The sequence below is a fragment of the Mesorhizobium temperatum genome, from assembly GCF_002284575.1.
Classification (GTDB): domain Bacteria; phylum Pseudomonadota; class Alphaproteobacteria; order Rhizobiales; family Rhizobiaceae; genus Mesorhizobium; species Mesorhizobium temperatum.
In genome coordinates, this window is record NZ_NPKJ01000025.1 from 1 (window position 1) to 54,630 (window position 54,630).

At 62.1% G+C, this 54,630-nt stretch carries 57 protein-coding genes, 1 tRNA gene and 1 pseudogene (1 of these 59 only partly in view); 27 read left to right on the forward strand and 32 right to left on the reverse strand.

The features are described 5' to 3' along the window. Positions 1-202 precede the first annotated feature (202 nt). Together CIT26_RS07420 and CIT26_RS07425 are read left to right on the forward strand one after the other, a co-directional pair. The gene (locus CIT26_RS07420) at positions 203-526 is read left to right on the forward strand and encodes an endonuclease domain-containing protein (protein WP_245319237.1); all 324 of its coding nucleotides are present in this window, start codon (positions 203-205) and stop codon (positions 524-526) included. Between the two features lie 299 nt (positions 527-825). Beyond that, positions 826-1,767 (forward strand): IS110 family RNA-guided transposase, encoded by a 942-nt coding sequence (locus tag CIT26_RS07425; RefSeq protein WP_095491983.1) that lies wholly within the window; start codon positions 826-828, stop codon positions 1,765-1,767. Between the two features lie 143 nt (positions 1,768-1,910). Here CIT26_RS07425 and CIT26_RS07430 read toward each other — a convergent pair whose 3' ends face one another. From CIT26_RS07430 to CIT26_RS07490, 12 genes and pseudogenes are all read right to left on the reverse strand, one after another. Beyond that, positions 1,911-5,678 (reverse strand): vitamin B12-dependent ribonucleotide reductase, encoded by a 3,768-nt coding sequence (locus tag CIT26_RS07430; protein WP_095491984.1) that lies wholly within the window; start codon positions 5,676-5,678, stop codon positions 1,911-1,913. 710 nt (positions 5,679-6,388) lie between these two features. Continuing rightward, positions 6,389-6,877 carry an NUDIX hydrolase gene (locus CIT26_RS07435; RefSeq protein WP_095491985.1) on the reverse strand — a complete coding sequence of 163 codons (489 nt, stop codon included), beginning with the start codon at positions 6,875-6,877 and terminating at the stop codon, positions 6,389-6,391. Positions 6,878-7,094: 217 nt separating this feature from the next. Then, entirely contained in the window at positions 7,095-7,595 is a 501-nt protein-coding gene (gpt, locus tag CIT26_RS07440; RefSeq protein WP_095491986.1) for a xanthine phosphoribosyltransferase, read from the reverse strand. Positions 7,596-7,742: 147 nt separating this feature from the next. Next, positions 7,743-8,576 (reverse strand): universal stress protein, encoded by an 834-nt coding sequence (locus CIT26_RS07445; RefSeq protein ID WP_095491987.1) that lies wholly within the window; start codon positions 8,574-8,576, stop codon positions 7,743-7,745. A 76-nt stretch (positions 8,577-8,652) separates the two neighbouring features. Next, positions 8,653-9,396, reverse strand: coding sequence for a competence/damage-inducible protein A (locus CIT26_RS07450; protein ID WP_095491988.1), 744 nt, complete (start codon positions 9,394-9,396; stop codon positions 8,653-8,655). A 361-nt stretch (positions 9,397-9,757) separates the two neighbouring features. Further along, positions 9,758-10,651: a carbohydrate ABC transporter permease gene (locus CIT26_RS07460; protein ID WP_095491989.1), complete on the reverse strand. Its 894-nt coding sequence runs from the start codon at positions 10,649-10,651 to the stop codon at positions 9,758-9,760. A 1-nt stretch (position 10,652) separates the two neighbouring features. After that, on the reverse strand, positions 10,653-11,504 hold the full coding sequence (locus CIT26_RS07465) for a carbohydrate ABC transporter permease (RefSeq protein WP_374120408.1): 852 nt from the start codon (positions 11,502-11,504) through the stop codon (positions 10,653-10,655). Positions 11,505-11,709: 205 nt separating this feature from the next. Continuing rightward, positions 11,710-13,035, reverse strand: coding sequence for an ABC transporter substrate-binding protein (locus CIT26_RS07470; RefSeq protein WP_095491991.1), 1,326 nt, complete (start codon positions 13,033-13,035; stop codon positions 11,710-11,712). Between the two features lie 36 nt (positions 13,036-13,071). Then, on the reverse strand, positions 13,072-14,160 hold the full coding sequence (locus tag CIT26_RS07475) for an ABC transporter ATP-binding protein (RefSeq protein WP_095491992.1): 1,089 nt from the start codon (positions 14,158-14,160) through the stop codon (positions 13,072-13,074). 287 nt (positions 14,161-14,447) lie between these two features. Beyond that, positions 14,448-14,687 (reverse strand): DUF2188 domain-containing protein, encoded by a 240-nt coding sequence (locus tag CIT26_RS07480; protein WP_095491993.1) that lies wholly within the window; start codon positions 14,685-14,687, stop codon positions 14,448-14,450. Positions 14,688-14,718: 31 nt separating this feature from the next. Beyond that, positions 14,719-15,027, reverse strand: a complete 309-nt coding sequence (locus CIT26_RS07485; protein ID WP_095491994.1) for a DUF982 domain-containing protein — start codon at positions 15,025-15,027, stop codon at positions 14,719-14,721. 97 nt (positions 15,028-15,124) lie between these two features. Beyond that, positions 15,125-16,227 (reverse strand): annotated as a pseudogene (locus tag CIT26_RS07490) (NADH:flavin oxidoreductase/NADH oxidase). Between the two features lie 377 nt (positions 16,228-16,604). Between CIT26_RS07490 and CIT26_RS07495 the strand changes: the two are divergent. Beyond that, entirely contained in the window at positions 16,605-17,183 is a 579-nt protein-coding gene (locus CIT26_RS07495; RefSeq protein ID WP_095491995.1) for an NUDIX domain-containing protein, read from the forward strand. A gap of 48 nt (positions 17,184-17,231) precedes the next feature. Further along, entirely contained in the window at positions 17,232-17,648 is a 417-nt protein-coding gene (locus tag CIT26_RS07500; RefSeq protein WP_245319232.1) for a hypothetical protein, read from the forward strand. A 34-nt stretch (positions 17,649-17,682) separates the two neighbouring features. Here the strand turns inward: CIT26_RS07500 and CIT26_RS07505 are convergent. Further along, a tRNA-Leu gene (locus CIT26_RS07505) sits at positions 17,683-17,768 on the reverse strand. A 553-nt stretch (positions 17,769-18,321) separates the two neighbouring features. On the opposite strand from CIT26_RS07505, the gene CIT26_RS07510 reads away from it, so the two are divergent. The 3 genes from CIT26_RS07510 to ade all read left to right on the forward strand — a co-directional run bounded on the left by CIT26_RS07510 (position 18,322) and on the right by ade (position 21,282). After that, on the forward strand, positions 18,322-18,501 hold the full coding sequence (locus tag CIT26_RS07510) for a hypothetical protein (RefSeq protein WP_095491996.1): 180 nt from the start codon (positions 18,322-18,324) through the stop codon (positions 18,499-18,501). Between the two features lie 140 nt (positions 18,502-18,641). Next, on the forward strand, positions 18,642-19,094 hold the full coding sequence (locus CIT26_RS07515; RefSeq protein ID WP_095491997.1) for a cupin domain-containing protein: 453 nt from the start codon (positions 18,642-18,644) through the stop codon (positions 19,092-19,094). A 376-nt stretch (positions 19,095-19,470) separates the two neighbouring features. Further along, complete coding sequence (gene ade / locus CIT26_RS07520; RefSeq protein WP_095492054.1) at positions 19,471-21,282, forward strand: adenine deaminase; 1,812 nt, start codon at positions 19,471-19,473, stop codon at positions 21,280-21,282. A gap of 28 nt (positions 21,283-21,310) precedes the next feature. Here the strand turns inward: ade and CIT26_RS07525 are convergent, their stop codons facing one another. Continuing rightward, complete coding sequence (locus tag CIT26_RS07525) at positions 21,311-22,477, reverse strand: alpha/beta hydrolase (RefSeq protein WP_095491998.1); 1,167 nt, start codon at positions 22,475-22,477, stop codon at positions 21,311-21,313. A 153-nt stretch (positions 22,478-22,630) separates the two neighbouring features. Continuing rightward, positions 22,631-23,698 carry an alpha/beta hydrolase gene (locus CIT26_RS07530; RefSeq protein ID WP_245319234.1) on the reverse strand — a complete coding sequence of 356 codons (1,068 nt, stop codon included), beginning with the start codon at positions 23,696-23,698 and terminating at the stop codon, positions 22,631-22,633. Positions 23,699-24,195: 497 nt separating this feature from the next. Here CIT26_RS07530 and ilvA point away from each other — a divergent pair, with 497 nt between their 5' ends. Both ilvA and CIT26_RS07545 read left to right on the forward strand, forming a co-directional pair. Further along, positions 24,196-25,452, forward strand: coding sequence for a threonine ammonia-lyase IlvA (gene ilvA, locus CIT26_RS07540; RefSeq protein WP_095492000.1), 1,257 nt, complete (start codon positions 24,196-24,198; stop codon positions 25,450-25,452). Further along, positions 25,449-26,009 carry a DUF1697 domain-containing protein gene (locus CIT26_RS07545; RefSeq protein ID WP_095492001.1) on the forward strand — a complete coding sequence of 187 codons (561 nt, stop codon included), beginning with the start codon at positions 25,449-25,451 and terminating at the stop codon, positions 26,007-26,009. Before ilvA ends, CIT26_RS07545 begins: the two co-directional genes overlap by 4 nt. A 4-nt stretch (positions 26,010-26,013) precedes the next feature. Here CIT26_RS07545 and CIT26_RS07550 read toward each other — a convergent pair whose 3' ends face one another. Then, positions 26,014-26,307 (reverse strand): DUF2218 domain-containing protein, encoded by a 294-nt coding sequence (locus tag CIT26_RS07550; RefSeq protein WP_095492002.1) that lies wholly within the window; start codon positions 26,305-26,307, stop codon positions 26,014-26,016. A 130-nt stretch (positions 26,308-26,437) separates the two neighbouring features. Beyond that, positions 26,438-26,878 carry a lactoylglutathione lyase gene (gloA, locus tag CIT26_RS07555; protein ID WP_095492003.1) on the reverse strand — a complete coding sequence of 147 codons (441 nt, stop codon included), beginning with the start codon at positions 26,876-26,878 and terminating at the stop codon, positions 26,438-26,440. Positions 26,879-27,117: 239 nt separating this feature from the next. On the opposite strand from gloA, the gene CIT26_RS07560 reads away from it, so the two are divergent. From CIT26_RS07560 to CIT26_RS07570, 3 genes are all read left to right on the forward strand, one after another. After that, positions 27,118-27,690, forward strand: a complete 573-nt coding sequence (locus CIT26_RS07560) for a cold shock domain-containing protein (protein WP_206072734.1) — start codon at positions 27,118-27,120, stop codon at positions 27,688-27,690. 111 nt (positions 27,691-27,801) lie between these two features. After that, positions 27,802-28,314, forward strand: a complete 513-nt coding sequence (locus tag CIT26_RS07565) for a DUF192 domain-containing protein (protein ID WP_095492005.1) — start codon at positions 27,802-27,804, stop codon at positions 28,312-28,314. Between the two features lie 20 nt (positions 28,315-28,334). Then, positions 28,335-29,102 carry an alpha/beta fold hydrolase gene (locus CIT26_RS07570; protein WP_167391316.1) on the forward strand — a complete coding sequence of 256 codons (768 nt, stop codon included), beginning with the start codon at positions 28,335-28,337 and terminating at the stop codon, positions 29,100-29,102. 165 nt (positions 29,103-29,267) lie between these two features. On the opposite strand, the gene CIT26_RS07575 is transcribed toward CIT26_RS07570, so the two are convergent. Then, positions 29,268-29,867 carry an HD domain-containing protein gene (locus CIT26_RS07575; protein WP_095492007.1) on the reverse strand — a complete coding sequence of 200 codons (600 nt, stop codon included), beginning with the start codon at positions 29,865-29,867 and terminating at the stop codon, positions 29,268-29,270. Between the two features lie 246 nt (positions 29,868-30,113). Here CIT26_RS07575 and cysE point away from each other — a divergent pair, with 246 nt between their 5' ends. Then, positions 30,114-30,962, forward strand: a complete 849-nt coding sequence (gene cysE / locus CIT26_RS07580; RefSeq protein ID WP_095492008.1) for a serine O-acetyltransferase — start codon at positions 30,114-30,116, stop codon at positions 30,960-30,962. A gap of 151 nt (positions 30,963-31,113) precedes the next feature. Then, positions 31,114-31,317 (forward strand): DUF3126 family protein, encoded by a 204-nt coding sequence (locus CIT26_RS07585; protein WP_013531334.1) that lies wholly within the window; start codon positions 31,114-31,116, stop codon positions 31,315-31,317. 107 nt (positions 31,318-31,424) lie between these two features. Here CIT26_RS07585 and CIT26_RS07590 read toward each other — a convergent pair whose 3' ends face one another. Further along, positions 31,425-32,156: a hypothetical protein gene (locus CIT26_RS07590; protein WP_095492009.1), complete on the reverse strand. Its 732-nt coding sequence runs from the start codon at positions 32,154-32,156 to the stop codon at positions 31,425-31,427. A 164-nt stretch (positions 32,157-32,320) separates the two neighbouring features. Here CIT26_RS07590 and CIT26_RS07595 point away from each other — a divergent pair, with 164 nt between their 5' ends. Beyond that, the gene (locus CIT26_RS07595; RefSeq protein ID WP_095492010.1) at positions 32,321-32,665 is read left to right on the forward strand and encodes a DUF6949 family protein; all 345 of its coding nucleotides are present in this window, start codon (positions 32,321-32,323) and stop codon (positions 32,663-32,665) included. 19 nt (positions 32,666-32,684) lie between these two features. After that, entirely contained in the window at positions 32,685-33,212 is a 528-nt protein-coding gene (locus CIT26_RS07600; protein ID WP_095492011.1) for a gamma carbonic anhydrase family protein, read from the forward strand. A gap of 54 nt (positions 33,213-33,266) precedes the next feature. Here CIT26_RS07600 and CIT26_RS07605 read toward each other — a convergent pair whose 3' ends face one another. Together CIT26_RS07605 and CIT26_RS07610 are read right to left on the reverse strand one after the other, a co-directional pair. After that, the gene (locus tag CIT26_RS07605; RefSeq protein WP_167391317.1) at positions 33,267-33,827 is read right to left on the reverse strand and encodes an ankyrin repeat domain-containing protein; all 561 of its coding nucleotides are present in this window, start codon (positions 33,825-33,827) and stop codon (positions 33,267-33,269) included. Between the two features lie 120 nt (positions 33,828-33,947). Continuing rightward, positions 33,948-34,190, reverse strand: a complete 243-nt coding sequence (locus CIT26_RS07610; protein WP_095492013.1) for a DUF1127 domain-containing protein — start codon at positions 34,188-34,190, stop codon at positions 33,948-33,950. A 174-nt stretch (positions 34,191-34,364) separates the two neighbouring features. On the opposite strand from CIT26_RS07610, the gene CIT26_RS07615 reads away from it, so the two are divergent. Beyond that, positions 34,365-36,377, forward strand: coding sequence for a BTAD domain-containing putative transcriptional regulator (locus tag CIT26_RS07615; protein WP_095492014.1), 2,013 nt, complete (start codon positions 34,365-34,367; stop codon positions 36,375-36,377). Positions 36,378-36,487: 110 nt separating this feature from the next. Here the strand turns inward: CIT26_RS07615 and CIT26_RS07620 are convergent, their stop codons facing one another. The 3 genes from CIT26_RS07620 to CIT26_RS07630 form a co-directional block, all read right to left on the reverse strand. Further along, positions 36,488-37,096, reverse strand: a complete 609-nt coding sequence (locus CIT26_RS07620; RefSeq protein WP_095492015.1) for a transglutaminase-like cysteine peptidase — start codon at positions 37,094-37,096, stop codon at positions 36,488-36,490. A gap of 269 nt (positions 37,097-37,365) precedes the next feature. Next, a complete protein-coding gene (locus CIT26_RS07625) occupies positions 37,366-37,983 on the reverse strand; it encodes a PilZ domain-containing protein (RefSeq protein WP_095492016.1) in 618 nt (205 codons plus the stop codon). 117 nt (positions 37,984-38,100) lie between these two features. Beyond that, positions 38,101-38,739, reverse strand: coding sequence for a PAS domain-containing protein (locus tag CIT26_RS07630; protein ID WP_095492017.1), 639 nt, complete (start codon positions 38,737-38,739; stop codon positions 38,101-38,103). Between the two features lie 422 nt (positions 38,740-39,161). On the opposite strand from CIT26_RS07630, the gene CIT26_RS07635 reads away from it, so the two are divergent. The 5 genes from CIT26_RS07635 to CIT26_RS07655 all read left to right on the forward strand — a co-directional run bounded on the left by CIT26_RS07635 (position 39,162) and on the right by CIT26_RS07655 (position 43,453). After that, the gene (locus tag CIT26_RS07635; protein WP_095492018.1) at positions 39,162-39,920 is read left to right on the forward strand and encodes a rhomboid family intramembrane serine protease; all 759 of its coding nucleotides are present in this window, start codon (positions 39,162-39,164) and stop codon (positions 39,918-39,920) included. Between the two features lie 202 nt (positions 39,921-40,122). Next, a complete protein-coding gene (locus tag CIT26_RS07640) occupies positions 40,123-40,554 on the forward strand; it encodes a CBS domain-containing protein (protein WP_023798170.1) in 432 nt (143 codons plus the stop codon). Between the two features lie 164 nt (positions 40,555-40,718). After that, positions 40,719-42,218, forward strand: a complete 1,500-nt coding sequence (gatB, locus tag CIT26_RS07645) for an Asp-tRNA(Asn)/Glu-tRNA(Gln) amidotransferase subunit GatB (RefSeq protein WP_095492055.1) — start codon at positions 40,719-40,721, stop codon at positions 42,216-42,218. Between the two features lie 4 nt (positions 42,219-42,222). Next, on the forward strand, positions 42,223-42,711 hold the full coding sequence (locus CIT26_RS07650) for a GNAT family N-acetyltransferase (RefSeq protein WP_095492056.1): 489 nt from the start codon (positions 42,223-42,225) through the stop codon (positions 42,709-42,711). A gap of 289 nt (positions 42,712-43,000) precedes the next feature. Further along, positions 43,001-43,453, forward strand: coding sequence for a phasin (locus tag CIT26_RS07655; RefSeq protein ID WP_095492019.1), 453 nt, complete (start codon positions 43,001-43,003; stop codon positions 43,451-43,453). A gap of 109 nt (positions 43,454-43,562) precedes the next feature. Here CIT26_RS07655 and panC read toward each other — a convergent pair whose 3' ends face one another. Together panC and panB are read right to left on the reverse strand one after the other, a co-directional pair. After that, complete coding sequence (gene panC, locus CIT26_RS07660; RefSeq protein WP_095492020.1) at positions 43,563-44,414, reverse strand: pantoate--beta-alanine ligase; 852 nt, start codon at positions 44,412-44,414, stop codon at positions 43,563-43,565. A 30-nt stretch (positions 44,415-44,444) separates the two neighbouring features. Continuing rightward, the gene (gene panB / locus CIT26_RS07665; protein ID WP_095492021.1) at positions 44,445-45,287 is read right to left on the reverse strand and encodes a 3-methyl-2-oxobutanoate hydroxymethyltransferase; all 843 of its coding nucleotides are present in this window, start codon (positions 45,285-45,287) and stop codon (positions 44,445-44,447) included. Positions 45,288-45,535: 248 nt separating this feature from the next. Between panB and CIT26_RS07670 the strand changes: the two genes are divergently transcribed. The 3 genes from CIT26_RS07670 (at position 45,536) to CIT26_RS07680 (ending at position 47,080) form a co-directional block, all read left to right on the forward strand. After that, positions 45,536-45,934: an NADH:ubiquinone oxidoreductase subunit NDUFA12 gene (locus CIT26_RS07670; RefSeq protein WP_095492022.1), complete on the forward strand. Its 399-nt coding sequence runs from the start codon at positions 45,536-45,538 to the stop codon at positions 45,932-45,934. Between the two features lie 125 nt (positions 45,935-46,059). After that, positions 46,060-46,608 (forward strand): DUF2155 domain-containing protein, encoded by a 549-nt coding sequence (locus CIT26_RS07675; protein WP_095492023.1) that lies wholly within the window; start codon positions 46,060-46,062, stop codon positions 46,606-46,608. A 103-nt stretch (positions 46,609-46,711) separates the two neighbouring features. Beyond that, positions 46,712-47,080 carry a hypothetical protein gene (locus tag CIT26_RS07680; protein WP_095492024.1) on the forward strand — a complete coding sequence of 123 codons (369 nt, stop codon included), beginning with the start codon at positions 46,712-46,714 and terminating at the stop codon, positions 47,078-47,080. A gap of 12 nt (positions 47,081-47,092) precedes the next feature. On the opposite strand, the gene aat is transcribed toward CIT26_RS07680, so the two are convergent. The 6 genes from aat to CIT26_RS07710 all read right to left on the reverse strand — a co-directional run bounded on the left by aat (position 47,093) and on the right by CIT26_RS07710 (position 52,606). After that, complete coding sequence (aat, locus tag CIT26_RS07685) at positions 47,093-47,710, reverse strand: leucyl/phenylalanyl-tRNA--protein transferase (RefSeq protein WP_095492025.1); 618 nt, start codon at positions 47,708-47,710, stop codon at positions 47,093-47,095. 29 nt (positions 47,711-47,739) lie between these two features. Continuing rightward, positions 47,740-49,083 (reverse strand): acetyl-CoA carboxylase biotin carboxylase subunit, encoded by a 1,344-nt coding sequence (gene accC, locus CIT26_RS07690; RefSeq protein WP_095492026.1) that lies wholly within the window; start codon positions 49,081-49,083, stop codon positions 47,740-47,742. A gap of 19 nt (positions 49,084-49,102) precedes the next feature. Then, complete coding sequence (accB, locus tag CIT26_RS07695; protein WP_095492057.1) at positions 49,103-49,561, reverse strand: acetyl-CoA carboxylase biotin carboxyl carrier protein; 459 nt, start codon at positions 49,559-49,561, stop codon at positions 49,103-49,105. Between the two features lie 26 nt (positions 49,562-49,587). Then, the gene (gene aroQ / locus CIT26_RS07700; protein ID WP_031254564.1) at positions 49,588-50,022 is read right to left on the reverse strand and encodes a type II 3-dehydroquinate dehydratase; all 435 of its coding nucleotides are present in this window, start codon (positions 50,020-50,022) and stop codon (positions 49,588-49,590) included. Between the two features lie 298 nt (positions 50,023-50,320). Next, positions 50,321-51,124 (reverse strand): DsbA family protein, encoded by an 804-nt coding sequence (locus tag CIT26_RS07705; RefSeq protein ID WP_095492027.1) that lies wholly within the window; start codon positions 51,122-51,124, stop codon positions 50,321-50,323. Positions 51,125-51,211: 87 nt separating this feature from the next. Continuing rightward, entirely contained in the window at positions 51,212-52,606 is a 1,395-nt protein-coding gene (locus CIT26_RS07710) for a M48 family metalloprotease (RefSeq protein WP_095492028.1), read from the reverse strand. A 159-nt stretch (positions 52,607-52,765) separates the two neighbouring features. Here CIT26_RS07710 and CIT26_RS07715 point away from each other — a divergent pair, with 159 nt between their 5' ends. Then, on the forward strand, positions 52,766-53,914 hold the full coding sequence (locus CIT26_RS07715; protein ID WP_095492029.1) for a pyridoxal phosphate-dependent aminotransferase: 1,149 nt from the start codon (positions 52,766-52,768) through the stop codon (positions 53,912-53,914). 5 nt (positions 53,915-53,919) lie between these two features. Continuing rightward, a protein-coding gene (locus CIT26_RS07720) for a glutaminase (RefSeq protein ID WP_167391318.1) crosses the window boundary here: on the forward strand, positions 53,920-54,630 show its 5' portion. The gene runs 219 nt beyond the window's last position; the window shows 711 of its 930 coding nt (coding positions 1-711); its start codon is at positions 53,920-53,922; the stop codon falls past the right edge of the window.

Sequence of the window (54,630 nt, forward strand, 5' to 3'; positions counted from 1 at the left end):
CTTTTCGCAGCCGCCGACCTTCCCGCTTGACATCCCCAAGACGCAAATGTGTGCGCACGCTAGCCCACAAGGGGAGAAGGGGGAGCCAATCTCGAATGTCGGCGATTTGCGTGACGATGGTGTGGACGGAGCGCTGAGGCTGGGTAATCTCGCCCCGCCGCATCAGCCCGTCGCCCCGACCAAACGTCGTTTCGCCCGCTCGATGCGCCGCGAGCCAACAGAGGCGGAGGACCGCCTGTGGCACGAACTGCGCGGACGCAGGCTCGACCGCATCAAATTCCGGCGTCAGGTTCCTGTCGGCAAATTCATCGCCGATTTCGTTTGCGCCGAGGCCAGGCTGATCGTCGAGATCGACGGCAGCCAGCATGCCGACTCGAACTACGATCGGGTACGAGACGCCGAATTGAAGGCGAGGGGCTTTCGTGTGCTGCGCTTTTGGAACGACGACGTGCTGCGGGATTTGAACGCCGTCTGCGACACCATCATCGCTTATGTCCGCGATGAGAGTTTGCGACCGTGGCGGTGATGGCGCGGTCTTGCCTTCTCCCCTTGTGGGAGAAGGTGGATTGGCGCGCAGCGCCAAGACGGTTGAGGGGTGTTGGAAGGATCGCCATCCGTGCCAGCTGGAGCACCCCTTGTGTCTCTCGAATCATGCAAGATCGGGCTTGCGGGTGATCCGGATCATAACCGGATCACCCGCTGCGACGGAAGCCCGTACACCCCTTGGTATGAGCCCGTGGATGAGCAAGGCGCTCCGCCGCATCTTCCATAGCCCGAACGGTTGCAAGGGGTTCGACCCCGCACCAGCAAGGAAGGGATCAGAAGATGACACAAATTGCATTGCATGTCGGCATCGATGTGGCCAAGGATCGGCTGGACGTGGCCATTTTGGAAACGGGTGAGTTGTTCAGTGTCGACAACAACGAAGTCGGCCATGCGGCGTTGGTGGAGCGGCTGTCGGGTTGCTTGATCGACGTCATCGGTCTTGAGGCGAGCGGCGGCTATGAGCGCGCTGTGCTCAAGGCGCTGTGGCAGGCTGGCCTTCCGGTGCGTCGCATCAATCCACACAGGTTGCGCCAGTTCGCGCGTGCGGCTGGCATCAACGCCAAGAACGATCGCATTGATGCGCGTCTGATCGCCCGCTTCCTGGCGACGCTGCCGGTCCACTCGATCGATCTCGACCCCCGCCTTGAGTTGGTGACCGAACTGGTCACGGCACGGCGGCAGCTCCACGCCGAACTCAGCCGCGTCAACAATCAGGCCGAGCACGTGCGTGATCCTGCTCTCAAGCGCCTGGCCAAGCGGCGTGCGACCCGGCTCCATGCCGATATCCTGCTGCTCGACAAACGCCTTGCCCAAGCAATTGCGGCCGATCCCGCTCTGGCTCAGCGCGATCGCCTGCTGCGTTCCACGCCAAGCGTCGGTCCGGTCTTGAGTGCCACATTGATCGCGCTGCTGCCAGAACTGGGCCGCCTGTCCAACCGGCAGATCGCTGCCTTGGTCGGGCTCGCTCCCTATGACCACGACAGCGGCAAGCTCAAAGGCAAGCGATGTATTTGGGGTGGTCGTGAGCCTGTACGCAATGTCCTCTACATGGCCGCGCTCAGTGCCGGAGTTCACAACCCCGTCTTCGCCACCTTCCGCCAGCGCCTGCGCGAAAACGGCAAGTTGGCAAAGGTCGCCATCGTTGCCATCATGCGCAAGCTCATCACAACCCTCAACGCTATGATCCGAGACAACCAACCCTGGAGCCCCGCTTCCGTCTGAAGCACGGTTGCTCATCCGACCGAGCTTCGCTCGGCCACCTTCTCCCACAGGGGGAGAAGGGAGAGCGCGCTGGCTAAGCCTCTACATATTCCGCTAGGCTGACACCTTTGGGCACATCCAATAAGCCGAGGCGGCATCGATCCTCAACTGCACCCGCTCGTAGCCCCGCAGGTATCGCACTTTTCGCAAGTACCGTTCCGCACCATCGTAAAATTGTGGCATTCCGAGCATTCGTTGCCGGTGTAGCCCTGCATCAGGGATTGCTGACGCCGGGTAGCGGCAAGCGCCTTGGCCTCGGCAGCTTCTTTCGCGGCATCGTCGGTGAACAGCCCAGTCGGGTCGGTTGCTTCTCCGTAGACGATGTCCTCGACCAGTTCCCTGGCCCGCTCCTCGTAGTCTCGTTTATAGGCGATCGCTTCGTCGCTGGCCGGCTTCAGCGCCAGCACGTTGGAGCCTGAGAACGCCGTCGGCGCCGAGCGAGTGGGGACGGTAGCGGGATTTGAACCCCCAAACCCCTTAGGGTCGGCGCTCATTCCCGACACCAGTTTGACCGGCGAGACGCCGCGCGTCAGCCCCTTCGAGAACGGCGTCGCTTTGCCTTCGTTGATGCCGCGGCCAAGTGCGGTCTTGTCGAAATCCGACTGGTCGACATGGGCGAGGTCGTGGCGTTCCAGATAGGAAACCGCAAGTTCGCGGAACACATAGTCGAGGATCGACGTGGCGTTCTTGATGGCATCGTTGCCCTGCACCATGCCGGCAGGTTCGAACTTGGTGAAGGTGAAGGCTTCGACATATTCCTCCAGCGGCACGCCATATTGCAGGCCGAGCGAGATGGCGATGGCGAAGTTGTTCATCATCGCCCGGAAAGCTGCGCCTTCCTTGTGCATGTCGATGAAGATCTCGCCGAGACGACCGTCATCGAATTCGCCGGTGCGCAGATAGACCTTGTGGCCGCCGACGACCGCTTTCTGGGTATAACCCTTGCGGCGGTTCGGCAGCTTTTCGCGGTCGCGATAGAGGCGTTCGACGACGCGTTCGACGATCTTTTCAGTCACCTGCACGGCGCGCTGTGAAGCCGGCGCCGCGATCAGCTGTTCGACGGCATCGTCCTCGTCGTCCTCGACGTCGGCAAGCAGCGAGGCGTTGAGCGGCTGCGAGAGTTTCGAGCCGTCGCGATAGAGCGCGTTGGCCTTCAGCGCCAGCTTCCACGACAGCATGTAGGCGCCCTTGGCGTCTTCCACAGTCGCGTCGTTCGGCATGTTGATGGTCTTGGAAATGGCGCCGGAGATGAAGGGCTGGGCCGCCGCCATCATCTGGATGTGGCTGTTGATCGAAAGCGAACGCTTACCGATCTTGCCGCACGGGCTGGCGCAGTCGAACACGGGAAGGTGCTCTGCCTTCAGGAAGGGCGCGCCTTCCAGCGTCATCGCACCGCAGACATGGATGTTAGCGGCCTCGATGTCCTTTTTCGAGAAGCCGAGCGCCGGTAGCATCTCGAACGAGAAATCGTTGAGCTGCTCGTCGGTGAAGCCAAACGTCTCCTTCACCCAGTCGGCACCCAGCGTCCACTGGTTGAAGACGAACTTGATGTCGAAGGCCGATTTCAACGCTGCGTTAAGTGCCGCGATCTTGTCGTCCGTAAAACCTTTTGCCTTGAGCGAGCCGGGGTTCACGGCTGGCGCCTGGTTCAGATTGCCGTGGCCGACCGCGTAGGCCTCAATCTCGGCGATCTGGCTTTCCGAATAGCCAAGCGTGCGCAGCGCTTCCGGAACGGCGCGGTTGATGATCTTGAAGTAGCCGCCGCCGGCCAGCTTCTTGAACTTGACCAGCGCGAAGTCGGGCTCGATGCCGGTGGTGTCGCAATCCATGACAAGGCCGATCGTGCCGGTCGGCGCGATTACGGTCGCCTGCGCATTGCGGTAGCCATGCTCCTCGCCGAGCTCGATGGCGCGATCCCAGGCAGCCTTGGCATGGGCGGCAAGCTCCGGCTGCTTCAGGTCCGAGGCGACCAGCGGCACCGGGTTGACGGCGAGTTTTTCGTAGCCGTCCCTGTCGCCATAGGCGGCACGGCGATGGTTGCGCATGACACGCAGCATGTTCTGCGCATTGCGGTCGTAGTCGGGGAAGGCGCCGAGCTCGGCGGCCATTTCGGCCGAGGTGGCATAGGCCGTGCCGGTCATGATCGCGGTGAGTGCTGCGCAGATGGCGCGGCCCTCGTCGGAATCATAGGGAATGCCTGATGTCATCAGCAGGCCGCCAATATTGGCGTAGCCGAGGCCGAGCGTGCGGTACTCGTAGGAGAGCTTGGCGATCTCCTTCGACGGGAACTGCGCCATCATTACGGAAATTTCCAGCACCATGGTCCACAGCCGAACCGTGTGCTCGTAGGCTGATACATCGATGGTGCCGTCGGCGTTGCGATAGGGCAGCAGATTGATCGAGGCCAGGTTGCAGGCGGTGTCGTCGAGGAACATGTATTCCGAGCACGGGTTGGACGCCCGGATCGCACCGGCCGAGGCGCAGGTGTGCCAGTCGTTCACCGTCGTGTTGAAGTGGAGGCCCGGATCGGCCGACGCCCAGGCGGCATAGCCGATCTTTTCCCACAGATCCCTGGCCTTCAGCGTCTTCAGCACCTTGCCGTCCTTGCGGGCGGTGAGGTGCCAGTCGGCATCCTCTTCGACGGCGCGCAGGAAATCGTCCTTCAGCGAGACCGAATTGTTGGAGTTCTGGCCCGAAACGGTGAGGTAGGCGTCCGAATCCCAGTCGGTGTCGTAGGTCTTGAACGACATCGAGGTGTAGCCCTGCTTGGCGAACTGGATGACGCGGTAGATGTAATTCTCCGGCACCCCGTCCTTCTTGGCTGCCTTGATCTCGCGCTTCAGCGCGGTGTTGATCGCCGGGTCGAAGCAATCGTCGTCCTGGCCTTCGCAGTTGATGCAGGCCTTCATGATCGCTTCGAGGTGCTTCTTCACGATCTTGGAGCCGGTGACCAGCGAGGCGACCTTCTGCTCCTCATTGACCTTCCAGTCGATGAATTCCTCGATATCGGGATGGTCGGCGTCGACGATGACCATCTTTGCGGCGCGGCGCGTCGTGCCGCCCGACTTGATGGCGCCCGCCGCGCGGTCGCCGATCTTGAGGAAGCTCATCAGGCCGGACGAGCGGCCGCCGCCGGACAGTTTTTCGCCTTCGCCGCGCAGGAACGAGAAGTTGGAGCCGGTGCCGGAGCCGTATTTGAACAGGCGCGCTTCACGCACCCACAGGTCCATGATGCCGCCTTCGTTGACGAGATCGTCCTGCACGCCCTGGATGAAGCAGGCATGCGGCTGCGGATGTTCGTAGGAAGATTTCGACTTGGTCAGCTTGCCGGTGAACGGGTCGACATAGAAATGGCCCTGGCTCGGGCCGTCGATGCCATAGGCCCAGTGCAGGCCGGTGTTGAACCATTGCGGCGAGTTCGGCGCAACGCGCTGGGTGGCCAGCATATAGGCAAGCTCGTCGCGGAAGGCGCGCGCGTCTTCCTCCGATTTGAAGTAGCCGCCCTTCCAGCCCCAATAGGTCCAGGTGCCGGCGAGGCGGTCGAAGACCTGGCGGGCGTCGATTTCGGAGCCGTAGCGCTCGGCCTCGGGCAGTTTTGCCAGTTCGGCCTCGTCGGCGACGGAGCGCCACAGGAAGGAGGGGACGTCATTCTCCTCGACCTTCTTCAGCCGAGCCGGCACGCCGGCCTTGCGGAAATATTTCTGCGCCAGGATGTCGGCGGCAACCTGGCTGAACTGCGCCGGGACATCGATATTGTCCAAGCGGAACACCACCGAGCCATCCGGATTCTTGATCTCCGAAAGCGCCTTGCGGAATTCGATCTCCGCATAAGCCGACTGCCCCTGCTTGGTGAAACGACGCTCGATGCGCATTGGTCCTATCCCTTGCTTGTCTATATATAGCGCCTTTCCCAGGGGATTTCTGCCCCCTTTGCGAAACGCGCATGTCCGCCGTCTGCCGGCGTTCGAAAACGGCCGGCTCCTTTTCCACAGGCTCCGCCCGCCCTGCTGGTCGAACTCCTTGCGAAGTAGTCGTCCAACGCGCCGACGAACCCTGCGGGTCCCTCAAAACTGAAACTTTTTTGCGACTCCCTCAATCGAGGGACTTTCACACTATCTAGCGTCGAACCTACCTGCAAACACTAAATATAGTATTAACAGACAATTTATTCCAGTCCGACATTTTTCCCTTTCGTCCCCCAAAGACCCCACAATCCCAACGCTTCCGCCGGCCTCGTAACCAGGCGGAGATGCGGCCAAAACGCACATAATCCGGGAAAAAGACCGGGCTCAGAACTTTCCGGTCGCACTCTCAACAGGAGCGCATGGCCTATAAAAGGCGACTCGTTTTGCGCCGTCAAGGATTCGTTTGTGCCGCTTTTGTGACCCCAACATCTTGTGTGTCACACATGTGGATAACGGGGATAGAAGTGGCCCCAGGGGATCTCGATTTGTCCACGCGCGGGCAATCGGCTGCGACACGCATGCCAAAGCTGGAGTGGCCTAATCGATTCTCTTCGCCAAAGAACATCGCCGGTGATGCGCGGCAGGTGCACGGCTTTGGCCGGTGAGCCTATGCTTGCTCAGGAGAACTGGTGCGGGTCGGCACAGAAATAAGCGATGATCTGGCCAAGGTCAGGCTCGTTGACCATGCGCACGGCCTCGGCGGGGCTGACCCATTTGCGGATGCGCGACCGCTTTTCCTTCCACCGGTCGGCGATCTTGTCGACCTGCAGCGGGAATACCAGGACTTCGCAAGGCACTTCCTCGCCGGAAGCCAATGCCTTGGCATAGAAGTAGCGGCCGGCTTCGTGGTGGGAGATCGTGCCGCGCAGTCCGGCTTCCTCGCCGGCCTCGCGCGCCGCCGCTTCGCAAAGCAGTTCCTTGGCCTCAGGCCAGCCCTTGGGAAGCACCCAGCGGCCGGTATCGCGGCTGGTGATCAGCATGATCTCGACGCCATGCCCGGTATCGCGCCAGGGCAATGCTGCAACCTGCAGGCGGCACGGCGCTGTACCGAAGAGCCGCTGGACCCTTTCGGCCAAATGGTTGTGCGTTACTGGCCTCGTCAACATCGGAGAAGCTTGCCCCAGCCTCCAGAATCACTTGCCGTCTCGTGAATCTTACGGCTAATCATAAGCAATAAAAGTAAAAAACCTCATACGAACGGGTTAACCACACCACCAGGTGCCGATTCAGGAAATATCGTGCGCCGCGGCACTCTTTCAAGAAGGGCTCGCCGGCAAGAAGGGCGCGCCGGCATGTTCCGGAAGGAAAAGCAGTTGCCGCGATTCAGCCGGCGTGGTCGTCGGCGATCGGCTTCTGGTAGGTGAAGCCCATATCCCACGGAAAATAGATCCAGGTGTCCTGGCTGACTTCGGTGACGAAGGTGTCGACCAGCGGCCTGCCTTTCGGCTTGGCGTAGACGGTGGCGAAATGCGCCTTGGGCATCATGGCGCGCACGATGCCCGCGGTCTTGCCGGTGTCGGTGAGGTCATCGATGATCAGCACGCCGGCGCCGTCATCGGCAAGCAGTACCGGCGCGACCTCCTTCAGCACCTGCAGCTGCCCCTGGCTGGCGTAGTCGTGATAGGAGGCGACGCAAACCGTCTCAATGACCCGGATGCCGAGTTCACGCGAGATGATGGCGGCCGGAACCAAGCCGCCGCGCGTGATGCAGACGATCGCTTTCCATTGGCCTTTGTTGGCGCCGGCAAGCCGCCAGGCGAGTGCACGCGCGTCGCGGTGGAACTGATCCCAGGAAACAGGAAAGGCCTTTTCGGGAAGGGACATTTTTCTGCGCACTCCGCAGCGCGCGAAAAACCGCGCGCAGACACTTGAAGGAATGCGCGCGGAATTAACTGGAAAGCCTTGGCCTTGGCAAGGGCGGCGGCAAGCGATCCCTGTGGACTTAGCCCTGTGGCTTACCCCTTTGTGGACTTACCGTGACAGGAAAGCTGCCACCGGCAACGTGCGCAGCACCGTGCGCGTGACCCCGCCGAACAGAAGCTGGCGCAGCCAGGAATGGCTGTAGGCGCCAAGTACGAGCAGGTCGGCGCCGGTTTCGGCGACCCTGGTCTGGATCACCTCGTCGACCGAGTGGCCGCCCGATTGCAGCACCGAGACGCTGACGGTAGCGCCATGCCTGGACAGGGCGGCGGCGATTTCGGCGCCGGCCGCCTCCGGGGCCTCGTCGAGCGTATCCGGCGGGTCGATGACGACAATATCAGTCTTCTCGGCCTCGATGATGAAGGGCAGGGCGTCGAAGGCGGCGCGTGCGGCTTCCTTGCTGCCGTTCCAGGCGAGCAGCACGTGCTTGAAGCTGGTCACGAGCGGGCCCGAATGCGGCACGACCAGCACCGGCCGGCCGGCGTCGTAGACCAGCGTGTCGACATCGGCGCTCGGATCGCCGCCCGACTCGCGCTGCGCGGCGATGATCAGGTCCGCAGTGCGGACGGTTGGGATGCCGGTCAGCGCGCTGTCTCCGGAAAAGCTCTCGAGGCTGCGCCACTCGAAGGACAGGCCGGAATCCTCGACATGCCTGAGGAAAACCGCCCGCAATTTTTCGGCACGCTCCTTGTTCATGTCGGCCGAAACCTGCAGGAACTCGGTGTCGGGAAAGCCGGTCGCCGAGGTGTAGGGGACGGGAAGCGCTTCGGCATGAATGCCGATGAGATGGCTCTCGAACCTGTCGGCAAGCGGAATGGCGCATTCGAGCACGCGCTCCGCGTCCTGTTCGTTCTGCAGTATGGCGACGATGGTCTTGAATCGCATGGTAACCCCTCATTTTACGGCGATCGAAACTCGCCCGCGAGAAACGTTACAGCACAGCGCTTGGTTCCGGCCTGGATCAACGGGCCGCGCTGGCGAGGCCTGCGACCATCGCCTCGACATCGGCGCGGGCGGCGTCCAGCGTGTCCTGGCTGCGCGCACGGACGACCAGCTCGGTCCAGAATTTGCCGTCGCCATATTTCGGGTAGGACCCGATGATTGTATCCGGATGCGCCTTCTGGATGTCGCCCAGCGGTCCGCCGACCAGCCCTTCGCCGAACGGACAGAGCACCATGGCCGACAGCATTTTGGTGCCGGCCTTCAGCGTCGGCACCACATTGTCGAGCATGGCCTGGAAAATCGCCGGTACGCCGGCCATGACATGGACGTTGCCGATACGAAAGCCCGGCGCGATGGACACCGGATTATCGATATGGTCGGCACCGCGCGGCATCCGCGCCATGCGCTTGCGCGCCTCGGTGTATTCTATGCCGCGCGCGGCGTAGCTCGCTTCCAGCATGGCATAGGCCTTGGCGTCGTATTCGCAGGGCACGCCGAAGGCTTTGGCAATCGCATCCGCGGTGATGTCGTCATGCGTCGGACCGATGCCGCCGGTCGTGAAGACGTAGGTGTAGCGGGCACGCAGGGCATTCACTGCGGCGACGATCTCGTCTTCCTCGTCGGGAACGATGCGCACCTCCTTCAGGTCGATGCCGATCGCCGTCATGATATCGGCGAGGTGGCCGATATTCTTGTCCTTGGTGCGGCCGGACAGAATCTCGTCGCCGATGACAAGCATGGCGGCGGTGACGATTTCAGGCATGGGAGGCTCCGGCAAAAAGGTCGCCTTAGGCAGACAGAGTCGCCTGGGCAGACAGGGTCGCCTGAGATAGCGCGGCGAATGGCCGGCGGCAATGCGGTATCGATAGCCCTGCTGCAGCAGAGCAATCGCTTCAGGTCGGTGCCGCCCCTCATTGCCCTGCCGGGCATTTCTCCCCGTATAGTGACGGGGAGAAAGACGCCTTCGCAAAGGATTTCGCCAATCTCCAGCGTTGCAGAATGGGTGCCGAGGCCGCGGCCAGCCCCTTCTCCCCGTCACTATACGGGGAGAAGGTGCCGGCAGGCGGATGAGGGGCGGCGCCGACTTCGACAATTGGCCGGTCGAGCGCCGACTGCGGCAGGCGCTATTCCTTCACCGCACCGGTCATCGAGGAAACGTAGTGCTCGACGAAGAACGAATAAAGCACGACCACCGGCAGCGAGCCGATCAGGGCTCCGGCCATCAGCGCTCCCCATTCATAGACGTCGGAGCGGACAAGCTCCGTGAGCACCCCGACCGGCACAGTCTTGTTTTCGGAGGACTGGATGAACGTCAGCGCATAGATGAATTCGTTCCATGACAGGGTGAATGCGAATATGCCGGCGGAAATCAGGCCGGGCACCGACAGCGGCAGCACGATCTTGGTGAGGATCTGCCACCGGCTCGCCCCGTCAATGAGCGCGCATTCTTCCAGTTCGAACGGGATGGAGCGGAAGTAGCCCATCAGCAGCCAGGTGCAGAAGGGCACCAGGAAGGTCGGGTAGGTGAGAATGAGTGCGAAGGGTGTGTCGTAAAGCCCAAGGTTGAACACCATCACCGACAGCGGGATGAACAGGATCGAGGGCGGCACGAGATAGGCGAGGAAGATCGCGAGCCCGACCTGCCGCGCCCCCGAAAACCGCAGCCGCTCGATCGCATAGGCCGCGAACACCGCAGCCAGCAGCGACAGGAAAGTGGCGGCAGTTGAGATGATGATCGTGTTGAGCAGCCAGCCCGGATAGGACGTGTCGAACAAGAGATAGCGGATGTGCTCGAATGTCGGATGCACGACCCATAACGGATTGAAATTGGCGTAGTCGGTCATCTCGAGATTGGGCTTAATCGCCGTGATCGTCATCCAGTAGAACGGGAACAACAGCACGATGACGAACACCAGCAACGGCAGATAGACCGTCACCACGCGCCGCGGCAGGCTCTGAAGGTAGCCCATGCCGCCTTCGTCGAGTTCCGGACGTTTCGTTTTTTTTATCGTGGCCATGTCAGTCTCCGCCGCCTTGCTGCCATTTGCGGCGTTGCAGGCCGAAATAGCTGAACAGGATCGCCGCAAGCAGGAACGGGATCATGGCGACCGCGATGGCGGCGCCCTCGCCAAGCTGGCCTCCCGAAATGCCGCGCTGAAACGACAATGTCGCCATCAAATGGGTGGCATTGACCGGTCCGCCGCGGGTCAGCACATAGATCAGCTGGAAATCGGTGAAGGTGAACAGCACCGAGAACGTCATGGTGATGGCGATGATCGGCGTCAGCAGCGGCAGCGTCACAAAACGGAACAGTTGCCAGCGGCTGGCGCCGTCAAGCGTGGCGGCCTCATAAAGCGACTGCGGAATCGTCTGCAAGCCGGCCAGCAGCGTGATCGCGACGAACGGGATGCCGCGCCAGATATTGGCGGCGATGACCGAAGCGCGCGCGTTCACCGGATCGCCGAGGAAATTGATCCGATGGTCGATCAGGCCCATTTCCATAAGCGCCCAGGACAGGATGGAGAACTGCGAATCGTATATCCACCAGAAGGCGATGGCCGACAGCACCGTCGGCACCACCCACGGCAGAAGGACGATCGCGCGGAAGAACGATTTGAAGGGAAGGTTCTGATTGAGGATAAGCGCCAGCCAGAGGCCGAGCGCGAACTTCAGGATCGAGGCGCTTATCGTGTAGAGCAAGGTGTTGAAGACGGAGAGCCAGAAGACGGCGTCATCCGACAGATATTGGTAGTTTTCGATGCCTATGAAGATACCGGGGCGGCCGATGCGGGCATCCGTGAAGCCGAGCCAGATGCCGAGCCCCAACGGATAGGTGAGGAAGACCAGCAGCAGCGCTGCCGCCGGCAGCATGAAGCCGAAGCCAAGCGCGTTCCGGCTGTCGGCCAGGAGCGACAGGCTCCGCGACAGGATCGACGGACGCGGCTGAACGGCAGCGGACGACACGGCCATAGGACGGCTCCTCATAAGTCTGCTGGCATGGTGGCCTGAGTGGCCGCCACACGATTTCAGGAACCAGACCGGGCAGCGCGGTCGCGGCTGCCCGGCTCGGCTGTGATCAAACGCGATAGTACCGGTTGGCGCGTTTCTCCGCCTCTTCCATCGCCTCCTGCGCCGTCGCCTGGCCGGTCACCGCCTTGGCGAACATGTCGACCAGGACATAGTCGGCCATGGTCGCCGCCGAAGCGTAGCCGAGCGGCCCGGCATAACCGTTGGGACGCAGCGTCGCCGAGGCTTTGGCGTAAGCTGCGTTGTTCGGGTCGGCCGTCCACACAGGATTGTTCTCGAAGGCTTTGAGTGTCTGGCAGCAATAGCCGGCGGAGGAGGTGATCCACTCTGCCATTTGCTGTTCCTCGAACATGAACTGCAGATAGGCCTTGGCCGCGTTGGGGTAGGGCGTGTAGTCGAAGATCACGGCCGTGGTCACCTGGAACAGCTCGACGGATTTTCCGACAGGACCGATCGGCAGGCTGGTCGTGCGCATGTCCTTGGCGATTTCAGCCAGTTTCGGATCATTGTCCTTGTTGGTCTTGGCCGTGTTATACACGGAAATGCCGTTGGCGATGACGCCCAGTTCGCCGGCCAGGAAGGCGCGGTTGTTGTTCACGTCGAGCCAACTTTCGGTGCCGGGGATGAAGGTCTTGTAGAGTTCCTGCGCGTATTCGATCGCCTTGAGCGTCTCGGGGCTGTTGATCGTCACCTTTCCGCTCTCGTCGACCATCTGGCCGCCATGGCTCCAAAGCAGCCAGTGAGCATAGTTGTTGCCGTCGCCGACGCCATGGCCGTGCGTGAAGCCGGCCGGATGCCCCTTCGCCTGCAAGGCCTTGCAAAGCTCGAGGAAGCCCGCCGTGTCCTTCGGAAATTCCGAGAACCCAGCCTCCTTTACCCAGCTTTCCCGATAGACGATGGCATTGCCGATGGTGGCCAGAGGCAGGCCGAGGAATTTCCCCTCCCGCGTCGCATATTGCTTTGGTCCGTCGTGCCAGCCGCCGTATTTCGTGCCGAGATACTCACCCAGTTCCGTTACGTCGTGCAGCTTGTCGGGGTACTGGTGCGGGTCATCGAACCAGACCAACATCAGATCTGGACCGGAGCCGACATTGGCGGCAACCGCCGCCTTGGGGCGAATGTCCTCCCAGCTTTCCTTGTCGACGCGGACCTCGACGCCTGTCGCCTCGGTGAACCGCTTGGTGTTGGCCAGCCATTGATCCTCATCGCCCTGCACGAAGGGCGACCAACGCAGCATCCGCAGCTTCGCGCCGTCCTCGGGCTTGTATGTCAACCCCTCCTGGGCAAAGGCGGAAGAGCCGACGAACCGGCTTCCCAAGGCTCCCGCCGCCACGCCGGCGGTGGTGCGGATCACGTCACGTCTGGTGAATTTCATGCTCGTCTCCTCCTGTTTATGTCCTTGCCGTGGTTCTTACTGCCGGGTGCGCATGTCGAAGCGCTGCCCGGTTTCGCCATGAAAGAGATGGATGAGGCCGGGCTCGGCCGTAAGCCGTACGGTCTCGCCCGGCGTGAAGGAATGGCGCTCGCGGAAATTGGCGACGATCTCTTCGCCGCCGGCCGTCCGGCCGATGAGCTGCACTTCCGATCCGGTCGGCTCGACCACCGCGACGGTGACCGGAATACCCTGGCCGTCGGACAGCTGCAGATGCTCGGGCCGTATCCCCAGCACCACCTGTTCGCCGCTGCCGATCGAAGGTACTGCGGCCAGCGGCAGGGAAATTCCGCCGGAGCCGCGAAAAGACGGTGAGCCGCCATCAGTTGCGATTTCGCCCCTCAGCATGTTCATGGCGGGCGAGCCGATAAAGCTGGCGACAAAGAGATTGTTCGGCCGGTCGTAGAGTTCCAATGGCGGCCCGATCTGCTCGACGAGGCCGTCATGCATGACCACGATCTTGTCGGCCATGGTCATCGCCTCGATCTGGTCGTGGGTGACATAGACCGTCGTGGTCTTCAGCCGCTGGTGCAGTTCCTTGATCTCGGCGCGCATCTGCACCCTGAGCTTGGCGTCGAGATTGGACAGCGGCTCGTCGAAGAGGAAGACCGCCGGATCGCGCACGATCGCCCGGCCCATGGCGACGCGCTGGCGCTGGCCGCCGGAAAGCTGCCGGGGATAGCGCTCCAGCAACGGCACCAGTCCCAGGATTTCGGCGGCGCGCTTAACGCTGGCAGCGCTTTCGGCTTTCGAAACACCCTTGAGCATGAGCGAGAACGCCATGTTCTCGGCGACGGTCATGTGCGGGTAGAGCGCGTAGTTCTGGAAGACCATGGCGACGTCGCGTTCTTTTGGCGCAACGTTGTTGACGACACGGTCGCCAATCGCGATCTGGCCGCGCGAAATCTTTTCCAGGCCGGCGATCATCCTGAGAAGGGTCGATTTTCCGCAGCCCGACGGCCCGACCAGCGTGACGAACTCGCCGTCGTCTATATCGACGCTGACACCGTGGAGAATCTCGACCGTTCCGAATGATTTGTAGACATCGCCAATCGCGACAGACGCCATCGATTTCCTCCCGAATGCTTCCTGCGACGTCTTCGAAGGAAACCGCTTTCCTAACTGGCCGCGGCAGCTCCCAAGCTCCTCCTGGTCACGCGCGATGATGAAACGGTAGCGCTACCAAGCCTGCCTGTAAAGCGGCAGCGCCGCAAGCACTCTTCTTTGTTGCTCGTGATTGTGGGCCCCGGCACGGACTGAAATTCGCCATGTCCGGGATCATAGCAGGGGGATGCTTTGTCAAGCCCCAGCTCTTAAAACCAGAGATGCGAGAAGCCATCAGCAACGACGCCTGCCTAGTCGGAAACTTCGGTTTGCGGCCGGTCCCGGCCGTCGGCGAGCTCGTCGTGCCATTTGCCGTCGGCGTCCTCGTATTGGATGCCGTCCGTGGTGCCGGCGACCTGCTGTCCGGCCGAAGCGATCTCGGCGGCGCGCAGCGCGTCCTCGTGAGTGGGGAACGTCTCCGAGAATGTCTCGCCGACCTTGTAGGCCCAGCCCCCGTCATGCTCGACGATCTTGTAGGTCAGCTTCGCCATGAAATCCTCCAGTGGAAAAAGCTCCGTCTGCTCAATGCACTTTGCCTTGGGGCAGTTTGCCTTGGGGCAATTTGCCTTGGGGCAATCTCTCGTCGGGAACCAGCACGTCCGATTCCTTCGCGGCTTCGACCAATGCCCGGCGCGCATCCGCTGTCGAACGATAACCTTCCAGCACTTTTAGGCAAGTGTCGAGAGCATCGCGATGCCGGGGACCACGATTGAGTGGCCAGACCGTCATCAGGCACTCCGCTGCTTCCTGGGTGCTGCGGATCTCACGGTATTTGCCGACATGGCCAAGTTCGACCACGACCGGCTTCTCAAAGGGCTTGTTGTCCATCATCGCCGCCAACGCGGAGCGGCCGATTTGGTTGCACGCCCCTTCGCGTAAAGGTCTCAAGGGTCGCAGTCGTGGGGCCGCAGCCATTGGAAATGGCCGCTCAGCCCGCCGCCTTCATCCAGTGCTGCATCGTCGTCACCGAGCGGGCAAGCTGCGGCGCCGGGTGGATCGTCTCGCCGAAGGTGGCCGCGGCGCGCCACGCCCAGCGCGGATCGGCGAGGAAGGCGCGGGCCAGAGCCACCATGTCGGCACGGCCCTCGGCAACGATCGCCTCGGCCTGCTTCGGGTCGTCGATCAGGCCGACGGCTCGCGTCGGGATGCCGGCGCCGTTGCGCACGGCTTCCGCCAGATGCACCTGGTAGCCCCGGCCTGTCGGGAGCTTCTGCAGGGGCGAATTGCCGCCGCTCGAGCAGCAGAGATAGGCGACGCCCGCTGCCTTCAGCGCCTTGGCCACTTCGATCGCGTCCTCGACATCGAAGCCGCCATCGACCCATTCCTTGACCGACAGGCGCGCCCCAAGCATCAGCTTGGGCACTGCCTTCCTCACCGCCTTGGCGATCTCGACGACAAAACGCATGCGGTTTTCCAGCGAGCCGCCCCAGCGGTCGGTGCGCTGGTTGGAAAGCGGCGACAGGAACTGGAAAATCAGATAGCCGTGCGCCGCGTGCAATTCGATGAAGTCGAAGCCGGCACGTTCGGCCCGTCTTGCCGCCTCGGCGAAGCGCTCGATGATCCCCAGGATTTCCTCATCCTCCAGCGCCCGCGGCACCTGCCAGCCAGTGTCGTAAGCGATTGCCGAGGCGGACACGATCGGCCACGGGTCCTGATCGGCCTTCAGCGGCCCGCCGCCTTCCCAAGGTTTTTGGTTGGAGGCCTTGCGGCCGGCATGGGCAAGCTGCGTGCCGAATTTGGTGCCGGGGGCGGCGACGCGCTTGGCGGCATCCAGCGCGCGCCGGGCGGTGCCTCGTTGTCGTCGGAATAAAGGCCAAGGCAGCCATGCGAGATGCGGCCGCGCCGCTCGACGTCGGTCATCTCGACGGTGACCATGCCGGCGCCGGACATCGCCAGGTTCATCCAGTGGTACAGGTGCCAGTCGCTGGCCGAGCCGTCTTCGGCGGAATACTGGCACATCGGCGCCACCGCGATGCGGTTGGCAAAGGTGAGGCCGTCAAGCGTGATCGGATGGAAGAGGGATGTGGTCATCAGAAAACTCCGGGGAGGGGCTGTCGCTATTTAGGTGGTGGTTTGCGCCTGCGCCATACACGAGGCGGTGAAGCGCTGCCCATCTGCCTGCCGGGCAGATCGGGGGTGCTGAACGTCCGACCTGTCAAGACCTGGGTTCCTCGCCCCACGAGAGTGGGGAGAGGTGGCTCGGCGGAGCCGAGACGGAGAGGGGGACCGCCCCTTCGAAAGCCCCCTCTCCGGCCGCTTCGCGGCCACCTCTCCCCCGCTTCGCGGTGGGCGAGGAACCCAAGCTGGATAAAGCCGCGATCCTTCCTGAATCGATTGCCCTGAATTGCTGTCGGGATTGCGCGAAGTCCGGTTCGCGGCTACGGCTCGCCGGCAGCACGGAGTTCACCATGGAAGACCGCATTCGCATCCGTTCAGAGGAAGTTCTTTCCGATGACTGGGCCGTCCTGAAAAAGACCGTCCTCGATTATCGCCGGCGCGACGGGCAATGGGAGACGCAGATCCGCCAGACTTACGATCGCGGCGACGGCGCGGTGATCCTGCCGTACGACCCCGAACGATCGACGGTTCTGCTGGTGCGGCAGTTCCGCTACCCGGCCTACGTCACCGGCCACCGCGAGCCGCTGATCGAGGCCTGCGCCGGCCTGCTCGATGAACACGATCCCGAAACCTGCATCCGCAAGGAGGCGGAAGAGGAACTCGGTTACCACCTGAAGGACGTCGAACGGCTGTTTGCGCCCTATATGAGCCCTGGCAGCGTGACCGAGCGGCTCTGGTTCTTCGTCGCGCGCTATTCGCCGACCGACCGCATCTCCGACGGCGGCGGCGCGCCGGACGAAGGCGAAGACATCGAGGTTCTGGAAATGCCGCTCGACGAAGCGCTGGCCGGCATTTACGACGGCCGCATCATCGACGCCAAGACGATCATCCTGATCCAGCATCTGAAGCTGAACCCGATCCGGGGGTGAGGGTTTTAATTCCTTTCGGTAATGGGCTGAGATGCAACTGAAGCTGAGATGCAACTGAAGGGGAGCAGATCCATGATTGTCAAAAACTTGTCGAAGTGGTTCGGCGCGACTTCGATGGCTGTCTTTCTCCTGGCATCGACTGCCCCGTCGCACGCTGAATCCTATTCCAACCTGCAAGGCAAGGGATACGAGACCGGCAAGCTGTCGCGTGGTGCATCAGGCTCGCTGGGCTGGTTCGTTTCCAACGGCGAGAAAAAGTACTTCTGCAGAATGCGAGTGGGGGTCGCCTATGTGGGCAATACAGGTATGGTCGCGTTTACCTCGTCAGGCCGGCAAATCCCGGCGGACAGGAAAGTCTACGAAAATTATACCGGAGGACCGGATCCCTCCATTCCGCAACTTTCGGACTTGAAGGCCGGCAAGCCCAATGCGCGAGATGTCGGCAGTTGCGGTCCTGCGAAATGACCCGTCCGTCAAGCTGTCCTGAATAGTTCAAATCTGGTGCGGACGACGGGAATCGAACCCGTACGATCAGAGATCGAGGGATTTTAAGTCCCTTGCGTCTACCAATTCCGCCACGTCCGCAGGCCAGTCCTTTTCAGCCGCCAGCGAAAGGCCGTCAAGCCACCTTCTGCCATCGAAAAACCTCGCACTGGAAGCACGCCCTTGTCGCTGCGCTGCAAACGCCCTTCCACGTCGTCATTCCCATGGTCTGCGCCGCGTAGCTTCGCTCCTTGCTCCGCCCTAGGATGACGAAGTCGTGGTGACCCTGTGGCCAATCGCTGGCCAGCGGCAATCCCTTCGCCAGCGGGGGCCAATCACCCACTGAGATTCGAACAAGGTCGCTGGAACCATTTCGGAGCGGCTGAGTTTCGGACTGAAGCTACTGGAACCCCTGACATGGCAGAGTTTGACACAGGACAAGGGAAGTCTGTTGCCAACGCCGTACGGCAATTGATCCGTTCCGAAGACTATCGCCGGCACTTGCACGGCGTGCTGAACCTTGCCGTCGACCCACGACTGCCCAGCACCCTTGTCCCATTGCTTGAGGCGCTTGACCGGGCCGGGCGGGAGCCATTTCCGCACTCCCGGTGCCAAAACGAGCGATGACCGGGCAACGCGCCAATCCTCCACCCCCATGGTTCAACGCTACGGCATTGAGAAGACACCTGAAGGCACCTGGGACATCATCGATATGTTCACGGGGCTGCCGGTTGTCGAAGTCGGCGTCCCCTTGATCGACATGCCGATCGAAGAGGCCGACGATCTGGTCGACCTTCTCAACTGCCGCGACAGGGAGCAGCGGGAGGATACTTAACGGCCGTCTCCCAGGCTACCGCGAAAGCGCGTCCCCCGTTCGGAGGATGCGTTGGGGCGTTCTGCCTTGGTAGGCTCCAATCAGTAAGCGGTTCGCGTTTATACCTGGCGTCGTTCTATACGAACCATGGAGAAATTGTCATGCTCAAGCTCGCCTCTGTCCTGGCGCTGCTGCTTGTCGGGACAGCGCCTCTGTTTGCCGATGACATGCCTGTGAATGCGGACAGTATCAAAAGGGGCCCTGCTCCTGCTGTCCTTCCGGCTGGCGCGAACCTGGCTGTCATGGCTGGAGATCCCTCAAAGGATGGCAGCTTTGTGCTGCGATTGAAGATGCCAGCCGGCTACAAGATTGCCGCACACAATCATCCCACCGCGGAATATATAACGGTGCTGTCCGGTAACTTTCATATTGGAATGGGCGATAAGCTCGACGAGGCGAAAGGCACCGAACTGACTGCTGGCGGCTTCGGGATTGCGCCGGCCGCAACGAATCACTTCGCCTGGACGACAAGCGATACGATTATCCAGGTGCATGGCGAGGGGCCGTTCGCGATCACCTACGTCAATCCGGCGGACGATCCGAGCAAAAAGTGACAATTCGGGGAGTGCCCTCTGAACGGCCAGATCAGGCAATTCGAGTTCTGATCTGAGTTTTCCCCGAACGCGATTCAAAAAGGTCCACCAACGAGTGGCAAGCTGATTTGCCGCAAACGGAATCGTATTCCGGTTGGGGCACTTTGCCGTGGATGTCGCCTGAAACAAAAACCCGCCTCGGCGGCGGGTGGTTGGCGCAATCAGCACCACGCCGAAATCAATGGCATATAAGCCGTCACAAGCAACGAATCACGGGCTCGCAACAGGCGCGAAAATCGCGGTCTCGGTGAAGGCCGAGGAGCGCTCAGGCAATCCGCTGATCTCGCTGGTCAAAACGCCATCGGCTTGGCACAGTCGGGAAAATAGGAGTCTCTTCATGGCGAAGACCGCGCGTGCGACAAAACCAAAACCTTGGGCCGAGGCGGCGACGCATCTGGTCGACGTCGCGATGGGCAGGAGGCCCGCCGATCTCGTCATCCGCAACGGGCGCTGGGTCAACGTTCACTCCGGCGAGATCATCGCCGGCACCGACATTGCCATTGCCGGCGGCCGCTTCGCCTATTGCGGGCCGAATGCCGGCCACGCCATAGGGCAGGGCACCAAGGTGGTCGACGCCGGTGGGCGCTACCTGGTGCCGGGCCTCTGCGACGCGCATATGCATGTCGAGAGCGGCATGGTGACGGTGACGGAGTTCTGCCGCGCCGTCATCCCGCATGGCACCACCTCGATGTTCATCGACCCGCACGAGATCGCCAACGTGCTCGGCCTGCCGGGTGTGCGGCTGATGCATGACGAGGCTGTCGCCATGCCGATCAACGTGCTCGTGCAGATGCCGTCCTGCGTGCCCTCCGCACCAGGGCTGGAGCATGCCGGCGCCGAGCTCACGGTCGCCGATGTCGCCGAGGCGATGGCGTGGGAAAACATCATCGGGCTTGGCGAGGTTATGAACTTTCCCGGTGTCGCGGCCAACGATCCGGTGATGGCGGGCGAGATCGCCGCGACGGTGAGAGCGGGCAAGACCGTCGGCGGCCATTATGCCTCGCGTGATCTCGGCCTGCCGTTCCACGGCTACGTCGCCGGCGGACCCGAGGACGACCACGAAGGTACGCGCGCCGAGGACGCCGTCGCCCGCGTCCGCCAGGGCATGAAGGCGATGCTCAGGTTGGGCTCGGCCTGGTACGACGTCGCCTCGCAGATCAAGGCGGTGACGGAGAGCGGGCTCGACCCGCGCAACTTCATCCTGTGCACCGACGACAGCCATTCCGGCACGCTTGTCCATGAGGGCCATATGGACCGGGTGGTCAGGCACGCCATCAGCCAGGGACTGAAGCCGGTGACGGCGATCCAGATGGCGACGCTCAACACCGCCCAGCATTTCAGGCTGGAGCGCGAGTTGGGTTCGATCGCGCCGGGACGGCTTGCCGATCTGCTGATCGTCTCCGATTTGGCCGCAATGACCATCGACGAGGTCTATGGCCGCGGCGTCAGGCTGGCCAAGGGCGGCAAGCTCGACATCGACATTCCCGCCTATGACTATCCGAAGACGGCAAAGAACACCGTCAAGCTCGGCAAGAAGCTCAAACCGGGGGATTTCGACATCATCGCGCCTATCGGCGCCAACGAGGTTCGGGTGCGGGTCATCGGCGTGATCGAGAACCAGGCGCCGACGCGCGCGCTCGAGGCCGATCTCCCGGTGGAGGACGGGCTGGTCGCCATGGACCGCCGCAACGACGTCTGCCAGATCGCGCTGGTCGAGCGCCATCTGGGCACGGGCGGCGTCACCAATGCCTTCGTCTCCGGCTTCGGCTATATGAGCGACTGCGCCATGGCCTCCAGCGTGGCGCATGATGCGCACCACATCATCGTCGTCGGCACCAGCAAGCAGGACATGGCGCTGGCGGTCAACCGGCTGGGCGAGGTCGGCGGCGGTGTCGTGCTGTTCTCCAAGGGCAAGGAACTGGCGCTGGTCGAAATGCCGATCGCCGGGCTGATGTCGGACGAGCGCGCCGAAATCGTCGCGGCCAAGGCCGACAGGCTGACCGAGGCGATGCGCCAGATGGGCTGTTCGCTGAACAACGCCTACATGCAGCACTCGCTGCTGGCGCTGGTCGTCATCCCGGAACTGAGGATTTCCGATGTCGGCCTGATCGACGTGACGACCTTCCAGAAGGTCGACCTGTTCGTCTGACAACGACCAAGGGCGAGCCCCACGTCGCTCATCCGCCAGTGGCGATGGTCAGCACCTTGAACGGCGTGGTGATGACGATCTCGGCGACGGAGCCGACGGCCTTGCCGATGCCCTGGCCGAGATTGTCGATCGGCTGCGCCGGATTGACCTCGTCTGACGCCAGGCCGGCCGGCGCGCGCAGCCGGTCGCCGAGCAACTGCACCAGGAACGGGTTGTCGGCGAATTTGGCGTGGTTCAGACGGTCGCCGCCTTTGGTCTTGCTCAGGTCGACCACCGAAACGCCATAGCTGGCGAGGTCGGCCGCATCGCCATAGTCGCCGACGCGCGGCTTGTCGCCGGAGATCAGGGAGGAGAGTCTCAGGGCGCGATCATCGCCCGAAAGCAGGATGGCGAAAGGCTTGTCGGGCTTGCCGTAGCGGATCATCTGCTTCTTGAACACGTCGACATCGATATCGGGCGAGGCCAGGATCACATAGCCAAGCTTGTCGCTGAGATCGCGGTCGCCGGTGATGGCAAGCTGGCGCAGCGCTTCCATCGTCACCCAGGTGCCCATCGAATGGGCGATGATGTCGATGCTCTTGGCCTTGGTCTTGGCCAGCATCCGCAACGTCTCTTCGAGATCGTCGCGCGCCGCGTTGGCGCTTTCCTTGTCGTAGATATAGCCCGTGGTCTTGCCGCTCGACGCCCATGAGAACAGCACCGGCGTGCCGGAGTATTTCGTGTCGTGCGCGATCTGCGTCAGCCGGTAGATGCCGTCGTCGAAACCGTTGTTGAAGCCGTGCACGAAAACCAGGGCGCGGTCGCCGCGCATCGCGATGTCGGCGCCGACCGCCTTGGCGAATTGCGGGGCGCCTTCGTAGAATTCGACCTCTGTTGCTGTGAAGTCCTTCGCCGGATTGCTGTTGGCGGAGCCCCTGACCCGCTCGATGGCGCCGACCTGATGGACCTTCGGAACGGTGACCTCGACACTGGCAAAACTGGTGGTTGGTGAACGGTCACCGTCAAACACCTGCCGCGGGTCCTTCGTCGCCTTTTTTCGGGTGGTGGCGACGAAGATCTCATGCGTGGCGGCGATGTCGGAGGCAGGCACCGTGACGGTCGTCGTGTTGAGAAGGTCGTGTGTCTTGCGGCCGGCACAGCCGGTAACGGCGAGCGCAAACGCTACGACGAGAAAAGTCTTCGAACGCACGGTCACGCAGGCTCCCGCAGGAGGGACGTCAAGCTGGTGACGTCGCTCGCTATTTCGATAAAGCCAGGGGCCGGCCCGGTCCAGTTGAAAGTGATACGATGCTGCCGCAACTGTGAACATGCACGACGAAAGCCTCCGCAACCGGGAGTAGAGCGCATCTTACTGTCCGAGCAGGCTGATGCGGTCGGTCACCTCGCGGTCGCTGGCAAATCCGTCATCCTCGCGCAGCCGCTGGCCGATCATCTTCACCAACTCGGGGTTGTCGGCAAATTTGGTGTGGTTGAAGCGATCCGATCCCTTAACGCTGGAGAGATCGACGACGCTCACGCCATAGTCGGCGAGGTCGGCGGCGTCCTTGTAGTCGCCGACGCGCGGCCGCGAACCGGCGATCAGGCCGGAGAGCCGCAGCGCCCGGTCGTCGTCGGACAAAAGCAGGATGAATGGCTTGTTCGGCTTGCCGTAGCGGCGCATCTGGCTCTTGAACACGTCGACATCGATGTCGGGCGAGGCCAGCACGACGTCGCCGAGCTTGCCGTTGAGATCGCGGTCGCCGTTGATGGCGAGCTGGCGCAGCGCTTCCATGGTGACCCAGGTCCCCAGCGAATGCGCGACGATGTCGATGCGCCGCGCGCCGGTCTGCGAAAGCATTCTCAGCGTCACTTCCAGTTGGTCGCGGGCAGCACTGGCGCTTTCCCTGTCGTAGACATAGTCCCGGGTCTTGGCGCCCGACGCCCAGGAAAACAGCACCGGCGTGCCCGGGTAGCCGGAATCATGGGCGATCTGGGTGACGCGGTAGACGGCGGCGTCGAAGCCGGTGTTGTAGCCGTGGACGAAGACCATGACGCGGCCGCCGCGCGCGGCGATGTCGGCACTGAGCGCGCTGGAGAATTTCGGCGCGGTGTCGTAGCCGACGACGTCGGAGGCCATGAAGTATTTGGCCGGGTCGTTCGACTTGCCGCGCGAGCGCCGCTCGATCTGACCGGTTTCATGGGTCCCCGGCACGGTGACGTTGGCGCGGGCATAGTTCAGCGTGGCCGAGCGCTCACGGTCGAAAACCTTGCTGGGATCGTCGGAGCGCTTGCGCGTCGTGGCGATAAAGATGCTGTGGTTGCCGGCGATGTCCGTCACCGGCGCGGACACCATAGCGCTGCCGAGCAGTTCCTCGGTCTGCCGGCCGCCACAGCCGGCAACGAGCAAGGCAAGGACAAGGATGCAAATCTTCTTCAACTCTAGAATTCCACTCCGGCCGAAAGGCTTAATCCAATCTCCGCGAACCCTCCCGGACAGTCGAAGTGCGGCAGAAGTAAGTCATATCCACCCGAAATGCGCTCAGCGCCGCGCGACAGTCATCGCACTGTTGCGCGAAAGCCAGAACGGCGGCAGGCGTCACGAGCGCGTTGGGGCTTGTAAGCAACCACTTCAGGTTTGCGCTGCCCCTCATTGCCCTGCCGGGCATTTCTCCCCGTTTAGTGACGGGGAGAAAGACACCTTCGCATAGGATTTCGCCAATCTCGAGCGTTGCAGGAAGGGTGCCGAAGTTGCGGCCAGCCCCTTCTCCCCGTCACTATACGGGGAGAAGATGCCGGCAGGCAGATGAGGGGCAGCGCCGACATCGACGTTTGGCTTTTCCAACATGAGTTTATCTTAAGCGATTGCCCTGATCAAACACGTACGGCGTGTGCTAGCTTCGCGAACACCACAGACGATCCGGGGTAATTTTTCCGATGACCAGTTTCTCCTCCCGCGTCGCTGCCGCCGCCGCCGCGATCCGCGAGATTTTTCCGGAGACGCCGCTGCAGGAAAACGACTATCTGTCGAAGAAGACCGGCGCGCGCGTGCTGCTGAAACGCGAGGACCTGTCGCCGGTGCGCTCCTACAAGATCAGGGGCGCCTTCAATTTTTTCCGCAAGGCGCTCGATGCCGGCAACGATGCCGAGCTGTTCGTCTGCGCTTCCGCCGGCAACCATGCGCAGGGCTTTGCCTTCGTCTGCCGTCATTTCGGCAAACGAGGCGTGGTATTCATGCCGGTGACGACGCCACAGCAGAAGATCGACAAGACGCGGCTGTTCGGTGGCGAGTTCGTCGAGATCAGGCTGGTCGGAGACTTTTTCGACGACTGCTACCGCGCCGCCTTCGAATTCACCGAGAGTGCCGGCGCGCACATGGTGCCGCCGTTCGATCACAAGGACATAATCGAGGGGCAGGCGACCGTCGCCTACGAGATATCAGGCCAGATGCCTGGCGCGCGGATGCCCGACATCATCATGCTGCCGGTCGGCGGCGGCGGCCTCGCGGCCGGTGTGACGCATTATTTCGCCGACCAGCGCCGCGACGCGCGCTTCGTCTTCTGCGAGCCGGCCGGCGCGCCAAGCCTGAGCGAGAGCCTCGCCACCGGCAAGCGCATCAAGCTCGCCAAGGTCGACAATTTCGTCGACGGCGCGGCGGTGGCCGAGATCGGCCGCGAGCCGTTGCGGCATCTCAGGGAGTTTGCCACTGAGTCCGTGCGGCTGATTCCGGAAAACCGGCTCTGCGCGACCATGATCGAGATGCTGAACGTCGAAGGCGTGGTGCTGGAGCCGGCCGGCGCACTAGCGATCGACGCGCTCAAGGATTTTTCCAAGAAGGAAATCAGGGGCAAGACCATCGTCGCGGTGGTTTCAGGCGGCAATTTCGATTTCGAGCGGCTGCCGGACGTGAAGGAAAGGGCGCTGCGTTTCGAGGGGCTGAAGAAGTACTTCATCATCCGCTTTCCGCAGCGGCCGGGGGCGCTGCGCGATTTCCTCGAATTGCTCGGGCCTGACGATGACATTGCACGCTTCGAATACCTGAAGAAATCGGCGCGCAATTTCGGTTCGGTGCTGATTGGCATCGAAACCAAGGACCGTCGCAATTTCGAGCTGCTCAACGCAAATTTCGAGGCCGAGGGCGTCCAGTATCAGGACATCACCGACAACGAGACGCTGGCCGGGTTCATCATATGAGCGCTCAGGCGAAGATATTCGTTGCGTTGTTTTCCGGCATCAATGTCGGCGGCAACCGCATCGTCAAGATGGCCGAACTCCGGTCGTTCTTCGAGGAGCTCGGCTTTGGCGACGTCGCGACCTATGTGCAGAGCGGCAACGTCGTGTTCCGCTCGGCAAAGGGTGATGCCGCTACGCTGACTAAACAGCTGGAAGCGGCCTTCGAGAGGAAATGGGGATTTCACTCGCGCATCATGGTGCGCGATCTCGGCTGGTTCGAGCGGCTGGTGGCGGAAAATCCCTATCCGGAAATTGCAGGCGACCCGACCAAGCTCCACGCCTATGTGCTGGAGCGCGAGCCGACCGCCGACGAGGTCGCGCGGCTGGCCGAAAAATGCACGGGTCCCGAACGGTTCGAGATCAGGGGCGACGTGCTTTACCTGCACGCACCGGAAGGTCTCGGCAAATCGGTGTTTGCCAATCTCATCCCGCGCACGCTGAAAGTGCCCGGCACCGCGCGCAACTGGCGCACGGTGCTGGCGCTGCTGGTGTTGGCCGGCCGAGGCGGCGGAGCGTAGTCGCCTACGCTGCCGAAGCCCTTTTCCAATCGAAGGTCAGCTCTTCGCGGAAAGCGAAGCGTTTGATGTGGTCGGCGACGACCGTTTCCAGGCGCTCCAGCGAGCCGGCTTCGTCAGCGCTTACCGCGATGTGGAGTGCTGCCGGATCGGCATCGAGGACCGTGCGGCCCAGTGAGAGGTCGATGGTGCCGTGGTTCGGATCGAACTTGACAGGAAACTTGTGCGCCCAGTGCTTGCAGAGCTGCTGCAGATAACGGCTCGCATGTTCGGTAGCGACATCGACATGGCTGGTCGGCATGAATGGATTTCTCCTGAGGCAAGATGCGCCAATTTCGGAAGCAGGCGCGATCGCCGGACAGATAGGCGCGATCTCGAGAAACGCCATAAAATGTCCGGCTTGATCGTACCCGCTCTCGATCTTGTGATGGCTACCAGCTTCCGGTGTTCGGCATCGAAGCCCAGGGCTCGGCCTTGGCCTTGGCCGGGCCTTTCTGCAAAAGCTCGATCGATATGCCGTCCGGCGATTTGACGAAGGCCATGTTGCCGTCGCGCGGCGGCCGGTTGATGGTGACGCCGTTGTCCATCAGCCGTTGGCAGGTGGCGTAGATGTCGTCGACTTCGTAGGCGAGGTGGCCGAAATTGCGGCCGCCCTTGTAGTCCTCCGGATCCCAATTGTAGGTGAGCTCGATCAGCGGCGCCTTGTCGGCGATGCCGCTCTGCTCGTCCTCAGGCGCGGCGAGGAAGATCAGCGTGTAGCGCCCCTGTTCGTTTTCATGGCGGCGCACTTCCTTGAGGCCGAGCTTGTTGCAGTAGAAATCGACCGATGCATCGATGTCGGCGACGCGGACCATGGTGTGGAGGTAGCGCATGTGATCTTCCTCGAAATGTTGCGTTGCGGCGGAACATAGGGGCCACCCGGCCAAAGGGCAATTCCCGATAGCCGGTCCCGCCGGCAAACAACAAATCCGGTATTCCTGCAATGAACCGTGAAAAAAGGCGCGGAAGGTCTTGCACACAGCGGAAGCGGCAGTGTTAATCTAACGTCAAGAATCAGTTGCGGTATTCTTGGAAAAAGGGGGGCGTTGTTATGGGGGAAAAGGCCTCTTTCATGGGGCGGGACGGAACCGGTAACGCCTTGCGAAGGGACGAGAGCGGCGATGCGGCCGATCTCGTCGAAGTTGCGGGCGCCATCAAATGGTTCGACGTGGCCAAGGGCTACGGTTTCATTCTTCCCGATGACGGCGTTTCCGGCGATATTCTCCTCCATGTGACGTGTCTTCGGAAGGACGGTTTCCAGACCGCCCTGGAAGGCGCTCGCGTCGTCTGCCTCGTCAAGCATGGCGAGCGTGGATTGCAGGCGTTCCGTGTGCTCTCCATGGATCTCACCACGGCGACCCATCCCGCTGAAATGCAGGATCAGCGCACGCATGTCTCGGTGACGCCGGAAAGCGGTCTCGAGCGGGCGCTGGTGAAATGGTTCAACCGCACCAAGGGGTTCGGTTTCCTGACCCGGGGCGAGGGCACCGAGGACATCTTCGTCCATATGGAAACGCTGCGCCGCTACGGCATTACCGAGCTCAGGCCGGGGCAGGTCGTGCTGGTCCGCTTCGGGCGCGGCGACAAAGGCCTTATGGCTGCCGAAATTCACCCGGATATGGGTACCTTGCCGGTCTCGCACTAAGGTCCCATCCCGATCGAATCGGGACGCTACCTGGTGCTTTCTGCTTGACCATGATCTTTTCCGAACCGTAGGTTCGGGATCATGGTTTAGGACGATGGCCGAGGATTCTGAATGACTTACAGGAACTGGCTGACAACGGGCGTAGTCTGCGCCGCGATCGCCTTTGTCGTCGCCACAGGCGCTTTCTTCCATTCGCAGCAACCGGCTTCGGCAGACAGCCGGGCGATGATCCTTGCCGTCGACCCGCAGCCGCTGGTCGCGGTGACGAAAGGCGGCGAACGCTCTTTCTCCGTCGAAATCGCCGACACCTCCGCCGAGCGCGAGGCCGGCCTGATGTTTCGCGAGGAGATGGCCGACGATCATGGCATGCTGTTCGTGTTCGAGGAGCCTCGGGATGTGAGCTTCTGGATGAAGAACACGCCGATGCCGCTCGACCTGATCTTTGTCGGTCAGGACGGCAGGATCCGGGCGATCAAGCAAGGCGAGCCGCAATCCGAGGCGATGATCTCGCCCGGCGAGCCTGTTCGTTTCGTGCTCGAGCTCAAGGCGGGCACCGCCGCCAGGGGCGGCATCGAGGATGGCGATTTGTTGCGCCACCCGGCAATCGGCCCTGCGCACAACTGAACGCGCAGGATCCGTCGCAGATGCAGTTTTTCTCCCATGACGGTTTTGATCTTGCCTTCCTCGACCGCCAGCCGGCATCGGGGCAGGGTGATCCGGTGCTGATGATCCACGGCTTTGCCTCGACCCATTACGTCAACTGGGTGTCGCCCGGCTGGTTCAAGGCGCTGAACGATGCCGGCTACCGCGCCATCGCTTTCGACAATCGCGGCCATGGCGCCTCGTCGAAGAGCTATGAAGAGGCCGATTACACGCCCGCAAAAATGGCTTCCGACGGGGCAGCGTTGCTGACCCATCTCGGCATCGAACGCGCCCATGTCATGGGCTATTCGATGGGCGCGCGGATATCGGCCTTCCTGGCGCTTTCCGACCCGGAGAAGGTGGCCACGCTGGTCTTCGGCGGTCTCGGCGTCGGCATGGTCGACGGCGTCGGCGACTGGGATCCGATCGCCGCCGCCCTTCTGGCCAACGATCCAGATACCACCAGCCATTCGCGCGGCCGCTCGTTTCGCGCCTTCGCCGACCAGACCCGCAGCGACCGCCGGGCGCTGGCCGCCTGCATTGCCACCTCGCGGGAATTGCTGGCCGAGGCCGACATTACGCGCATTGCCCAGCCGACATTGATTGCCGTCGGCACCAAGGACGATATCGGCGGTTCGCCCGACGAACTGGCCGCCCTGATGCCGAACGCCGAGGCTTTTCACATCGAGGGGCGCGACCACATGCTGGCCGTCGGCGACAAGACCTTCAAGCAGCGGGTGCTGGAGTTCTATGCCGAAAATCCGCTGTGAGTGCAGCGGTGGTTGAGTTTGGATGGCTCATGGCCTGAAGAATGCGGCGGCTCAGGATAAAAGCCCGATCTGTAGCGATCCTTCGCGCCCCCCTCTGTCCTGCCGGACATCTCCCCCACGAGGGGGGAGATTGGCAGCTTCGGCGCTCCGCTCACTCCTGCGGCGTCATGCCTCAAGCGCTTCGAGCGAACGCGCCATGTTTTGCCGAGCCTGAGCCTCGAACCGCTGGCGGAACTCTTCGGTGTGAAAGATATGCGGGCGGGCGAGGAAACTCTTCAGAACAGCACTGCGGCCGGCACGCCACACCGGCTCTTCCACCCAGCCATATTCGCGGCGAACCGCCTGTTCATAAGCGTCGAAGGCATTAGGCGTCGCACCCAGGATCGCCAGGTCGATGTCGAGAAACAGCGCTGCGTCGCTGGCGGCATTCTCGTCGTCAAAGTGCGGCAACTCATGCGTCGCGGTGGCGATGATCATCGCCGTGATGCGGTCAAGGCGCTGCACATCCGTCCGGCCGGCGAGCTTTTTCTCGGCAAGGGCGGCACTCCTGGCTTCGTTGTCCTTGGCCCGGCTGTCATAGATGGCGTCATGAAACCAGATCGCCGCCTCGACCGCCTCGGGGTCGTGCAGGGATGCCCTATAGCCGTCGGCCAACGCCAGCATCGCCTCAATATGGGCAAGGCTGTGATAGTGCCGGTTTTCGGCCCGGTAGAGCGCGGAAAGCTCGTGCTTCAGCGGCTCGTCGATCAAGGGTTCGTTTTCCATGGCCGCTTGAATTTCCGTGAACCAAATCCATTTGACAAAGCACTAAGGAAAATTGAGTTCAACCGTGCTATGATCTGGCTTATAGAGCATGTCGCGCAAAAGTGCGCAGCGGTTTTGGGACAACGACATGCTCAAAACAGGCACTTAATGCGCATCGCCTGAATCACTTTGATCGCGATTCGCATTATGCGGCCGGAGAATAGGCAAGTCGCCAAGCCGGAAACATTAGATGGCCGGAGACCATTGATGAACAGCGTTACGATTGCCCGCCCCAGCATGGTGAAGCCGATCGACCCGATCTGGCGCTCGATCCGCGACGAAGCGATGGAGGCGGTCAACCGCGATCCGCTGCTGGCGGCATTCCTCTATTCGACCATCCTTAACCAGGAAAGCCTGGAGGAAGCGGTCATCCATCGGCTGGCCGAGCGGCTCGCCCATCAGGATATCGGGTCCGATCTCATCCGCCAGACATTCAAGGCGATGGCAGCCGACGACATGGACTGGTCGTCGACAGTGCGTGTCGACATCCAGGCCTATTACGATCGCGATCCGGCCTGCGACCGCTTCATCATGCCGGTGCTCTATTTCAAAGGTTTTCATGCCATCCAGACCCACCGGCTGGCACATTGGCTGTGGAACCAGGGCCGCCAGGACTTCGCGCTCTACCTGCAGAGCCGGTCGTCCTCGGTGTTCCAGACCGACATCAACCCGGCCGCCCGCATCGGCAAGGGCATCTTCCTCGACCACGCCACCGGCCTTGTCGTCGGCCAGACGGCGGTGATCGAGGACGACGTGTCGATCCTGCACGGGGTGACGCTGGGCGGCACCGGCAAGGCCGGCGGCGACCGCCATCCTAAGATTCGCTATGGCGTGCTGATCGGCGCCGGCGCCAAGATCCTCGGCAACATCGAAGTCGGCCATTGCTCGAAGATCGCGGCAGGCTCGGTAGTGCTGTCGCCGGTGCCGCACAACAAGACGGTTGCCGGCGTGCCGGCCCGCGTCGTCGGTGAGACCGGCTGCGACCAGCCCTCGCGGCAGATGGACCAGCTTTTGCCGTCGCAGTCGATGGACCACGTCGTCAGCTTCGATATCTGATTTCACGTCCGCGGGGCGGGCAATCGAACTCCGTTTGCCGGCTCCGCCGCCTGTCGGTTCTCGCATATCCGGTCGGCTTGCCTTTACATCGCCATTGTCGACGTGCCAGAAGCGCGCTCAAACGAGCAAGACCGACGATCGGAGAAGACTTTTGAAGCCGGACGAAATCAGAAAGCTGGACGCCTATTTCAAGCGCGTCTTCCAGAACCCCAAGCTTGAAGTGAAGGCGCGGCCGCGCAAGGACGATTCGGCCGAGGTCTATGTCGGCGACGAATTCCTCGGCATCGTCTTCAAGGACGAGGACGACGGCGACTATAATTTCTCGATGGCGATCCTCGACATCGATCTGGCCTGAGCCGGGGATTCGCGGTTACCGGCAGGCGCCCGTCATCCCTGGGCGGAGAAGGGGGCTTTGCGATTTGTCCCCAAAGCGCGTTGCATAATCCCTTCAGACACAATGCGTTAGCGCCCGGTCTTCAGCAAACGCGCAGCCTCGGCGGCGATGGCTGCGTCGAGCGCCTGCCAGTCACCCAGAAATTCCATGGGAAAGCGGTAGGTGAGGCTGAGATTATCGCCGACCAGAATGTCGCGTTCGCAGGGCGCCAGCGATTGCGCAGCACTTGGGCCGCTCAGGCAGCGGGCCACGAACGGGTCCTTGCCCCGGCGATTGGCAACCGCCAGCACCTCGTTGAAATAGCCTGATTTTTCACTGAAGCCGTAAAACGTCGTGCCGCCCGGGCCGGGCGTGCCGGGCTGGACAATCAGTGCACTGTAGATCGGCGCGAAGCGCCCGCTCATGTCACGCGACATGACCTGTCGTTCGAACGACAGAAAGATAATCCTCTTGCTTGATCCGGTATGGTTGAAATCGTTGCGGGCGGCCTCGCTGTAGCCGTCCATCTCGGGATAGCGCAGATAGAGGTCGAGCCGCGAGGCGATGCCGTCGCGCCGGGCCTGGTCGAAGCGGGTGACATTGCCCGGCACGGCGATGACATTGTTGCCGATCACGACCTCGTGGATTGTCGTGTCGTCGGTGTATCCGGCCATGGCGATCGAGCGGCCGAGCCATTTGCCGCCAAGGCTGATCGCCACCGAAAGCATTGCCAGCGCCGCGAACACGTAGAACACCCGCTTCATCAGCTTGGAATCGACGACGGTGAGTTGCGGACCGTTGGCGGTGGCTGTCTGCTTCATCGCGATCCCCAATTTCGGCCGCCTGTCCCAAGATGTCCCATGGGCGTCCCCCTGGGGACGTCCCTCTTGGGGTGTCCTTAGGCGGCACATGTGGCGCGGCACGGCTCTTGCAACGGCGCCTGTCGAACACGACTGTGCGATTTCATGGTAAATGGAAGGTAAAGATGGGTCTGGTCGAATACACACTCTTTGCTTTTATGGTTGGGCTGACGTCGTGCGGCCTGGCCGGATCGGCTATGGAGCTGATATCAGGCCAGCGGCTTGCCTTCGCCGAGCCCTATGTGTCGCCGGCGCATCTGCTGCGCTCGCTCTTCGCGACGGCCTGCGCCGGGCCCCTGATGTTCGCCAACGAAGCCCTCGACGCCTGGCGGCAAGGCCGCATTTCCGCCCCGGCGCTGATCTCTTGCGGTTGCACCGCTACGGTCTGGGCGTTGGCGTTGGGCGTCGTGCTGATCGACATTGCATCCCGAGCGGGCATTCTCCTAGGTTCGGCTGATTTTTCAGCGTGAGACGATTCGGAGGCGAAAAATGCCGCTCTATGCGATCGACGGAAAGGCGCCCGGTTTCGAGGACGCGGACAGCAACTGGATCGCGCCCGACGCGACATTGATCGGCGATGTCAGGGTCGGTCGCAATGCAGGCTTCTGGTTCGGCGTCGTCATCCGCGGCGACAACGAGCCGATCGTTATCGGCGCTGATACCAATGTGCAGGAGCACACGGTCATGCATACCGACGTCGGTTTTCCCCTGACCATCGGGCAAAGCTGCACGATCGGCCACCGGGCCTTGCTGCATGGCTGCACGATCGGCGATAACAGCCTGATCGGCATGGGCGCCATCGTGCTGAACGGCGCGAAAATCGGCAAGAACTCGCTGGTCGGCGCCAGCGCCCTGGTCACCGAAGGCAAGGAATTCCCCGACAATTCGCTGATCATTGGCTCGCCCGCGCGTGTGATGCGAGAGCTGGACGATGCCGCGGTAGCCAGGCTGCGCGCTTCGGCCGCGCACTACGTTGCCAACGGCAAACGCTTCAAAGCGGGACTGACGAAGGCCTGAGCCCAGCCTTGTTCAAATCTTCGGCTATATGGTCCAATGGCATCGTCCCCCAACTCACCGTCCATTGGAGCCGCGCCTGGTCATCGCATCGCGCAGCAACGAAGCGCCGGCTTCAAAGCCGGCATTGTCGGCGTCCTCGAGGGCTGTCGTATAGTCGTCGATGCGGGTTTCGAGCGATGGGTCGGCGCCCGCCGCCAACAGCAGGCGGATGGCATCGACGCTTCGGATAGCGACCGCATAGTGAAGCGGCGTCCAGTCGTTTACGCCCCGCATGTTGAGGTCTGCGCCACCATCGATCAGGATTCGGACGATTTCCAGTCTGTCAGCCCGGTCGGTGGACAGTGCCGCAATGATTGCAGGAAAACCGCCGTGGTGGTGATAGTTCGGGTCCGAGCCCGCGTCCAGTAAGATCGATATGAAAGCGGTGGGGCTCCAATAGATCGCATACTCTAGTGGATGCCCAAGGCCGAGTTCAAAGGGCATCTGCTCGTCGAACCAGCCGGGTGAGCCGCCGAGAGCCACACCGAGGGCCTCGAAGTCGCCCGCCTTGAACGCGTCGTCGATGGCCTTGAACAGGCGGTGGCGCTCGCATCGATCTTCCGGGATTTCCAACATCGCAGCGATCCGGAGGTTGAATTGACCGCCATATTGCTCCCATCCGCCGCTGCCTGAAAGCCTCATGGGCGGTTGCGATTGGCGAGCAGGTCGATAGCTTTGCGCAGCCGTACGCCGAACTTACCGCATCGACATCAAGTTCGTCATCAGACCTGCCTTGATGTCGAGTGCGGGTCGATGGGCCTCCGGATGACCGATGTCGTTCAGCTGATCGGGCGTCAAGTCGGCTAGTGCGCTGCGTCTTGCGACGGTCCGTCGCCATCCCCTGAAGGCGGCGATCATTAGTGCTATGCTTTTCCTGCTAGATCCAAACAGGCGTTTTTTCGACGCGCTGCGGCCGGTGCGAGTTTCGGTATGAGCCATTTCTAGTCTCCCATTCGATGTTTGTGGGTGGGAGCGTGCCACGCGGGTGTTTTCGGGCTGTTCGGCTGTGCGTGAAAAGAACGGAAAAGTCCGACGAGCTGCTGTTAAATCGGTGTTAAATCCATCTACCGGAATGCTATTCTGCGGCGGCGGTCAAAGTCTGGAGACGGATCTGTGCGCATCAGGTTGCTGGGCGGCCTCGAGGTTACTTCGCCGGAGCGCCGGCCCGTCCGTTTCGCCACGCGCAAGACTTCGCTTCTCTTTGCTGCCCTGGTGCTGGCGGGCCACCGCGGCCATCGTCGCGAGCAGCTTTCCGAAGCCTTTTGGCCGGGACGAAGCAATGGCCAGGCTCGCAACAGTTTGCGGCAAGCGCTGGTCGACATCCGGCGCTCGTTCCCGACCAGCAAGGATGCCACCGTCTACATCGACGGGGATCAGGAAGCCGTCGCGCTGATTACCGGCCCGGATGACGCGGACATTTCGATCTTCGACCGGAAACTGGAGGAGGGCCGAGCGACCGATCTCGCCTTCGCCGCGGACCTCTACCGCGGCGGGGTGCTTGCAGGGGAAGCCATTCCTGAGGAACTGGATGAGTGGTTTGGACCCTATCTGAACAGGTATCAGCGCAAGGCGCTGCAGTTGGTGGATCGGCTGAGCCTCGCGCTGCCCATACCCGGCTCGGCGGAAGAGACGGCCTGCGAAGGCCTGGCGGAGAGATTGCTCGCCTCAGATCCTACCGCGGAGGCCGCCCATCGGGCGCTGATCCGGATCCACGCTCATCGGGGTCACGAAAACGCGGCCTTGCGCCAGTTCGAGCTCTGTCGGACTGTTCTGAAAAAGCAGATGGATGCGGAGCCGGAGGCGCAGACAAGCTCACTGGCGGCTTCTCTGCAGTCCCGCGGACGAACTGGGCATCAGCGGCCGGAGCCAAGCTCTGGCGTCGCGGCGCCGGCGCAGGTGCTGGCAGTCCCAACGAGACGCGACGACCAGCCATCAATTGCGGTGCTGCCGTTTCAGAATCTAAGCGGTGATATCGAGCAGGAATATTTTGCCGACGGAATGGTGGAAGACATCGTCACCGCCCTGGCTCACTTCCGCCACCTGTTCGTAATCGCACGGAATTCGAGTTTTACCTACAAGGGACGGTCCATAGACATAGAGCAGGTCGGGGGTGAGTTGGGCGTGCGCTATGTGGTCGAGGGAAGTGTGCGCCGGGCGGGTGACCGCCTGCGCATCGCCGGGCAGCTCATCGACACCTCGACGGGAGCCTACCTCTGGGCCGATCGTTTTGACGGAACGCTCGCCGAAGTGTTCGATCTGCAGGACCAGGTCGCCTCCAGCATCGTCGGCGCAATCACCCCGAAGGTGGAGGAGGCTGAGATCGAGCGTGCCAAGCGCAAGCCGACGGAAAGCCTCGACGCCTACGACTACTACCTCCGCGGGCTCGCCGTTTTTGACCGGACGGTCAACGATCAGGCGGCTATCAACGAAGCCTTGCGACTGTTCATGGCAGCGATCGCCCGTGATCCGGAGTTTGCCGCAGCCTACGCGCGGGCTGCGCGATGCTACGCCACTCGAAAGAGCAATGGCTGGATGGTCGATCGCGCGGAAGAGGTCGCAGAAGCCGTCCGATTGGCCAGGCGAGCGGTCGAACTCGGCAGGGACGACGCGATTGCGCTTTCCCATGGTGGATACGTCCTTGGTTATGTTGGGGGCGAACTCAAGAACAGTGCGGTCTGCATCGATCGCGCGCTCGTTCTCAACCCGAATTTAGCGGCTGCCTGGGGCCTAAGCAGCTGGGTGAGAGCCTGCTTTGGTGAGCCGGACAGAGCCGTCGAACATGCTGCGGGCGCCATGCGCCTGAGCCCGCTGGATCCGCGTCTGTTCGCCTGGCAGTTCTGTACGGGGCTCGCTCACTTCTGTGCTGGCCGCTACGATGACGCTGTCGAATGGGCAGAAAGCTCCTTGCGATCCCAGCCGAACTACGCAAGCGCCATGCGTGTTGCGGCCGCAGGTCATGCGCTGGCGGGGCGGCTTTTGGAAGCGCAGCAAATGATGGCCCGGCTATGCGAGTTCGATCCCTTGCTGCGGCTTTCGAATCTCGCCGAGGTGCTGCCGCCGTTTCATCGAACGGATGATCGCAGCAGATATATCGAAGGCCTTCGCAAGGCGGGCCTGCCGGACTAACGCGGTGTCAGGAAAAAGGTGGAGCCGGCCCGGGGACGGGGCCGGCTCCTAAAACCCGGTCGTTGGGGACGGGGAGGGTGGGGACTCGACCGGGTTTTTGCGTCGCGTCCTTAGCGGACGCTGGCGACCGCGTCGGAGCGGCCGTCGTTGATCGTTACCCAAGCGCCCGAATTCTGGCTCGATTGGCGTTTCAGGTAGGTGTACTCGGTGGCGGTCCAGGACAGCACTCTGGTTTCGAGATTGTCGAGGATGAACTCTCCGAGGCTGGTGCGCACGGTCAGCACCGCGTGGCCGTCTCCGTTCGGCTGGCGCGCAACCGTCATCAGCAGGTCACCGGCCGGGACGCCGATGTTCATCAACGCGCGGCGCTTTTCCAGCGCATAGTCCTCGCAGTCGCCGAAGCCGCTGTTGGGATAGGACCAGATTTCTTCCTTGCCCCACAGTTCCATATCGGTGCGTGGCACGATCCTGCTGTTGATGGAATTGTTGATGCTCACGATCTTCGCCCACAGCTTGCGGGTCAGCTCGATCGGCGCCTGCTTCTGCGTCCGCTGATTGCATTCCCGCGGAATCTTCTGGCAGAACTCGTAATGGCCGACCGGCTGTGTGGTGCGGCTGCCGGTGTGCATGAAGGCAGGTCCCGCTGCATACGCCGTTCCCCAGGCGGTAAGCTGCATCGCCATTGCCAAGAGCAACAGCTTGCCCCTCGTCTTCTTCATCGTCCAGTCTCCCCGTTTGAGGAGACAGTGACAGGATTGGATTTATTCGACGCAAAGGTCCGAAGTAGACATTAAGTAAAACTCCTATAGAATAAACATAAAATTTGAATCATTTAAGTATAAAATTGTTTAGGTGTTTTTCGCGGGGGTCACATTGTCGCGGCGCGGCGCCTTGGCACGGCATCGGTTGGCATGCCGCGACGGCCGGCGCGGGTCAACAAAAAACCGGCCGAAATGGGCCGGTCGATTGCGGCAATGTGCGCTGTTTGTCAGGTGCCGGATGCGTTGAATTCGGAATCGAGTGTTTCTGGCCGCTGGATGACCGCGAACTCGATAGCGACGCCGTCCTCGAAGTGGCGCACCACCTGGCCGCGCATGGTGCCGAGCATGACCTGGATGCCGATCGCCGGCTTGACGTCGATCTCCACCGCGGCGCCCGAAAGCGACAGATCGATGATGCGGCACTGGTACTGGCGCCCGTCACTGAGCTGAAGCACGCTGGTCGGATTGCGCGGCGCCACGCGTTCGTGACGACGGTCTTCCGGCAGATCGAGCTCGTGCTTGTTGGCAAGCCAGGTCAATTGCGCGGCAAGCTTGTCCTTCTTGCGTTCCGACGCGATGACCGTCATCGCGAAACCATCCTGCAAAATGCGGGTGACGACGCCCTCGATGCGGCCGATGTGATCGATATAGGCGATGACTTTCTCGCCCGGCATGCCGATGCGCTCGGTGCGAAGCGCTACATTGCCCGGCGACATGTCGACCACCTGGCACGGATGTTCGGTGCGATCCTCCAGCATGAAGCGTCCGTAGATCTTCACGCGGACGCGCTGAAAGTTACGCCTTTCAGCTCGGGACGGCGCGGTGTCGACCGCCGCTGACCTCATGACTGCCTACACCCCGTTTGGCATTCCGCGCGTTGATGCGAGGAACTTCGTCGGAAAGCTACAGCAAAGCAGGTTAACAAAGGGGAAAGCCTGACCCCGCTACCTTAGCGATTTAGACTATTCACCGCGCCCGCCGTCGAACACGACCAGATGGCGGATGCGGCGCGCCTGGCCGAGCGCCGAAATCGTCTGGGGCGGATCGAGTTCCGACGGGACAAGCGAAGGAACGTCGATGGCCGGCCGGTTCCTGGGGAATTTCGGTTCCTTCTCCGGATCGACGACACGGATTGAATCGATCAGGGCGTCGGCGATCGGATCCGCGCCCAGCCAGAAGGGTTTTTCAGCAGCGCTTATCACGCCGAGGCAGCGCGGATTTTCGACGCCGCCGTCGAGCGGCAGGGCGAGCAGCTCGAACTTGCTGGAGCGGTCGGTGCGGCTGAAACCTTCATAGGTGATGAGCACCACGGATTTCTGATCGAAGACGCCGTGGATCAGTTTTGAGACAAGCTGCTGGTCCTTCTCGCGCCACAGCGAGGGAAAGGAAAACCCCTTGAGCTCACGGCCATAGACCGCGCAAAGCCTGGTGCCGGCGAGGCGGAATACCGCTTCGCCGCGCGTATCCTTTTCCAGGATGAAGGTGTCGGCCAGCAGCGACTTGATGTCGGCTGGCTCGACTTCCGAACGCTTCGGGGCAGGGCGCCCGTCACGCAGCCGGTTCCAATAATGGAACAGCGTGATCGATCCGTTCTGGTTCATGCTATGCTGCTCCGCGCAATCTGTCGTCTGATGTCCCATCGGTGAACAGAAGGGCGCCCTCCGAGGACCTACATGCGTTGCGGAGCAGGACGCGTGCCAGCATCGTTAACACTTGTTCACGGGTCGGGGTCGTTAAGGTTAACAAGTGGTTTACGTTGCGCCCCGCCCAAGCCCGTGGCACGCTAAAACCACTCCAGAAGCGGTCGTTTCGCAGCGATCGGCAGCAGTTCAGTCAAGAGTTTGGGGGAGCACGGGGGCTCGACCAGCCGTTCAAGGGCAACCTTGGACGGCTTCTTTTTGATTCGCGCCAATTTTGATTCGCCCCAGTTTTGACTTGCGTGGGGCGATTCGCCCCTTTGTGAATCGGGTGACCGTGATCTACATGCTCGCGAAGTCGAATCCAGCGACTGAGTGCGAGCCATATGAGCGAACCAGCAAGCCCATCGGAAATCGAACAGGGCGAGGGCGGACCTGTCGGCCGCGAGTCGGAGCCGCGCCGCGAGCCGGTGTTCAACATGCCGCCCATTGTGCTGGCGCTGATCGGCATCTGCGTCGTCGTTCACCTGATCCGGCTCTACTGGCTCACCGAGGACCAGGATTTCTCCCTGCTGATTCGGACCGCCTTCATTCCGATCCGCTATTCCGGTCGCTTCGACCTCGATTTCTACGCGTTTTCGAGCCCCTTCACCTATGCCTTCCTGCATGGCGGCTTTGCTCATCTTGCTGTCAACATGGTGTGGCTGGCGGCTTTCGGCTCACCGCTGGCGAACCGCTTCGGCGCGCTTCGTTTCAGCCTGTTCTTCGCGGCGACGGGGCTGGCGGCGGTGGTGCTGTTCTGGGCCGTGCATCCGCTCGGCCAGGCGCCGCTGGTCGGCGCATCGGGGGCGATTTCCGGCATGATGGGGGCGGCCGCCCGTTTTGGCTTCCGTATCGACCGCTCGTCCGGCAAAGCCGCCTTTGCCGGCGCGCCGCTGCCGATGGCGGCGGTGTTCCGCTCGCGTGGCGTTGTGACTTTTCTTGCCATCTGGATGGTGATCAATCTCGCCACCGGCCTCGTTGCCTTCGCGCCCGGCATCGACAGCCAGATCGCCTGGGAGGCTCATATTGGCGGTTTCGTCGCCGGCTTCTTCGGCCTGCGCGCTTTCGATCGGCGGCAGCAGGCGGATGAGTTCATGGTCTGAGCCTCGCCGCACTTGAAAAGCGATCGATCGCGGCGCACGATGTTCACTACAGCGCCGCGCGTCCTCTTGGACGCGCAAAGGACGCTGTAGAACTTTGATTTGCGCATGATCCTTCCGAAAATCGAGGCCGATTTTCGGGGTCATGCGCAGAAGGAAAGCCGGTCAGGGCAGGAAACCGGCAAGTAAAACTGAGGAGGACGCCATGACTGTTAAGGCAATTCTCGAGCAGAAAGGCCACGACGTGTTGACGCTCGGGCCGAACGAAAAGCTGAGCGAGGCCATTCGCATCCTGGCCGAACACAGGATCGGTGCGCTGGTCATCACCAATGGCGATCACAAGATCGTCGGCATCCTTTCCGAGCGTGACGTCGTGCGGGTCCTCGCCAGGGAAGGAGCCGCCGCACTGGATATCGCGGTGCGCTCGGCAATGACGCCCAAGGTGAAGATCTGTAATGAGAACCACACCGTCAACGAGGTCATGGAGATCATGACCAGTGGCCGCTTCCGCCATCTGCCGGTGGAAAAGGACGGCCTGCTCGACGGCATCGTATCGATAGGCGATGTGGTCAAGCGGCGCATCGAGGATGTTGAGCGCGAGGCCGCGGAGATCAGGGCCTACATCGCGACGGCCTGACGGGTTGTTTCTTCGGCCGGTTCGGCGGGATTCGACGTGAAGCGCCAGCTTCGGCTTTGCGCTTGTCTCTTTTTGTGGTTTGCACTAGCGAGTGACTTTCACGTCCGACGTGACGGAATTCACGTTGAGAAGTGAATTCCGTCACCGATAACTCGCAGGCCATTATGACCCTCATCGACACCCGCACGCCCGACGCCAAACGCCTGATATCAGGCGCCACCGGCGACTGGGAGATCATCATCGGCCTCGAGGTGCACGCGCAGGTGACCTCGCAAGCAAAGCTGTTCTCCGGCGCCTCGACAGCTTTCGGCGCGCCGCCAAACGCCAATGTCAGCCTCGTCGATGCGGCGATGCCGGGCATGCTGCCGGTCATCAACGAGGAATGCGTCAAGCAGGCGATCCGCACCGGCCTCGGACTGAAGGCCGCGATCAACCATAAGTCGGTCTTCGACCGGAAAAACTATTTTTATCCCGACCTGCCGCAGGGCTACCAGATCTCGCAGTTCAAGCAGCCGATCGTCGGCGAGGGCAAGGTGATCGTCTCCGTCGGCCCGGACCGGCAGGGCGAGTTCGAGGATATCGAGGTCGGCATCGAGCGCCTGCACCTGGAGCAGGATGCCGGCAAGTCGATGCATGACCAGCATGCGACGATGTCCTATGTCGACCTCAACCGCTCCGGCGTGGCGCTGATGGAGATCGTCTCCAAACCCGATATGCGCTCCGCCGACGAGGCCAAGGCCTATGTCACCAAGCTGCGCACCATCGTGCGCTACCTCGGCACTTGCGACGGCAATATGGACGAAGGCTCGCTGCGCGCCGACGTCAACGTCTCGGTGCGCCGGCCCGGCGGCGAATTCGGTACGCGCTGCGAGATCAAGAACGTCAACTCGATCCGCTTCATTGGCCAGGCCATCGACTACGAGGCGCGCCGCCAGATCGCCATCCTCGAGGACGGCGGCAAGATCGACCAGGAAACGCGGCTGTTCGACCCCAACAAGGGCGAGACGCGCTCGATGCGTTCCAAGGAAGAAGCGCACGACTACCGCTACTTCCCGGATCCCGACCTTCTGCCGCTGGAATTCGACCAGGCCTATGTCGATGCGCTGGCAAAGGATCTGCCTGAACTGCCCGACGCCAAGAAGGCGCGGCTGATCTCCTCGCTCGGCCTGTCGACCTACGACGCCTCGATCCTGGTGTCGGAAAAGGCGGTCGCCGACTATTTCGAGAAGGTGGCCGCTGGTCGCGACGGCAAGCTCGCCGCCAACTGGGTCATCAACGATCTGCTGGGTGCGTTGAACAGAGCCGGCAAGGGCATTGAAAATGCTCCGGTTTCGCCCGATCAGCTCGGCGCGGTCATCGACCTGATCAAGGAGGGCACCATCTCCGGCAAGATCGCCAAGGATCTGTTCGAGATCGTCTGGAGCGAAGGCGGCGATCCGCGCCAGCTGGTCGAAAGCCGCGGCATGAAGCAGGTGACCGACACCGGCGCCATCGAAAAGGCGGTCGATGAGGTGATATCAGCCAATCCGGACAAGGTCGAGCAGGCGCGCGCCAAGCCGAGCATGGCCGGCTGGTTCGTCGGCCAGGTGATGAAGGCGACAGGCGGCAAGGCCAACCCGCAAGCGGTCAACGACCTCGTCAAGGCCAAGCTCGGGATCGAATAGGATGATGTTCGTGCGCACCGCCGGCGAGCGCGACCTTGCCGCGGTCCGCGCGCTGCTGGTCGAAACCTGGCACGCAACCTACGATAGTATTTATGGTGCTGCCAAAGTCACCGAGATCACTGATGAATGGCATTCCATCGCCTCGCTCAAGGCGCGGTTGACACGGCCGAATTCCGAATTCCTGGTCGCAGACGACGGCAAGCGCATCGGCGGCATGACTTTCGCCGCAGCCACCACCGATGCGAAGATCATCATGCTGAACCAGCTCTACGTGCATCCGGCCTGCCAGAGGCAGGGGATCGGCCAGGCGTTGCTGGAAGAGGTCGAAGCCAGCTTTCCGGAGGCGCGGACGCTGCGTGTCGAAGTTGAAGAGGCAAACGCTCAGGCCGTCGCCTTCTACCGCTCGAAAGGGTTTTTGCCCGCCGGCAACACCGCTGACTGTGGCGGTGGTTCAGGGCTGCCGGCGCTGATTTTCGAGAAGACGATCGGATAGATTTGCCTGCCCTAACAGGTCGCAGTCAGTTGCGTTCCATGAGCAGCTGCGACGGTCGGTTGCGGGCAGCCGCGCCGAATTGAATTACGGTGACAGTGCACTTTTTGGAATTACGGTGACAGTTCACACGCCGCAGGTAAGAATTCGGCAGTGGCTAACGCTGAGGCAAAAAAAGGCATGGTGCGACGCACAAAAATATTTGCAATGCACTGCAGATGCCGTAACGTCAGGCTCCTGAATGAACGAGGCGGCTTTTCTAAAAGGCCGCCCACCGCAAAGGATGGAAACTATGACCAAGACCGCCGATAAAACTGCTGAAATCACCGAGAACGCAGAAGTCCCGACTGAGGCAACCGATCAGTTCCGCGCTGTCGCCGAAAAGGGCGTCGAGCAGTCGAAAGAAGCCTTGTCGAAATTGGCGACCGGCGCCGAGGCGACCCAGAAGGCTCTCGAGTCATCGTTCGAAACAGCCAAGACCGCTAGCAATGAGCTGTCGCTGAAGACGATCGCCGCGCTGCGCGCAAATGCTGAGGCCAGCTTTGCTCACCTCGAAGCCCTGGTAGCCGTGAAATCGCCCTCCGAGTTCATCGAACTGCAGACTGACTTCTTGCGCAAGCAGGTGGAAAAGACCGTCGAGCAGAGCAAGGAGTTTCAGGCGGCGGCGACGAAAGCCGCCGAAGACGTATCCAAGCCGATCAAGGATGTCTACGAGAAGGCGATGAAAGATCTCAAGGTCGCCTGATTGGCCTAATGCATGTCGCGCAAATGTGCGCAGCGGTTTTGCGATAACGACATGCATAACAACAAGAACTTGAAGCGCGTCGCATGAACCCATCCAAACGCGACGCGCTCTAGGCGGAGAGAAGTTCCACATTGTCGATCAGCCGGGTTTTGCCCAGCCAGGCGGCTGCGAGCAGGCGTCCGTCACGGTTTCGTCGCCACGGGGCGAGCGCCAAGCTCTCGCGCGCCGCGACATAGTCGACTTTGTCGAAGCCAGCCTTGACGAGCGCGCGGCTGGCCTCGGCGGTCGCGCTGCCTTCATCCGCGCCTGCCGCTAGTGCCGCTGCCGTCCGGCGCAATATGGCGTTGAACTGGCGCGCCACCTCGAGCTCGGCTTCGCTCAGATAGGCATTGCGTGACGACATGGCGAGGCCATGTGCGTCGCGTGCCGTTGGCGCGCCGATGATTTCCACCGGCAGATCAAGGTCGCGGCAGAGCTGCCTGACGACGCAAAGCTGCTGGTAGTCCTTTTCACCGAAGACCGCATAATCGGGCAATGCCTGCAGGAAGAGCTTAGCCACGACCGTCGCGACGCCGTCGAAGAAGGTCGGCCGGAAATCCGATTCCAGCCCGGCGGCTGGCCCGCCGACCGAGATCCTGGTGGCGAAGCCGGCCGGGTACATCTCCGCCACACCAGGGGTGAAGGCGAGCTGTGCGCCGGCCTCGGCCAGCCGGTCGAGGTCGCGGGCGAGCTGTCGCGGATATTTGTTGAGGTCTTCGCTCGGCGCGAACTGCGTCGGGTTGACGAAGATCGAGACAAGGCAACGATCGGCCTTTTCGAGCGCGATCCTGATCAGCGAGATATGGCCGTCATGCAGCGCACCCATGGTCGGCACCATGGCAACGCTGAGGCCATCGCGACGCCAGTCGCGGATTTGCGCGCGAAGAGCGGCGACGCTGTCGACGACGAGAGGCCGGCTCATGCTTTGTCCCGGCTCATTCTTTGTCCCCACTCATTCTTTGTCGTTGTCGGCTGCGGCCGAAAAGACATGGCCCGGGCCGGGGAACGTCCGGCTTCGCACCTCCGCTGCATAACTGGCTGCCGCCTGCGATATCACGCTGCGCAGGTCGGCATATTGCTTGACGAATTTCGGCACCCGGTCGACGGTCAGGCCGACCATGTCGTCGATGACCAGGATCTGGCCGTCGCAGTCGCCGCTGGCGCCGATGCCGATGGTTGGAATGGAAATATGCCGGGTGAGGTCGGCAGCGACGGTCTCGACGGTGCCTTCGATCACCACAGAAAACGCGCCAGCCTTTTCGACCGCTTCGGCGTCGCGATACAGCGCCGCCACATTCTCCTCGGTCCGGCCCTTGATCCTGTAGCCGCCGTCGCTTTCCACCGATTGCGGCTGCAAGCCGATATGTCCCATGACCGGAATGCCGGCAGCGACGATCGCAGCAATCTGCCCGGAAACTGTGACGCCGCCCTCCAGCTTGACCGCCTGGCAGCCGGTTTCGCCGACGATCCGCCGCGCCGAGGCAACGGCTTGGCGCGGCGTTGCCTCATAGCTTCCGGCCGGCATGTCGACCACCACGCAGGCTCTGGCTGAACCTCGCATCACCGCTTGTCCATGGGCGATCATCATCTCCAGCGAGGCGCCCAGCGTGGTCTTGTGGCCATGGAGAACCATGGCGACGCTGTCGCCGACCAGAAGCAGATCGACATTGCCGTCGAGCAGGCGAGCGACGGGGTAGGTATAGGCGGTGAGGCAGACGACCGGCACGCCGCCCTTGCGCAGGCGAATGGCGCCGGCACTGATCCGCAGTTCAGGGTCGGATGCATCCGGGGCCATCTTTACCTCCCTCAACCGTCAATCAGGCTGGTACCTGCATGGGACGCGCAGAGCTTTAGAAAGACCAGGCAGCCTTGGCAAGGCATGCCTCGACAGAGGCGAAAGGCTCGCCGGGTTTGCATCGGTTTTTCCGACAGCCATTTGCGCGACGCTTGCGGCAAAACCCTTGCCTTCGCGATGACCTGACGCCATAAGCAGGCAACGGGTGCCGCCGCTGCCGCCGCGAGGACTTGCCGCGAGGATTTTGGATGAAGACGTTCCTTCTGCAGTTTTTCACCTGGTGGAACAGCCAGACGCTGGGCACGCGCTTCCACACCTGGCGGCATGGCAAGAAAGTCGGGCAGGACGAGGCTGGCAACGTCTACTACGAAGGTGGTGTCGATTCGGAAGGCCGCACCCGCCGCTGGGTCATCTATCACGACTATTCGGAAGCCTCGATGATTCCGCCCGGCTGGCATGGCTGGATGCATCACCGCGTCGATGTCGCGCCGCCGAGCGAAAACTACAAGCCACGCGACTGGCAGAAGCCGCATCAGCCGAACCTTACCGGAAGTGCCGCCGCCTATCGCCCCAAGGGCTCCGTGCTCACCAATCAACACCGCCCGCAGGTGACGGGCGATTACGACGCCTGGACGCCGGGGTCGTAACCGCTCGTCGAGACGGATCGGTCCTTTATCGCCACAATTGGCGTTTAGCTGCTTGCCGATCTGACAGCAGCGACTAGCCTTGGGCGCGACAGAATCACCCCGGGCGCTAACCACCGGACCCTTGCATGAGCATTTTCAGCCGAATCTCGATAGGCGGACTGACGATGGCCGCCGCTCTTGTCGCTTGCGCCATGGCCGCCGCACAGACGCTGGAGGCACCAATCGAACCGGAGGCCTGGGAAGAGCCAGCGACGCCGGAGGCGCCAGCGACACCGGAGGCGCCAATGGAACCGGATGCGACGGTGGCTCCGGCGGCACCGGCGGCACCAGAACGCATCACCAATCCCGTCGCCGAATTCGCCGGCATCGACAAGATCACCGGCCGCATCATCACCTTCGATGTCTATATTGACGAGACGGTGCAGTTCGGTGCTTTGCAGGTGACGCCGCGCATCTGCTATTCGCAGCCGCAAACCGAAGAGCCGAAGACCGATTCCTTCGTCGAGGTCGACGAGATCACGCTGGATCGCAAGATCCGCCGCATCTTCACCGGTTGGATGTTTGCCGAAAGCCCCGGCCTCAATGCCGTCGAGCACGCCGTCTACGACGTCTGGCTGAAGGGCTGCAAGCAGAAGTCGGAGGTTCCGGCACCCGACGCTGCTAAATCCAATTAGGGCGCCAGATGCGGAATCACCTGTTCGGGATCACATGCTGAGCCTTCCGGAACCGCCTTATTCTCCGTGCGTTGGTCATGGCTGGCGTTACGGAGATGTCCCCATGATGGCCAACAAGAACGAACTCCTCGATCTCGAAAGAGGGTTCTGGACCGGCGACGCTGCCTATTTCAAAGCCAATGCCGACACCGAATGCCTGGTGGCCTTCCCACAGATGGCGCAAACGATGAGCAACGCCGATCTGGCCGGAACCGCGACGGACCCGAACCGCTGGCGCGATCTCGACATCGACCTCAAGGGCATCATCGAGCCGGGCAGCGACATCGTCATACTGACCTATGAGGCCCATGCCACTCGCGAGAATGGCGAGCCTTATGCGGCGCTGGTCAGCACCGGTTATGTCCATCGCGTAAATGGCTGGAAGATGATGTTCCACGCGCAGACGCCTCTTGAGCCTGCCGCAAAACACTGACCCTGGCGCAGATCACGGGAAAAAGACCGCTTCGCCCTTCAACGCGTCAGCCAGCATCTTTTCATACTTGCCCCTTGGCACGTCGACCGCGCCGAAGCGTTTGAGGTGCTCGGTGGTGAACTGGGTGTCGAGCAGCGCAAAGCGCCGTTCCTTCAGGCGCTCGACCAGATGCACCAGGCAGACCTTCGACGCGTCCGTTTCCCTGGCGAACATGCTTTCGCCGAAGAACACCCGGCCGAGCGACACGCCGTAGAGGCCGCCAACCAGCCGACCCTCACGCCAGGCTTCGACCGAATGGCAATGGCTCATCCGATGGAGTTCGACATAGGCCTCGCGGATCGGCGCATTGATCCAGGTCGACCGGCGTTCCTCGCGCCTCTCGGCGCAGCCATCGATCGTCGCCTCGAAGTCGAAATCGAAACGGATGTCGAACAGGTTTTTCCGGATCGCCTTCCTCAGGCTTTTGGGCGTGTGAAAACCATCGAGCGGGATGATGCCGCGCGTCTCCGGCCGTACCCAGAACACTTCGGGATCGGTGGCGCTTTCGGCCATCGGAAAGACGCCCGAGGCGTAGGCCTTGAGCAACAGGTCGGTCGGGATGCGATAGCCTGGCGCGTAGGGACGGGTCATCGCGTCATTATATTCTATAAGTTCACGACCTAATCCTCTTTGGCCAGATATTTTTCCAGCCAGTGGATGTCATACTCGCCATTGGCGATATCGGCATTGCCGACGAGATCGCGAAACAGCGGCAGCGTCGTCTTGATGCCGTCGACGACGAATTCGTCGAGCGCCCGCCGCAGCCGCATCATGCATTCGACGCGGTTGCGGCCGTGCACGATCAGCTTGCCGATCAGGCTGTCGTAGTAGGGCGGGATCTTGTAGCCGGAATAGACGCCGGAATCGACACGGATGCCGAGGCCGCCCGGTGTGTGGAAGTGGGTGATCGTGCCGGGTGAGGGCGTGAAGGTGCGCGCATCTTCGGCATTGATGCGGCATTCGATGGCATGGCCCTGGAAGCGGATATCTTCCTGGCGCACCGAAAGCCCAGCGCCCGAGGCGACGCGGATCTGCTCATGCACGAGATCGATGCCGGTGATCGCCTCCGTCACCGGATGCTCGACCTGCAGGCGCGTGTTCATCTCGATGAAGTAGAATTCGCCGTTCTCGTAAAGGAATTCGATGGTGCCGGCGCCGGAATAGCCAAGATCGGCGATCGCCCTGGCGCAGACGCCGCCGATATGCGCGCGCTCCTCGGCATTGAGGGCCGGCGATGGCGCTTCTTCCCAGACTTTCTGGTGACGGCGCTGCAGCGAGCAGTCGCGCTCGCCGAAATGCACGCCGTGGCCGACACCGTCGCCGAATACCTGCACCTCGATGTGGCGTGGCTTTTGAAGGTATTTCTCGATGTATACGGCGTCGTCGCCGAACGCAGAACCGGCTTCCGAACGCGCCGTCTGCAGTGCGACGACAAGATCGGCTTCGCTGCGCGCCACTTTCATGCCGCGTCCGCCGCCGCCGGCCGACGCCTTGATGATCACGGGGTAGCCGATCTCGGCGGCGATGCGTTTGGCTTCCTTTTCCTCGGTGACCGCGCCGTCGGACCCGGGCACCACCGGAATACCAAGGCGCTTGGCGGTGCGCTTGGCCTCGATCTTGTCGCCCATGATGCGGATGTGATCGCCGGTCGGGCCGATGAAGGTGATGTTGTGCGCGGCGAGGATATCGGCGAATTTGGCATTCTCCGACAGGAAGCCGTAGCCCGGATGCACCGCGTCGGCGCCGGTGATCTCGCAGGCCGCGACGATCTGGTGGATGTTGAGATAGCTGTCGCGCGACGGCGGCGGGCCAATGCAGACGCTCTCGTCGGCGAGCCGCACATGCATGGCGTCGGCATCGGCGGTCGAATGCACCACCACCGTCTGGATGCCGAGCTCCTTGCAGGCGCGCAGCACCCTCAGAGCGATTTCGCCGCGATTGGCGATGAGGATTTTCTGGAACATTTTTCGGCTGTTCCCGGCTCTACTCGATCACGACGAGCGGCATGCCATATTCGACCGGCTGCGCATCCTCGAACAGGATCGCCGTCACCGTGCCGGCACGGGGCGAGGGGATCTGGTTCATCGTCTTCATGGCCTCGATGATCAGCAGCGTCTGGCCTTCCTTGACCTGCTGGCCGACTTCGATGAACGCCTTGGCGTCGGGCGACGGCGCCAGGTAGGCGGTGCCGACCATGGGCGAGGCCACCGCATTCTTGGACACGTCGGCCGCTGCCGGGGCGGCTGCGGCCGATGGCTGCGCTGCCGGCGGCGCATAGGCGGGCTGCGGCGCGGCGACCGCATGGACGGCCGGCGCTTGTCGCGACACGCGCACCTTCAAGTCACCCAGCTCGACCTCGATCTCGGTGAGGTTGGTGTCGTTCAGTATGCCCGCCAGATCGCGGATAAGCTGCTGGTCAACACCATTCTTCTTTATCGACATTTTCGAGCCTTCTGTTTGTTGGCCGGTCATAGGCGTGCGGCCAGCGCCTGCAGCGCCAGTGTGTAGCCGAGCGGCCCGAACCCGCAGATCACGCCGACGGCGACCGGCGAGACCATGGAGACGTGGCGGAATGATTCCCGCGCATGGATGTTGGAAAGATGAACTTCGGCGACGGGCAATGGGGCGACTGAGCGGATGGCGTCGTGAATGGCGATCGAGGTGTGGCTGTAGGCGCCCGGATTGATGACGATGCCAACAGCCTTGTCGGCGGCTTCCTGTATCCAGTCGACGAGGTCGCCCTCATGGTTCGACTGACGGAAATCGATCTCGAGCCCAAGCGCCGCACCTGCCTGCTTGCAATCGTCGGCGATCGCGGCAAGCGTCTTGCCGCCATAGATGCCCGGCTCGCGCTTGCCGAGCGCGTTGAGGTTGGGACCGTTCAGGACGAAAACCGTTTTCAAAATGCCGACCTTTTCCAGTGTGGTTTTGAATCCGAAATTCGCAATACCTTGGAGCAGCGCTTTGAACGAATTTCGGATTCAAAGCCACACTGGCAATTTTTACATTTCTGATGCGGTGGATTTGAAGTTCCTGAACGCTGATGCCACCAAAGTAGCAGGAACTTCAAATCCACCACATCAGCGCCGGCACCAGTCGGCGCGCCGGACCTCTATAATGGGCTTAGACGCCTGCGAAAAGAGCGCAAGTGGGTTCTTTCGCTGTCCACAACAGGCGGAAAATGGCTTGCGCCGAAGCCGATCAGAGTGCGGCCTTGGCCGCCTCGATCTTCTCCGCCAGCACTTCCTGGCCGAGCGCCCCGAACACCACCTCGTTGCCGACCACATAGGAGGGCGTTCCGGTTATGGCCAGCTTGTTGGCAATGTCATAGGTCTTGGAGAGGGCCTCGGCGATCGACGGGTCCTTCATCTTCTCGCGCAGCGTCGCTTCGTCGGCGCCGAGCGAAAGCGCTACCTTGATGGCCGCTGCTTCGGTGGCGCGTCCCTGGGCGCCGAGCAGCGCGTTGTGGAACTCGCCGTATTTCTCCGACATCATCAGGTGGAAGGCCATCGAGACGACGCTCGCCTTCTGCGAATCCGGGCCGAGGATCGGGAACTCCTTGAGCACGAAGCGCAGGTCCGGATCGGCTGTCGTCAGCGTCTTCATGTCCTCCATGGCGCGTTTGCAGTAGCCGCAATTGTAATCGTAGAACTCGACGATGGTGACCTTGCCGTTCGGATTGCCGACGACGCCGTCGAAGGCCGAGTTGAAGATCTGGTCCTTGGCATCTTTGATTATGGCGAGACTGGCGACGCGCTGCGCCTCCTTCTGCTTGGCCTCGAGCGCTTCCTGAGCCTCCAGCAGCACTTCGGGGTTCTTCAGGAGATAGTCGCGGATGATGCCTTCGACTTCGGCCCGGTCGATCTTGGTGTCGGCGGGCGCCGCCTGGGCGATCTGCACGGCATCGGCCTTTGCCGTCTGCGGACTTCCGGTCACGAACCCGAAACCCAGCATGGCGAGAGCGACCGCCACTCCCGTGGTGCCCAGCAGAATTGCCTTGTTCATCGTCCCTAATCCTCTTGCCTGGTTTCCGGCCCGATTGGTCTGACCTCGATTGGTCCGACTACATGTCGCCGCGCACGGTCGGAAGGTTCACTTTTTCTTGCCTGATGGTGCGTAGTTTATGATGTCCTGCGCGCGGATCCAGCCCGGCTCGCCGCGCTTCATTTTCATCTGCGCGCGCATTGCGAAGATCTTGGCATCCTTGTAGGCGCCGGAATAGAAATGGCCTTCGGCGGTTGCAAGATCGGCGGCCGGAATGTTGCCGAGTTCGCCATAGGCCTGCGCCAGATGGCGGTAACCGACGGCGTTTTCCCGGTCGCGCCCGAGGCCCTTGTTGATCTGCACCACCGCTTTCTCCAGGGAATCGGGCGTGCCGATGGCCATCAGCGCCTGGCCGTAGGAGACCGACAGCAACCCGGATCGCGCCGGATCGAGGCTGACCGCCTTGGCATAGGCTTCGGCGGCAGCCTTCGGTCTGTTCGCCTTCATCAGGATGTCGCCGCGCAATTCCTGGAAATAGGGGTTTTTCGGCTGTGCCTTGATCAGCGCGTTGGTCTTGGCGAGCGCCCCGGCCAGATCGCCGAAAAGGTAGCTCGTCTGCGCGTCGCCATATTGCGAGGCGAGGCTGCCCGGGTTCTTGCGCATCAGCCGCGATGCGGCGGCCTTGCCTCCCATATAGGCGGCGATCTTGATGCGCATCATGTCGTGCCGCTGCTGCAGTGCCGGCGTATCGACCTTGTCGACATAGGGGCTCTGCTTGACCAGGACTTCGAGATTGGCGATGCGTTCCCGCGGCAGCGGATGGCTGATCCGGTAGGGATCGACCTGCGCCCCTGACAGCGAGAGCGCGCTCTGAAAGCGGCCGAAGGTCTTCAGCATGCCCAGGCCGGACTGACCGGTGGCATTGAGATAGGTTATCGCCGAGCGGTCGGCGGTCATCTCTTCGGTGCGCTGATAGGCGAGGATACTGCGCTGCGCCATCTCGCCGCCGCCAGCCGCGACCCCCATGCCGGCGCCGGCGAGGCCCCGGCTTTTGGTGGTGGCGCCGGCGACGATGGCCCCGGCGCCAAGCAGTGTCGCGATGATGGCCATCGTCTTGGCGCGTTCGAGCTGGTTGCGCAATTTTTGCTGGTGCCCACCGGCAATGTGGCCGGCTTCGTGTGCGATGACGCCGATGATCTCGTTGGGCGTCTCCGCCGACATCAGGGCGCCGGTGTTGATGAACAGACGGGGCCCGGCAACGAAGGCGTTGAAACTCTGGTCGTTGACCAGCACGATGTCGACGCCGCCTTCCGGCAGGCCCGCGGCCCGGAAGATCGGCCGCGCATAATCGCGTACCAGCGCCTCGATCTCGGCATCGCGCACCACCGGCACGTTTTGCGCTAAGGCGCTGATGGTGCCGGTCACAGCGACCGTCGCGGCAAGCGAAAGCGTCGCGAAGGCGCGCGCTGCCCTGGCTATCATCGATTTGGGTCGGCTCAACATGGCAGGTCCACTGGTAGACGAGCGGGCGGAGGATGAAAAGTCGGCACTGAAACTTTACCGAACTTGTGATCCTCACATCAATCGGGCATTTGTGCGGCGCGGGACGCCAAAGCTCGGCGCCGGGCCGACCCAAAGGGGCCGACAAAGGAATGAGGTCAAATGGTTGTATCGCTTTCGCGCCGCGGCGAAGTCGAACCGTTCCACGCCATGGACATTCTGGCGGAAGCGAATCGGCTGAAGGCAAAGGGAGTGCCGGTTGTTTCCATGGCCGTTGGCCAGCCGTCCGACCCGGCGCCGGCCGGGGTCAGGCAAGCGGCGACGAACGCATTGAAGATGGGGCGCATCGGCTACACCGACGCATTGGGTCTTTCCGGCCTGCGCGAGGCGATCGCGCAGCACTATGCCGACCACTACGGGCTTGCCGTTTCACCCGGCCGGATCGCCGTCACCACCGGATCGTCGGCCGCCTTCAACCTGGCCTTTCTGGCGATGTTCGATCCAGGCGATCGTGTCGCCATCGCCGCCCCGGGCTATCCGGCCTATCGCAATATCATGGCCGCGCTCGGCATCGGGATCGTCGAGATCGAGCTCGGCGGTGATGCCTATCTCCACGCCGAACACCTCAAGGCCGCGCATCGCGAAAAACCGCTGAAGGGCGTGTTGTTTGCCAGCCCGGCCAATCCGACCGGGGCAATTATCCCCGCCGACGAGCTGTTGGCGCTGGTGACGACGGCGGAAGAGCTCGGCATCGCCGTGATCTCCGACGAGATCTATCACCGGCTGGCTTACGCTGCGCCGGACACGACGGCGCTTGCCTACGGCCAGGACGTGACGGTGATCAATTCCTTCTCGAAATATTACTGCATGACTGGTTGGCGTGTCGGCTGGATGGTGCTGCCGGAAGCATTGGTGCGGCCGGTCGAGCGCATCGCCCAGAGTCTCTACATCTCACCGCCGGAACTGTCCCAGATCGCCGCGATCGAGGCGTTCAAGGCGACCGCGGAATTGGAGGCGGTGAAGGCGCGCTACGCCTGGAATCGCGAGCTTTTGATGACACGCCTGCCCGAACTCGGCTTTGCGCTGGCGGCACCGATGGACGGGGCGTTCTACGCCTTCTGCGATGTCACCAGGCACACCAACGACAGTATGGCCTTCGCGCGCAAGATGCTGGCCGAGGCGCATGTGGCGGCGACGCCTGGCCGCGATTTCGATCCGCTTCAAGGCCATCGAACCATGCGCTTTTCCTACGCCGGCAGCCACGATGAGATGGTCGAGGCGATGATGCGCCTCGAACGCTGGCTGAAGTAGCGCGAATGCCGGAACTCGAACAGGCTTTGACCGAAATTGCCGCCGAAATGGCGGAGCGCACGGATCGCGGCGAAGTCGCGACCTACATTCCGCAACTCGGCAAGGTCGATCCGAAAAAGTTCGGTATCGCCGCCGTGACCAATGACGGTCGCGTGCTGATGGCGGGCGACGCCGATGAGCCGTTTTCGATCCAGAGCATTTCGAAGGTGTTCACGCTGACATTGGCGCTCGGCAATGTCGGCGACGCGTTGTGGCAGCGTGTCGGGCGCGAGCCTTCGGGCAACCCGTTCAACTCGATCGTCCAGCTCGAGCATGAGAACGGCATTCCGCGCAATCCGTTCATCAATGCCGGCTCCATCGTCATTTCCGACATTCTGCTCGCCGGCCACCAGCCGCGCGAGGCGATCGGCGAGATCCTGCGCTTCATCCAGTTCCTGGCCGACGACGAGACCATCATCATCGACCGCGAGGTCGCGGCTTCGGAACGGGCCACCGGTTTTCGCAACTTGGCGCTTGCCAACTACATGAAATCCTTCGGCAATCTCAACCACGCGCCGGACCTGGCGCTGGGCGTCTATTTCCATCATTGCGCCATCGCCATGAGCTGCCGGCAACTGGCTTTGGCCGGCCGCTTTCTTGCCAATGGCGGCAAGAACCCGGCGACCGGCCATTCCGTTGTTTCGGCCGAGCGCGCCCGCCGCATTGGCGCGATGATG

Excerpts from the sequence above, each read along its gene's own strand:
- CIT26_RS07420 (WP_245319237.1), top strand. The coding sequence starts at position 203 with ATGCGCCGCGAGCCAACAGAGGCGGAGGACCGCCTGTGGCACGAACTG.
- CIT26_RS07425 (WP_095491983.1), top strand. The coding sequence starts at position 826 with ATGACACAAATTGCATTGCATGTCGGCATCGATGTGGCCAAGGATCGG.
- CIT26_RS07430 (WP_095491984.1), bottom strand. The coding sequence starts at position 5,678 with ATGCGCATCGAGCGTCGTTTCACCAAGCAGGGGCAGTCGGCTTATGCG.
- CIT26_RS07435 (WP_095491985.1), bottom strand. The coding sequence starts at position 6,877 with ATGTTGACGAGGCCAGTAACGCACAACCATTTGGCCGAAAGGGTCCAG.
- gpt (WP_095491986.1), bottom strand. The coding sequence starts at position 7,595 with ATGTCCCTTCCCGAAAAGGCCTTTCCTGTTTCCTGGGATCAGTTCCAC.
- CIT26_RS07445 (WP_095491987.1), bottom strand. The coding sequence starts at position 8,576 with ATGCGATTCAAGACCATCGTCGCCATACTGCAGAACGAACAGGACGCG.
- CIT26_RS07450 (WP_095491988.1), bottom strand. The coding sequence starts at position 9,396 with ATGCCTGAAATCGTCACCGCCGCCATGCTTGTCATCGGCGACGAGATT.
- CIT26_RS07460 (WP_095491989.1), bottom strand. The coding sequence starts at position 10,651 with ATGGCCACGATAAAAAAAACGAAACGTCCGGAACTCGACGAAGGCGGC.
- CIT26_RS07465 (WP_374120408.1), bottom strand. The coding sequence starts at position 11,504 with ATGCTGCCGGCGGCAGCGCTGCTGCTGGTCTTCCTCACCTATCCGTTG.
- CIT26_RS07470 (WP_095491991.1), bottom strand. The coding sequence starts at position 13,035 with ATGAAATTCACCAGACGTGACGTGATCCGCACCACCGCCGGCGTGGCG.
- CIT26_RS07475 (WP_095491992.1), bottom strand. The coding sequence starts at position 14,160 with ATGGCGTCTGTCGCGATTGGCGATGTCTACAAATCATTCGGAACGGTC.
- CIT26_RS07480 (WP_095491993.1), bottom strand. The coding sequence starts at position 14,687 with ATGGCGAAGCTGACCTACAAGATCGTCGAGCATGACGGGGGCTGGGCC.
- CIT26_RS07485 (WP_095491994.1), bottom strand. The coding sequence starts at position 15,027 with ATGATGGACAACAAGCCCTTTGAGAAGCCGGTCGTGGTCGAACTTGGC.
- CIT26_RS07495 (WP_095491995.1), top strand. The coding sequence starts at position 16,605 with ATGGAAGACCGCATTCGCATCCGTTCAGAGGAAGTTCTTTCCGATGAC.
- CIT26_RS07500 (WP_245319232.1), top strand. The coding sequence starts at position 17,232 with ATGCAACTGAAGGGGAGCAGATCCATGATTGTCAAAAACTTGTCGAAG.
- CIT26_RS07510 (WP_095491996.1), top strand. The coding sequence starts at position 18,322 with ATGGTTCAACGCTACGGCATTGAGAAGACACCTGAAGGCACCTGGGAC.
- CIT26_RS07515 (WP_095491997.1), top strand. The coding sequence starts at position 18,642 with ATGCTCAAGCTCGCCTCTGTCCTGGCGCTGCTGCTTGTCGGGACAGCG.
- ade (WP_095492054.1), top strand. The coding sequence starts at position 19,471 with ATGGCGAAGACCGCGCGTGCGACAAAACCAAAACCTTGGGCCGAGGCG.
- ilvA (WP_095492000.1), top strand. The coding sequence starts at position 24,196 with ATGACCAGTTTCTCCTCCCGCGTCGCTGCCGCCGCCGCCGCGATCCGC.
- CIT26_RS07545 (WP_095492001.1), top strand. The coding sequence starts at position 25,449 with ATGAGCGCTCAGGCGAAGATATTCGTTGCGTTGTTTTCCGGCATCAAT.
- CIT26_RS07550 (WP_095492002.1), bottom strand. The coding sequence starts at position 26,307 with ATGCCGACCAGCCATGTCGATGTCGCTACCGAACATGCGAGCCGTTAT.
- gloA (WP_095492003.1), bottom strand. The coding sequence starts at position 26,878 with ATGCGCTACCTCCACACCATGGTCCGCGTCGCCGACATCGATGCATCG.
- CIT26_RS07560 (WP_206072734.1), top strand. The coding sequence starts at position 27,118 with ATGGGGCGGGACGGAACCGGTAACGCCTTGCGAAGGGACGAGAGCGGC.
- CIT26_RS07565 (WP_095492005.1), top strand. The coding sequence starts at position 27,802 with ATGACTTACAGGAACTGGCTGACAACGGGCGTAGTCTGCGCCGCGATC.
- CIT26_RS07570 (WP_167391316.1), top strand. The coding sequence starts at position 28,335 with ATGCAGTTTTTCTCCCATGACGGTTTTGATCTTGCCTTCCTCGACCGC.
- CIT26_RS07575 (WP_095492007.1), bottom strand. The coding sequence starts at position 29,867 with ATGGAAAACGAACCCTTGATCGACGAGCCGCTGAAGCACGAGCTTTCC.
- cysE (WP_095492008.1), top strand. The coding sequence starts at position 30,114 with ATGAACAGCGTTACGATTGCCCGCCCCAGCATGGTGAAGCCGATCGAC.
- CIT26_RS07590 (WP_095492009.1), bottom strand. The coding sequence starts at position 32,156 with ATGAAGCAGACAGCCACCGCCAACGGTCCGCAACTCACCGTCGTCGAT.
- CIT26_RS07595 (WP_095492010.1), top strand. The coding sequence starts at position 32,321 with ATGGGTCTGGTCGAATACACACTCTTTGCTTTTATGGTTGGGCTGACG.
- CIT26_RS07600 (WP_095492011.1), top strand. The coding sequence starts at position 32,685 with ATGCCGCTCTATGCGATCGACGGAAAGGCGCCCGGTTTCGAGGACGCG.
- CIT26_RS07605 (WP_167391317.1), bottom strand. The coding sequence starts at position 33,827 with ATGTTGGAAATCCCGGAAGATCGATGCGAGCGCCACCGCCTGTTCAAG.
- CIT26_RS07610 (WP_095492013.1), bottom strand. The coding sequence starts at position 34,190 with ATGGCTCATACCGAAACTCGCACCGGCCGCAGCGCGTCGAAAAAACGC.
- CIT26_RS07620 (WP_095492015.1), bottom strand. The coding sequence starts at position 37,096 with ATGAAGAAGACGAGGGGCAAGCTGTTGCTCTTGGCAATGGCGATGCAG.
- CIT26_RS07625 (WP_095492016.1), bottom strand. The coding sequence starts at position 37,983 with ATGAGGTCAGCGGCGGTCGACACCGCGCCGTCCCGAGCTGAAAGGCGT.
- CIT26_RS07630 (WP_095492017.1), bottom strand. The coding sequence starts at position 38,739 with ATGAACCAGAACGGATCGATCACGCTGTTCCATTATTGGAACCGGCTG.
- CIT26_RS07635 (WP_095492018.1), top strand. The coding sequence starts at position 39,162 with ATGAGCGAACCAGCAAGCCCATCGGAAATCGAACAGGGCGAGGGCGGA.
- CIT26_RS07640 (WP_023798170.1), top strand. The coding sequence starts at position 40,123 with ATGACTGTTAAGGCAATTCTCGAGCAGAAAGGCCACGACGTGTTGACG.
- gatB (WP_095492055.1), top strand. The coding sequence starts at position 40,719 with ATGACCCTCATCGACACCCGCACGCCCGACGCCAAACGCCTGATATCA.
- CIT26_RS07650 (WP_095492056.1), top strand. The coding sequence starts at position 42,223 with ATGTTCGTGCGCACCGCCGGCGAGCGCGACCTTGCCGCGGTCCGCGCG.
- CIT26_RS07655 (WP_095492019.1), top strand. The coding sequence starts at position 43,001 with ATGACCAAGACCGCCGATAAAACTGCTGAAATCACCGAGAACGCAGAA.
- panC (WP_095492020.1), bottom strand. The coding sequence starts at position 44,414 with ATGAGCCGGCCTCTCGTCGTCGACAGCGTCGCCGCTCTTCGCGCGCAA.
- panB (WP_095492021.1), bottom strand. The coding sequence starts at position 45,287 with ATGGCCCCGGATGCATCCGACCCTGAACTGCGGATCAGTGCCGGCGCC.
- CIT26_RS07670 (WP_095492022.1), top strand. The coding sequence starts at position 45,536 with ATGAAGACGTTCCTTCTGCAGTTTTTCACCTGGTGGAACAGCCAGACG.
- CIT26_RS07675 (WP_095492023.1), top strand. The coding sequence starts at position 46,060 with ATGAGCATTTTCAGCCGAATCTCGATAGGCGGACTGACGATGGCCGCC.
- CIT26_RS07680 (WP_095492024.1), top strand. The coding sequence starts at position 46,712 with ATGATGGCCAACAAGAACGAACTCCTCGATCTCGAAAGAGGGTTCTGG.
- aat (WP_095492025.1), bottom strand. The coding sequence starts at position 47,710 with ATGACCCGTCCCTACGCGCCAGGCTATCGCATCCCGACCGACCTGTTG.
- accC (WP_095492026.1), bottom strand. The coding sequence starts at position 49,083 with ATGTTCCAGAAAATCCTCATCGCCAATCGCGGCGAAATCGCTCTGAGG.
- accB (WP_095492057.1), bottom strand. The coding sequence starts at position 49,561 with ATGTCGATAAAGAAGAATGGTGTTGACCAGCAGCTTATCCGCGATCTG.
- CIT26_RS07705 (WP_095492027.1), bottom strand. The coding sequence starts at position 51,124 with ATGAACAAGGCAATTCTGCTGGGCACCACGGGAGTGGCGGTCGCTCTC.
- CIT26_RS07710 (WP_095492028.1), bottom strand. The coding sequence starts at position 52,606 with ATGTTGAGCCGACCCAAATCGATGATAGCCAGGGCAGCGCGCGCCTTC.
- CIT26_RS07715 (WP_095492029.1), top strand. The coding sequence starts at position 52,766 with ATGGTTGTATCGCTTTCGCGCCGCGGCGAAGTCGAACCGTTCCACGCC.